Genomic DNA, 57,671 nt, shown 5'->3' with positions numbered 1-57,671 from the left:
TACCAACAACATCGTCAAATTATTGGTGCACCAATGGGGAACAGAAGGGATTTCCAACAGGTTACCACACACATCGCACAGGGGAAGACCACGCCCGTAATCGATCAGGTACTTCCTCTTGAGTCGCTATCTGAAGCTCATAAGCGGATTGAGAACGGTGAGGTCTTTGGTAAAATAGTTATTGAGATTAGTGATGGATAACAAACATCTAGTTCCACGATGTGGAACAGGGTGTGTTATCAATTCTCAAATCAAAACAACAATAGTAGACGGTGTGTAATACTGTATCAATGAATAAAAAGCCCTTCAAATCGGTGTCCCAAATGTTCCACATGTTAGAATACATCAGGGATAATGAACCAGTCCGCCTCACGACAATTGCTACCGATTTGGAAATTCCAAAGAGCACTGTACACAGATATTTGTCCGCACTCATCGAGAATCAATATGTCATTTGCCAAAACGACCACTATCGGATCTCTTCTGTATTCTTACAGTATGCAAATACCATACAAACACGCGATCCATTCTATCCACTTGTCAACAGTAAAATCAATGAGTTAGCCAATGAAACGGGAGAGTTAGTCCAGTTTATTATTGAAGAATACGATCGTGCAATTTATTTATTTCGTGCAGTCGGCGATCATGGGGTTCGTGTTGGCAACTATGCAAAAACCTCCGGGCCGCTTCACTCTACAGCGGGAGGCAAAGCGATTATGTCGACTTGGGATGAGGGTCGAATCATCAAATACTGTGAGCAAACAGGACTACAACCAAAAACGGAGTATACGATTACGTCACCCCCAGACTTACTAACTGAACTCGAACAGGTCGGTAAGCAGGGATACGCAATTAACAATCAAGAAAACGTAACTGGACTGAACGCTATTTCAGTTCCTATTTGTGACGAAGATGGAGATGCATTCGGAGCTGTGAGTGTTGCTGGACCGACTAACCGGCTTACAATAGATAAAATCAATGAAGAAATCACAAGTCTTCTGTTGAGTGTAAGTAACGAGCTGGAACTCAACTATCGCCTTTTGTAGCATGTTCCACATTGTGGAATACACGTTCCATCGTTTGTGCATCCACAAAACCATTACAGGCATAACTTTGTAATAGTAACTGCGACGGCCATATTTCGGATAGCGTAGTCCCTACAAATAATAATATTGATATTTGTCTGTTATTATTCATTAATAAATATGTCCTCAAGGTATAATTAACCCAAATATGATATATTTATTATGTTTACTAGCGATCGTGGCAAAGCATCAACAAGTATCTGAGGAGAGATGATATTGTAGATAAACTACTTTATATTTACTATGATAGCCGAAGAATATGCATTTAACTTACTTAAAATATAAACACTGTCGTACTCAAGCGCGATAGCACTATTCGAAATACATACAATATTCTTAGTAGTGAACTATCAGTAGATAGTCTATTATTTGAACAAGCAATTTAATATCCAGAAATATATAATATATTATTTCCTTTATATCGAACACTAAGTAAGTATCAAATTTTATATTTTTAGTTGGGTTGAGGCGCTAAGCCCTCTTCCTCAGCGAGTGCCGACCGAACTGGAGGCGCGAGCAAGGCGCGGATGCAGCGCGGCACAGGCTCACAAGAAGGGCGGTCAGACTGTACTGTCACTCTCGAAAATTGCGGACATACCGATTCGGCTCCACCGCGCCATCCCCGACGACGCGAAGCTCAAGCAGGTTACGGTCAAGAAGGAACCGACGGGCGAGTGGTTTGCTACCTTCGGCGTCTAAATGGACCGTGAACCACCCCAACCGTCTGAGAACCTCGAGAAATGCATCTGTATCGACGTGAGGATTCTCTCCTTGAAAAAATAAAATAACGGATTGTCAGATCACTTCAAACAGTATGAGAGTACCTCGGGATCTACTTTATTAGTTCCTCGAGATCATTTTTTGATAGTGGTTCAATCGGTTGTCGCTCACCGGTGGCAGTATACAATATCTCGACAGACACCTGTCGATCGGGATACACTGACCGGATGACGTGATAGTACACACTGAGCTGTTTTTGATACTCCGACTCGGCATACCGAGAGAGGTCGGTTTTGAAATCAATAATTTCAACTCGGTCGTCATGAACACAAAAGAGATCAACGATCCCACGGACCATCACGTCGGCTCCATCAGCGGTGAGTGGCAGATAGACGTCTTCTTCCATATGGATCTCACCAGTTAGTGAATCAATCAATGAAACTACTGCCCGTTCGTCATCGTTTGTTGGCTCAGTTGTGATACCTGCAACATAGTCTTCAGCAAATTCGTGAACCTGCGTACCGAAATCCATTCCACGGCCTTCAGTCACGGACTCATACACCTCCTCTGCCATGAGTGAGTGTGGAGAGTATCCGACTGGCTCTTCAACATCTGGAATTGGCACCGAGAGTGTTGACTGCTCAGTCTGTTGCGTTTCTTCCGTTGGCTCTGATGGCTCGTATTCGTCGATCGGTACCGGAAGGTCTGTGAGAAATTGATTTGGCTCCTGTGCAGTGAACAGGACATGCTGTTGCGCCCGTGTGATCGCAACATAGAGCAGTCGTCGTTCTTCATCAGCCTGATCCGGGAGGCACTTATTCAGGAGATCATATCGCCAATTATCATACTGATGTGGCTGGCTGTGTACGTCGTCGTAGAGGTACCGTTGTCGTATTCCAATGAGCGAATCGTACGAAATAGCAGTCGGCCCACCCCCAGATGGAGGGAACTTCCGTTGATTCATATTTGCGACAATCACGATCGGGTACTCCAGCCCTTTTGCCGCGTGGATAGTCTGGACCGTTACTGAGTCAGTCCCCGCGGGGGTCGAAATATCGTACGTGTTACCATTTTCAATATTGGTTTTGATGTACTGTGAAAGATCACCGATTGTCATTGTCGTTTGGTCATGTGCAGACTGAATTTGTCCAACCAATGCATCTGCTATCGGTCCATCGTGTCCATAGCGATCAAAGACACGCCTAGCCACGCTACTAACGACAGTAAGTGATGCTAACGCGTCCCGGAACTCGATCATCTCTGTAGGGTAGGCCTCTTTTTTGAGGATGTGTTTGATCTCACTCATCCCATAGCCAGCATCCTCCAGTACAAGCGACCATCCTCGATCAGCATCTGATTCAAGAATCCGAAGCCATGCAAGCAACCGTTTGGCAGCATCCGATCGGAATAACTCAACACCACCTTCGTATGCAACTGGGAGATGATACTCCTCAGCAACCGAGAGAAGCTCTCGTCCAAAGTCATGTGTTCGGGTGAGCACGGCAATATCTCCGTAGGAGGGTTCAATGAGATCACCATCTTGTTCGATCGCATACGCTGGATTCCCAACAATCTCGTCGATCTTCGAGAGCACTGCAAGCGTCTCGTCTTGACTCTGAAGTGCCTCTATCTGTGTTTCGTCGTATGTGCTATTTGAAAAGAGATGAACAATCCTCTCACGGATCGATTCTGCGTCGATCGATTCCGATTTTTTGCTTGGAGTCGTGAGTGCATGTTCTGCAAAATCAAGAATCTCCTGTGTCGATCGGTAGTTCTGTTCTAATTCGATGGTCTCAACAGGTGTAGTTGGATATGTAATTCGGGTATGGTTACTGTTAAGCTCGTTTGTGAATTGTGTGAGTCGATCTCCGAACTGTGTGATGTTTTCGACAGTTGCGTATTGGAAGGAGTAGATACTCTGTTTCCAGTCGCCAACAACGCAGATATTCTCCGTTCCAGCGAGCAATAGAGCAAGCTTGAACTGGATCTCACTGGTGTCTTGAAACTCATCGATCATCGTGTACTCAAATGCAAGCTCACTCCGAGTGTCTGGGTCCTCACAGAGTAAGACAAACGTGTAGAGTTGCAACATACTGAACGTCAGATAATTCCGAGCGAGTGCAAACTCTAAATATGAAAAATACAGATCGTGTATAAACGCGATAAGATCAGATCGATCACTATTGAACGCTGTTTTAATTGGGTCGACTGGAACTGCTTTTTCATTGCCTCTGACAGTGGGCTTTGAAAGAGCATCTGGAAGGAAGGTTGAGTCCTTCCCGTAACGGTATAGCTTTTTCTTGAGCTCCGATTGCTTGCGACCACCATTTCGCGGTTGATTGACCGCCTCGACGGCGTCAAGAAGCCCATCCAAATCGCCCAGCAGCTTCGATCGGCCATCTCGGTACCACCCGTCCTTCGTCGGGAAGATACCACGTGCAGCAAGATTATTCAAAACCGATCGGAGCTCTCCGGGGTTTGTTACAACTCGGAGAATTGGGTGATGTTCTGGACAGCTATCAGTGAATGTGGATATGAACTCTGCAAAGAGCGAAGACTCAATTGCACTTTCCTCGATTACATCTGACGACCGACTGAGCGTATCGTCAATTCCGAGGTACTGTGGTGCGTTTGAGCCGTATCGATCGAGAATATTACTACAGAGGCTATGGAAGGTTTGGATCGGTGCGTCGGCTAGTTCTCTTGTGGTGTAGCTACTGTGACTAACAATCCGATCTTTCATTTCTCGGGCAGCGTTGCGAGTAAAGGTAATCAAGACAACGTCTTCAGGCTCAACTGAAGGTTGATCCACAATCGCAGAGTAGCGCCGCGTTACACTGAACGTCTTACCAGTGCCTGCACCTGCGTCGACGAGGTAGAGGCCGTCTGTACTATCGATCAATCGTTGTTGGGATGGGTTTGGATTAGTCATGTCCAAGAAGTAAATCACGGTGGTTCAGATACCGATCGGTGGTCTCTCCAGCAAGGCCGGTCACTGGGAAGCGTTCGTGTGTTTGGTGTCGATCGTTGAGCTCCGATCGCTGGCCTTCGAGAAATGACTCGAAGGCATCAAGATCTTCTCTAAAATAGTTGCGCTTTCGAATCTTATCAAGCGCTCTGAGTGCTTGGTCACAGCCTTTTTCCACATCCGCATCAATCCCACTAACTGATTTTTCGATCGCTTCTGTGAAGTTGTCAGCATACGCAGAGTCGCGGAGCTCATCGATCGGTTGGTCTGGAAATGGATGCGTAGTCATAAGTGACTGATACGATAGGTAGCCAAGTGCAGTAAACGTCCCGCTACAGTCTTTGTATCCATTACAAAGCTCTTCGTAAGCAGTTTGGCTCTCAGCAAATGAGGCGAATAATTCTGGATAGTACCGAACAGTTGTTTGGATATCTTCTAGATTTGGTGTCTCGTTCGGATTGACAACGTCATCGATCGCCTCCATGAAATGCACGAACGTGAACGAAAGCACTTCATCAGGCTGTTGACGTCGTTGATACGTGAGATACAGCAGCGCTTGGAAATTCGGCTTTGTTGTTGGTGGATCGATCGCAGAGTGTTTGACAACCTTTGAGCGGCTTTTTTGCGCACCAGTCTTGTAGTCGATCAAGTGCGTTGGTTTGTACACGTAATCAATGAGCCCATGGATACTCAGCGTGTCATCGGTGAAATATCGCTCTGTAACTGGGCTATCACACTCTTTGTCGAAGTATGTTTCAAACACATTCTCACCAAATCCACTCTCTTCTGCAATTGCGATCGAATGTGTCGGTTGATGCTCATCGAGGAACTCCATGAGTGTCGTTACCCCTGCATTGAACCGAGTTCGCTGTGTCTCCCGATCGATCGTCCGAAGAAATGGATCGGTCTGATCTAGCATGAACTCCAGTAACTCGCCGACTGATGTTGATGCAATCAATTCGGGATGATTGACGTAGAACTCTGCAAAGTCGTGAAACAGTTGTCCTTCTGTAAAGTAGATCTTATCCGGTGATGAGAGAAGTCGGTCAAAAAAGTAGTCACGTGGAGAGTGTACGTAGTTGTTGAGTGCAGACTGGCTCATCGAATTGACGTGGGTAGGATCAATCGGGTCATCAAGTGGTGTGTGCGAAAACCCATCTCCTCGAGCCCGATGCGTACGGGTGTGTTGGATCGATCGAAGATCACTGAAGCGTTCATATGGTGTCTCAAGAAGATCTTCAAAGTACAAACACGGAGTTACTGGTTGGCCACCTTGTGCGTCTTCAACGAGATAGTACTGTTCGACACCGCTTTGCAGCAAGTGTTGAAACTGTCCAATGTTCCGTTGATACACTGCATCTTCGTCGGTCCATGGACGATTTGGTACTGCTCGCATCCAACCATCATCTAACCCGATCGCAAAGACAACGAGGCGATCAACGTAGGCAGCAGACGTTGCATCTGCAAGCAACACACCCTCATTCTCTCGATCGATTGGGACTTCGTAACTATCCAAATAAAATTCGAGTTGGTCTACTCGATTCGTGGTTACTGGTTGGTCGATAATCCCAAGCTTTGTCAATTCGTCTCGGAACTGTTCGAGCGTTACTGATCGTCGTGTCTCAAATGCAGTGAGAGCAGAGCCAAATGTTTCGTTGTCGATCGTTGCACTGAACCGATCGAACCACCCAGAATCAACCGAGTCCAATCGCTTGTCGGCATGTTTGGGATCGACGTTGCAATCGAGCTGCTCTAACAATGGTTGGACCGATGCAACACGAGTGTTTGATCCGGCCGTTGCGGTCCGAAGCAGTTGAATGTACAATCGATGGTCCGGCTCGTCGTTGAACCCTGGACCACCGTAGAATGGAATATTTGCTGTTTCGAGTGCTGACTCAATTAACGATGAATACTGACTTGATCCATCGAGAACGATCGCAATGTCTTCTGCATTTTCTTCGCTAATCGTATCAAGTAATGCATCAACAATCGCAGTTCGTGAGTTAAATATCCTAAACGGTGGATGCGGAAACGCATCATCAGTGAATAGATCGATCGTATCGTATTCTTCCGGGAGGATGGACTGCTCCAACGGCGTCAGTTGGTTTTCACCGACCACTGCAACTCGTTGCGTGTTCGGTATCTGATACTCCGTCAGCAATCTTGACGTCGTATCCAATGATTTGAGTTTGGTAAGCACCGATCGGACGGCAGGGGTGTCGTATCGCTCATACGAGAGAATTCGATCGGGGGCTGCTGTTTCTTCCCAGCACTGGATGATGTCTCCAATAATCCGGGCTAACTCTTTCCATGAGAGATCAGTCTCTTCAAGAATAGACAAAAACGCGGTTCGGTCCTCTGCTGGCTCTTTTCGACCGGTTGCAAGCCGACGTGGTGTGACTGCAAAAGATCCAATATGTGGTCGTCTGAGACGGTTGTTCAGGGCGTCTGCGATCGGAGGGTCAGAGACGACCACGAGATCGTAGTCTGCGACATCCTCATAGAGACTGCCGATCGGTTTTGCTCGGGAGATTGGCACATACGTATGTGTCAGTTTATTTGATAAATAGGTCGTGGTGGGCCAATCAGTGGCCCTAGCTGAATCGGAGATAATCAGCTCTGCCTTTCGATCGATCGGTAGCGTGGCTTGCGTGAGTGTTTCAAGAGCATATGTAACCCAACACAGCACTTTCTTACATATATTTGAATAATCCAAAGATATATTGAGAGAAGCCACCTACAGATAGGTATGACCAAGTTCGATCCGGCCCCCATGTCCGACAATACGCAGCGGCGGTGGCAGACGGGAACAGACACGTTTGGTCGTGTCTACGACGTCGTCCTCGGAGTCTCCGCTCCGACAGCGTACACCGAGATCGCTGAGCTTGCGGACTGCTCTCCGAATGCCGCGAAAAAGCATCTCGACCGCTTGGCCGAGATGGGCATCGCTCAGGCCGATCGAGACAGCCGACCGGCGACATACGAACGAAACGAGGGATATCTCGAATGGCAAGACGCCAGTCGAATCACAACCGCACTCTCTATCGAGGAAATAATCGATCGCGTAGAGGCGCTTGAATCCCAGCAGGCGGAATATGAAGCGCGATTCGAAACGACCGACCCAACGACCGTCAACGTATTTGATCACGATAGTCACGAGACTATTCACGAGCGGATGACCGCAGTCAGTGAGTGGCAGGGCGTAATTCGCGATATAAGACTGTACGAACTTGCTCGCCAGCTCTCCCAGAACGACGGGCATCTAATTCCAGCGTAAATGAGCCAGCCACCGGAGAGTCGAGCCTCACACTCGACAGGTCCACCAGATCGACAGACGCTGCGCCTGCTGGAGCGGCACCTTTCATCGGATTCACTTATCACCGAGACTATGTTCGACCCGGATTCATACGAACCTCGACTGCTTCGTGGACTGCTCGACGCTGGACGATACCCGGAATCAGTGAACGTGGCCCGTCTCGACATCCGCTGGTTCACGACTGGTGATTTCTCAGTCCACTACGTCGAAGACCACGAGGACGGGGAGCGCTGGGAGTGTCGCTGGGACCGGCACCCGAACACGCACAACACCCGGTTGCACTTCCACAAGCCACCGACTGCAACCACAATTACTGACCTCGAACTCCCGTCGCTCCATCCACTCGAGGTATACTCTACCGTTCTCACGGCAATAGAACAACGTGTAGAAACACTGTGGTCGTCCAAGTGACCCCGTAATAAAGGGAGTATGAGTTCAAATACCACCACAAAGAAAGCCATCCACAAGAGATGACCGACCACTACGCTGATATCGAGGAACTACGATCCACGTTCCCGACGATGAGCTTTCTGGACGAGGGAACGTTGGACGAGTTGAGGGCAACGAACAGTCACAGCTTCCATCGAGAGCATTGGGCTCACCGAGCAAACGGTCAATCGAAGACTCAACAGAAGTCCTCGGAGAAATCCGGCCGATCGGCGATCGCCCCTGGACCCTCACCCTGCCAGGCTGCCAAATAGAACGCAGAGCCGCTTGTATCCAATCCAAAATAGCGACCAACAATGTATGCAACTGCCTCAGCATCTAACTCACGCTTCGATGGTGCGAGTCGATCATCTTTTCGACACTTGAAGACGTGATCGATGATGCAGCAACGTATGATCCTTATCTGTCTGAAATTCTTCAATGACATCCAACAGGATACCTTCAGACAGCATTGCAATTATTGATAGTAGTGTTCTATTCGCAATGGGTGGCCCGTCTGACAACAAATATCAAGCATTGGAGCGACTTGTCCGTCAACAAAATATCTCTGTGAAGTGCCTCGCGGTCAAGCCCCGAGGCTTCGTGTTTCCACAACGTTGTCAGACTGCGTCTGACAGCCTGTCAAGGTTCCCTCGACAAACGCACTTTACAGATTCCATGAGTAAATTATCAAAACGAGCTATAACCAAACGCTCCTCTGAATTTATTTCGCCGCGAACAACAGATTCTCTTCTCAAAAAGGATATATACCGCAAGTAGTTGATCGGATCGCGGGTGTAGCAAACAGTCACTTATCCATCGGTCGCACGAATGGGTGTAGACTCGACAGATACCGCATGAAGCGAGTGGATTGACACAGAACCATCCAGAGAATAAACTGAAAAGAGAAGCATCGCTAGCATAAAAGAAATCAATTTGATCGTGGAGAGAGACCGTAATACGGCTATTTCACTCAAAGAACCGATTGCTAATAGACGCGATCGATCGCAAAACAACACCATGCGTTTGAGAATTCCTCTGTTTAGACTGCCTTTCAAATTTCTATTTATTCTCTATCAACGAATGCGATCTCCAACCAAAATGGGATTCCCATGAAAACGGTATCTGGACACTTCACCCTCCTTAGACGTCGGTGTAGCGGTATTGAGTGTGTTCAACACTTTGGCGATCGATCGGTACTACATCCGAGAGCAATACTCACGTAGATTCAACGTCAGGAACCCACGGCTTCAGTCGTGGTTTCCGCCTTGAATCTCTATGAAGCCGTACTCGATCGCAGGTGTGCCTGTGACGGATCAATCGTAGGGTAATACCAAGAATAAAGGAGTCTACAGACACGACACCACTGCGCAGTACGTACAAGTGGCCTCCAAGCAATCCGCAATTGTCACGATATTGTTTTCACTTACGATCGGTCGAAGGGGATACAGCCGATCGGCTACGAGCAGATTTTCTACACCCACGATCAGATCAACCACTTGCGGTATATTCTTGGGATTAAAATTATCAACTTATATCGTGATGTCATATACTCGAGAAAACATCTTCAATGGTTGCATCACTGACGAGAGAGTGGGTGCCAAGTTGCGTGTCTCCGAAATGTTTGATGGCAAACATTTTTGCCGCCCTGAAGGGCAATTTTGTGCCTGTTGATAGAGTGCTAAATTGCAGTCGCTTCAAGCATGAGTTGATAGAGCTTTTTATGAGCCGCGCGGATGTGCTGATGGAACGCCTGTGGAGAGATACCTAACACCGTTGCGACCTCTTGTCCGGTAGCCTCACGAGGGATCGTAAAATAACCTGCATGGTACGCTGTTTGGATTGCCTCGTACTGTTTTGTCGTCAGTTCGCTTTTAAACGTTTCTTGTGGGTCGCTAATAGAGGTGAGCTGTTCAGTTTGGGACTGTAGCTGTACATTCGGGATTTGGTTTTTGATGATCGTATTCACTGCTTGGACTGATGTTGGTGGGACGATTGCGACCGTAATGTGCGTTGAGTCAGGGGTTGTAACGAACTCTCGGACCCGAACGCCATGGCTCGCCAACACGACAGGAAGAACGGTAGATGTCGTCTGCAACTGTAATACGCCTCCAGTACTCGTCTCAGAAACAATGCTACCATCGACGATGTCAGTTAATGAGATCGCTTCTGAGAGTGCTGTATCGGCTGAACAACCATCGAGTTCGACATAAATGTCCGTTTCTGCTTGCTGATGAGAGATACCAGTAAGCGATACCGTTGCTTCTGTTGCAGTTGCAAGCCGCCCAAACACACCGGTTGGCGTCCCTGATTGGTATGTCCGAACAGTCACTCGATCATCATAGAGCGCTTCTTTACGAGCAACCGCGCTGATCGCAGCACCAACCGTCTCGCCCAACTCTGTAAGGACAGCCCGTATTTCTGATTCAACAGTATCTGGAGACGCAGAAAAGACGGTTAGAACGCCGTAAATAACGCCTTCGAAGGAAAGTGGGACACTGACAACCGACTGATACCCATATCGCAATGCATGTTTTCTCCATGCTGCCTTTTTTGGGTCTTCTGCAATATTCGAGACCCAGACCGTGTCTCCGGATCGATACGCTGACAGTGCAGGCTCATCAGCGTCATACTCTCTTTCTATCGCGTCCAGTAGTCCGCTGTCACCACCTGCCCAGACTCGAGGGGTGATTGGTTGTGAATTATCCGCCGTCTCTCCGATCCATGCAAATGCAAACCACTCAGAAACAAGCCGTTCACACACTGCTTGTTCAATTTCTTGTCGGGTTTCTGCAGCAATGATATCCTGATCGACGGTTCGTATTAGTCGGTTGATCTCATTCACCCGCTGGAGCTGCGTATTTTTTGTTTGCAGCCACTGATCACGCTCTCTGACACGTGCATCACGAGAGACGCGGTCAAATGCTGCTTCAACCGTTGCTGCAAACAGCTCTGCAATTTCAATTGTCACCTCACCTGGGTTCTGATCCGATGGGTCAAATACAATGACACCGTGATCGCCGATCGGGACACAGATCTGGTCGTGCCCAGAGTGGAAGAGCGAATCAACTCGAAGCGATGAGTCAAGGAATGCATGACTGAGTATATTATCGCCAACTGGGACTGCAGTCACAGACGCAAATGTCATGTGTGGCTCAGTGACTGCGATCGGAACAAGCGTGTTTATTGCATCATCGTATTGATAGACGGCAACGCCGCTAAATCCTGGCGTCTCATTAGCGCCATCAACACTTTTTGTGGCGATCTCAGCAGCAGTTTCAGCATACATCAGCTGCTGGGCAGTATCGTGGAGCACCGAGACGGCAACCTCGCGTTGTTTTCGTGTTGTAATATCACGACAACTATAGAGCGTCGTTCCATCCTGTATGTCGACTCGTTTTATATTGACCAACAGCGTATGTTCATTGCCTTCTTTATCGACGGATGTCGTCTCAATATTCGTTAATACACCCTCCTGATCGAGCGTATCTGGATCAAATAGCTCTTCGCCGAGTAGCTGATCGACAGTTTCAATCGCTGCAATTTCCTCAACTGTGTAGCCAAATATGAAGTGGACATTTGGACAGATGTAGGTGAACTCCCCTGCATCGTTTGTGACCAACACCGTATCTGTCATATTGTTAAGTGTAACACGGTGGAGCTCCTCAGACCGTTGCAACTCTTCTGCGAGCTGTGCTCGTTCGCTGATATCGATCGCAGTTGCTAACAGTTTCGAGTCGGATAGCGGTTCAATTGTTAGCTCAACGGTCGATCGCTGAGAGTCAGCGACCCATGCACTTGTTTCATAGGTAGCCTCCATTCCGGTGGCTGCGGTTTGGACTGCAGATTGGAGCTGCTGTCGATCGCCGCCGGCCCACCACTCACCCTCCCAAAATACGGTGTCATGGCTGTCAGTCGTAACGGCAGCGGCTGCTCGCTCATTTGTAGCATCTACAGTGCCGTCGGCATGAAGGATCCATCTGAGCGAAGAGTCATTGAAGATATGATTGCAAACTAGCTGATTGAGGGCAGAATCAGCGGGATCCGAGGGAGCCATTACGAAGGCTACTAATTTCAGGGGTATATTTCCACCGGCAGCACACAGTCATTGGTGATCACAGTCTCTCCGCTAGAGATTTTTGCTCTGCGTCCGTATCATCGGTATGGAATCAGCGGTCTCATCAGCCGACCTTCTGTCTCATATCGAAGCAACGGTTAAAAACACGATCGAGACGGAGTTACCGTGGGAAATTGAAGAGCATGAGGGCGAGATGGTCATTATAATCAAGGATGAGACGCTCATCATCCACAAAAAAGAAGGCCCACAAAACACCGTCCGTTGGTCACTTTCGCGTGTCATCGACGGGGAAACGATCGGCAAGTTTGGGCTGTTTGAGACCGTGGATGAACTCACAGAACAGCTTTCGATCGTTCTGTTGAGTGATGTTCGCTACACCGTCTGCTGCGACGGATAACTACCGTTCTCAGACAGTGGAAATGTCCGATTGTATATTTTAATTGTGTGGGTGTAGGTGCATCTATGAGCTTCCTTGTCGCAACTGATGGATCCGAAGAAGCAGATAGTGCCGTTCAGTATGCCGCGAAACAGGCGGCGTTGTTGAATGCTTCCGTAGAGATTGTGCACGTACTCACACCGCAAGCAGAGTTGGTTGAAGGAGAGATCGTGCTTCCGGGTGGAGCGAAAGCGATCGAAACGGGGACAGAACTGCTCGCTGCGGCAGCAGATCTCGCAGCGACAGTTGCAACAACATATGATACGGACCTCACAGTTGAGACGGAACTGCTTACCGGCCGGCCTGCAGCCGCAATTACAGAGTATGCCACGGAAAGTGGTGTAGATGCAATATACGTTGGCCACCGTGGGCTGTCAGAACAACAGCACGCAGCCGTTGGGAGCGTTGCAAAAAGCGTCGTAGACAGAGCCACGACTCCGGTTACAATCATTAAATAAGATCTACACTGATTGGATCAGACTGGTCTTGAGAAGAGGACTAATTTTGCTCACAGGTCCACCAGACCATTGGCTAACGTTGCTCGCTGAGCCAGATGTTGACTAGGGGCCCGCTCTGCGCGAGCAGAGTCACTTACTAAACCAATCTTTTTCCACTGCGTCTTTATATCCCGCTTTCCGAAGACGCGGCCCAAAACGATTTGATTTTGAACTCGAAGTTCGACAGAGTAGTCGACATGTTCAACGCCAACATTCTGATTAGTCGTTAAGTCTTCACAGTCTACGGTGTGAATAAGTCCACCAACCTCGCGGTTTCGACATCTCCCAGTAACCTCATGTAAAAACTGCTCAATGTTGTTTCGAGAGTGATGAGCTAATAACTGAGGGACAGTACTGAGGCCAAGTATGCTTTCAGTCTCGTCATCGTCCACTCGTTCAAGTGCTCGCTCAACAGCGACCCCCATGTTCGTCAAATCACCGCAGGTAACGTCGATAACACCATCTCCTGACTCCTCTCGAGTAGTTGCCTCGCTCGAGTTCGGTGTGCAATCAATGGTGACGGGGTCTACTGATTCGAGACGATTGCGTATATCTCGATATGGATATTTTGTGGAGATGATGGCTCCATAATCCGTCATTTCTTGATACCAAGCAAAAAACAGGTCATCAAAGAGTTGGGTACTTGGTGCAATTATTGCAATAATATCAGTAGAATTGACCCCAATATCCGTCATAAATTCGGGGAGAAGTTGTATTGGATCCAATTCAACAAACACCGAAAACGCCTCGCCGACATAAGTTTCAGCCTCAATTAAACTATTTATAAACTGATCGTACAGCTCAACATTAGTATCTGGGCCTACTGAATTGGCATATTGTAGATAATCGTACGTAATCCGGCCGGTGGTACTCATCTCTCACCATCTGTCGAACGGTTTTGATTATTGTGTTTAAATCTGTGCAAGCATATTTGATTGTACAACATTAATCAAACAAATGATTTTGAGTATACTATAGACTCTTTCAGAGATATTGGTATAATTAGCTACATACCTGATATGTACGTACCGTATACGATATATTTTGGACTTTGATGTGAACTGCTTTGTTAAATAATGACCTCTGAAAGCGATGAAGTGACAATAGATTTGGAATTAGAGTAGGATGCCTTACCATTTACCTTGAGAACCAAGGAAACACGCAACCTGAACACCCACTTCATGGATTCCCGTGTTAACGAGACCGGTGGCCTCGTTCGCACGGCATAAATCAAAGATTTCTTGCGACATCTTTAGCAGCGGGAGGACGTCAATACCTACACTCTCTTACGACCTCTGGAAAAACGAATGCATGACTTTGTGTTCAATGGCCCTAAGATGCTGATGTAATGTCGATGAAGAGATATCAAGTTGTTCAGCGAGTTCTGCACCACTCGTATCACGTGGGCTAGCGTAGTATCCCTGTTGGACAGCAATCTCAAGGATTTCTTTCTGTCTTTGAGTCAAATTAGACGTGTCAGCATCCGTCCGTATTTTGTCTTGTCTCACAGACTCTTTCCTTCGAAGCGAACACGAATCATACAGCGACTCAAGTTGGCTTCGTGTCTCGGCGACCGATTTGTTATTGACTGTTCGCAAATCAAACACGTCCACATCCGGTTGACACCGTATTTTGGCCATATTTACCTGCTGGCCAGCAACCGAATCAAACAAACGCCTAAGCTCTGATTCTTTAGAACCGATTATTCGAAGGCTGACTTCACAGATACCAGTGTCCAACTGCTCTATTGACTCGATTTCTATATTGGGGACCTGAGAAAGATACGTTCTTACAGATTCGGACGACAGGCCGGTGACTTCTCCGCGTAAAAAGGCGATTTGCTCTTTAGATAGTGTGAATACATCAAAGATGAACGTACTCTCGCTAGGGAGACCGGGGAACAACGGCGAACAACCATAGCACTCAACGGTAAAACGAATCTCCCTGTTGGAACTATCAGAGGCTTCCATTGAGGCAATCTTAGACCCAGCAAGTAGCCCAAGTGTCTCAGCAGTCTGGATTAGTGGTTGGTCAATATCTTCAACGCTAGTACTCACGAATTCACAGACGCCATACACTGTGTCATTGTTGGCAAGAGGTACGGCGAGCGACGATCTGTAGCCGAAATACAGTAGCTGACGAAGCCATTCAGAATGTTCTTGGGTATCGGTCCCATCGACAAGTTCGGTCGTTACTTCTGCAGCAGCAGTGACTGCCGGAAAGCGTTTGTCACGGCTATACAGTTTTGCGGGACCTCCTTCAGAGGAGACGCTGGTTATATCTAACCGATCTTCAATCGGATTATACCTTCCAACGTGAGTATAGTCGGTGAGTTTGTTTCCAAACGATAAGATAGCAGCCTCCACACCATCACGCGTTCTAGCTTTTATTATCGATCGTGCCACATGTATAAACACTTCCCAGACCTGTTGGTAACGATCTGCCCGCTGTGAAACCTCTGTGACATTTCCAGATAGGTTCTGTATTGACTGTGCTTGTTGTATCCGCGTTATTGCCGTCTGGGTCTGGTTAGCTATTGCCGTGATGAAGTCTTTATTTTCATCTGTACATTCTTTCGTACAGACAGCTAGGACTGCTTCTCTCCCGATAGACACGGCTAACAATTGGCCATAATCTGTACTATTCTCAGGATTGCCAAGCGGTCCAAACCCATCTTGGTGGATCCATTGGCTGCGATCCGCACCAACGACTTGCCAGATGGCACTTTCACCAGGCTCAATTCTTGGTGGAAAGAACCCATCTGCATGTTTCGACGTCTGTTTGTGAAGTGTGCCATCATCATATTGATAGATAGTAATCAAATCAACATCTTCTACAGCATCCTCAACGGCGTCGACACACACAGAAAACGCTTCGTTGAGAGTCGACGTTTGCAGTAACTCATTACTAAGAGATGTGAGCTTGCGCAACTGCTTTTGTCTACGTAACTCCTCGCGGACACCGACAAGCTCGGTAATATCGTTTGCAACACCAAGAACCGCGTCTGTACCATTATTAACCGAATTAAACGGAATCTTCCACGTTTCAAGTATTCGTTCAGTACCGTCCGAGTCAGTAAGTGTTTCGCGTTTTCGATGTATCGATTCACCGGTTTCAATCACCAATCGATCATCTTCAGTAAATACATCCACTTCGTCCTCTGTAGCAGAGAAGTCCAGATCGGTGGAGCCAACTAACGCTTCGGTTGTTGTTCCGTACGCGTCGGCGACTGCCTCATTCGCAAGTATGAATTCACCGTCAGTATTCTTCGCAAAAATCAACTGTGGAACAGTATCAATGACGCGCTCTAGTTGGGCTTCATGAGCTTCAGCGCGTTCACGTGCTGAACGCAACTGTTCTCGCTCATCAATGAGTAGTAATGCCACCTGGAGATGGCGAGAAATGATTCTAATGAGTTCTTTGTCCTCTTTTAGGAAATTTTCAGGTTCACTGGACCCAACAATCAGCACACCGTACTTACCAACCGGCACAATGTATGCTGATGAAAGACACGTATCGCGATTGAGGTCCGACGCTGTCACTGGGAAGTCTGGGTGACACGCCGGCTCACCTGCAACAAACGATTGTCCGACAGGTGATTGGGGAGATTCAAACGTAAGTGTGGTCTCAATAAGTTCTTTCATACCAGCTGAGAGCTCAACAGGGAGTAACTCATCCGTATCCTTGTCGTGCTGCCAATACCCCGAAAGCGGTCGGTCAACGATATCGGTTAGTGCATTGATGGTCAGTGTGAGTGCTTGATCAACATTTTTTGCAAGCATTATCCCTTCACCGAGTTCACGGACCTCAGCAAGTCGTTGTTGTGTCTGTTCGCGATTGGTCAGATCTATCGCCACACACGTGAGTCCGCCGTTCGGTAGCGTCGCTAGTGACACGCGTTGTACTACCTCGGACCCATCCCGTCTCTGGCCGGTTAGCTCGCCATCCCAGTTACCACTCTCTTCGAGTACTGGGAGAACTTCGGTCTCAATCTCTGCGACTCTTTGATCGCTGTAAAACTGCTGCCAATTGCCATCAATCAACTTCTTAGGTGTCTCATATCCAAACAGTTCTGCGTGAGCTTGGTTCATGTAGTTGTAGGTACCATCCGGCCCTAAAATGGCAATACCAGCAGGTGATGACTCGATTGCAGTCGACTGTTCAGTAAGTTGCTTAACACGAGCAAGTCGATCACGAGCGTCCTCAAACAGACCAACAACATAGGTCTCGTTGTCATACTCAACCGTATATGTACGTACATCAACCGGGACTTTTGTCCCATCACGCTGTTGAACAACTACCCCTTCATTTTCATAAGAATAAACTATATCTTCATTTCCATCCACTGCAGTTCTGAATAGTTCCCTATGTTGTTCTTCTAACTCAGGAGGGTGAAGTTCAGTTTGATGACTCCCGACAAGTGATGATTGATCTTTATCAAATAAAATTGTCGCCGCAGTATTGACTGCTACAACCTTTTCTGTGCGTGCCGAAGCAATAACAACAGGCAAAGGCAGATCTGCTGTTAGTTTTGTAGCGAGTCTATCTAAAATACCTGAGTTTGGTCTCGTACGTGCCACTTGTTGGGTATCTATGTCATCCAGCATAATTAAATAAGTTGTTATTACACACATTGAGGGCCCCACTAATCCTCTCGATTGTCGACACACGCAATGTTGTACTCCACATACATTCCCCCAATGCAAGTATCTTGCTTAGCGAGGACTTGTACAGATCACTTTCACCCGTTGGGCTCTCGCCCGACGCTCTGTTAGCCGTTGTGATCTGGTGATTATCTGGGTAACAGCCAACAAATTTCTATGGTAGTGACAATAGATAGTTTTGCTTACGGAATTTGTAGGTAGGTGCCGTAGATACCTCATATGTACGTAACCACGCGATAGTGTACAAAACCAATAATAATTATAAAACTAAACAGGTATTCTAATTCAGTACAAAGAATGTGAACGCTCCGTAAGCAAAAAAGCAAACTATAGCGTCAAGAGGCTACAGCCGCACTCACTTGGAAATATTATAGTGGGTGTGGTCACAATGAAAGCAATCCTGCGGTAGTGAGCGAGTCGACAGCACCTACATCGTGATCGCTAACCGCGGCCACGATACACCGAGGGAACGACCGAACTCGTTGCTGAAGCGTTCACTGGCGAGACACCGAACTGGGATTCAGTCAGATCCTACACGATCCCACTTATTTTTCCTGGAATCCTCACGTGGGACGATCTCGCCAGTGAAACGCATTCGCGTAGTGCAGCGATCTGAGACGCACAGATCACGATGTGGGAACTGTACGAAAAAGACCCGAGTTCGTTTCTCCCCTGAAGATTACTGAATAGTGCCAACGTTTCGACTCAAGTGGCTGGCTTCGATGGTATTTATATTCGTAACTGAGTGAGATAGATTATGAGCGAACAACAGGTCGAAGTTGCTGGACCAATGGATGCATTCCGGCAGTTCTTTTCGCTTCAGCGAGACGTTCTTGTTCTCTCGTTGGCGATGTTTGCGTTCAGCTTGGGCTTTCAGATGACCAACCGGTTCCTCCCCGAGTATCTGTTCTTCCTCGGCGCAACTGGATTCATTGTCGGTCTGTTCGCCACGCTCGGGAACGTGATCGGAGCGGTCTTTCCATATTACGGTGGGGTTGTCTCCGATCGCGTCGGATCACGATATGCCTTGACTGTCTTTGGCTTTCTGTCAACATTCGGATTTGCGATCTGGTTTGCTGCGGCCTACATTCCGGCGATCGACCTTGGCGCGTTCGTCCTTGAACCGTGGGTTTGGGTGTTTGTCGGTCTGTTGTTGGCTCAGTGCTGGAAGTCATTTGGGATCGGCGGTCACTACGCGATCGTCAAGCAGGCAACCGAACCGAGCCGGCTGGCTCGTGGGTTCGCGAGTACGGAAACGTTCCGTCGAACTGCATTCCTGATTGCGCCGTTGATTGTCGCTGCACTCGTCGCCGACCAACTCATGCCCGGCTTCCTGTGGGTGCTCATGATTGCAATCGTCTTCGCGATTCTCGGCACAATTGTACAACATCTGCTGTACGAATCCGAGAAAGACACCGTTGGCAAGGAGTTTCAAGGATTCGGTCAGATTCTCACGGACCTAAAAGCGCTTCCAGATCCGTTGCGCCCATTGTTGGTGGCGGACACATTCGTGCGATTCGCTAATGGGATGGTATACGCGTTTTTCATCCTTGTGATCACCCAACTGATGGGGATCGGACTGACGGTGACGCTTCCTGTGTTTGGCACGGTCAGTCTGTCGCCAGCCGCGTTCTTCGGTATTCTCCTGAGCGTTGAGATGTTTGTTGCACTTCTCACGATGGCTCCTGCTGCTAAAATCGCAGAGCGTGTTGGCCTCAAGCCGATCGTCGGGCTTGGATTTTTAGTGTATGCTATCTTCCCGGTTATACTGATTTTTGCGCCAGAAAACCCGTGGATACTGATTGCACTGTTCGCGTTCTCAGGGCTGCGTTTTGCGGGGTTACCGGCTCACAAGGCACTGATTGTTGGACCGGCTGAAAAAGGTGCAGGCGGTCGAGTGACTGGCTCGTACTACTTCGTTCGCGGTGCGATCGTAATCCCGAGCGGCGTGTTAGGTGGATTTTTGTGGGAGTTCGTCAACCCGGAGATATCGTTCATAATTGCGTCTATCATCGGAATGATCGGCGTTGCCTATTTCGTGCTCTTCGGCGAGGAGTTTGACGCCTATCAGTAACTAACCAAAACCCACTGGTTTTCGAAACTAGTCGATCGGCGCTTGTATTGCGACCCAATTGGCGATCGTCCCGCTCTCATCAGGAATCGGTGTGAGTGAGACCCGATTCGTGAATACTGTGCCATCGTTTCGGTAGTTGTGGATCTCTACTGTCACCGGTTCCCAAATCGAAAGCGCCTCTCGAAAGTCTGCCCGAGGCTCGTCACTCGTCTTTGGGCCCTGCAGTAGTCGCGGGTTGTTTCCACAGAGTTCCGCAAGCTCATACTGTACCCATGATCGAAATGTCTTGTTTGAGTACAGAATTGGTGTATCCTGATATGCGGGCCCGGTGAGCGTGATCCCAAGCGGCGCGTTATCCAGCTGTTGTACACGAGCGATCAGTTCTTTGTCGCGAGATGAAAGCGTAAAATCGAGCGCATCAAAATATGGCTCCGGCGACTGACTCGCTGTTTCATCAGAAAGTGCGAAACCATACGTTTGTGAGATTGCGTCTAGTTTCGATCGAACTGCCGCAGTATCAGCCAGCAGGACGGATGCAAGATCAGATCGAAGACTCATCTATCGAATAATAAGAGTGGTAGATATTTGTCGCTGTTGACATTGCAAGACAATCATGCGTAAACGCGATCGGCCAGATATGCGAACATCTCATCTCGGACCGATGTTTTCCAGCCATCACCACCGGTTGTTACGAGTCGCACAGACGAACCAATAAGAAGCGTGTGGATTGTCGCTGCAACGGCATCTGGATCGCACTGTTTGAAGACACCGTTTTCAATGCCTGCAGTAACTGTTTCCGCCAACGCATTCTGGATGACAAGGTCACTACGATCGAAGTGCGCCCGATAGCCATTGTTATGGGTCGATTGGAGTCGGAGTTCAACCAGTGAGCCCATGAGCTGATACTGCTGGGCATCACCCTCAATAGATAATACCTGCTCAATAAACGACTCAAGATCCGATTTGGGATCCGTATGGTCACTGTGTGCCGTGGTGCCTGCGAACTGGTCTAACATAAACTCCAAGCACGCAAGCAGTAGATCATCTTTCCCGTCAAAATGGTGGTATATAAGCGATGTACTTTTGTCGAACTCTTCGCCGATTCGGCCGATCGTGAGGTCAGCATACCCATGTTTCTCAAGGGCATGATATGCAGCAACAAGAATCTGCTCACGAGTCCCAGCCGACTCGTCCGCTGAAATAGTCATTGTGTAGTGAACCCAGTGTAGGTATGTTAACGTTGTTGATTGAACGTTCAATCAGTACAGCTATGTGGTCACAGTTAGTGTAGTATCATAGATGAATATTTCGCGTATCACAACCACCCACAGAAACGCAGTCTGTTTTTTTGTTCGCTGTGAGGTGCTTGACTGATGGGATCGTGCGCTCCTGCTAGCGGTATTGGGGGTGTTTGTCGTCGATGAAGCCCCGAAGCCGATCGGCAATCGGTATTGCGATCGTGCTGCTCTTGTTACTCTCAGTAAGCGCAGCGATCGTCGCCGGACAGAGTTTCACACGGGGTGAGCCAAACATTACCGCGTTTGTGCCGGAGAATGAGGTGACACCCGGCAATGAGGAGACAATCACGGTCCAGTTACAGAATGATGGTGAGGTAGAAACGGGAACACAAACAGACGTTGTGACAGCCGCACGTGGAGTCAACGTAGAAGTCCGTGACAGTGGGCCATTTGATGTTCGTTCCGGGCGGACATCAGTCGGCACAATTTCAAACGGACAGACAGTAAGTACCGACCTCCGTCTTGGAGTCCCACGAGATCTTGAAGCAGGCGAGTACGATGTTACGCTTAATGTCCGATACACCCATACACAGTCGATCTCACCAAACTCCGATTCTGTGAACGATCGATCAAGACTCCGACAAGTGGACGTTACGCTCTCAGTCAGTGACGATGCACGGTTTGAGATTACAGACATTGACTCGGACCTTCAGCCGGGGATGAGTGGCACAAGCACGATCGAGTTTGAGAATATCGGAAATGAGCCGGCAATAGATGCGCGAGCAACGCTCACCGGTGGGAGTGGCCTCACGTTTGGTGAGGGCACTGCAGAAGTCTATTTGGGAGATGTAGATGATGGAGACACTGGTACTGTTCGCGTTGCAACATCGATTGCAGAGGCTGCTGAAGAGGGCGCAATCCCACTTGAAGCAATCATTGCATATGAAGATGAAGATGGCGTGACACAGGAAGCGCCTAGTATAACACATCCATTCCCAACGGCTGCAAAATCAACGTTTGAGATTACAGACCTTGATGCAGATCTTGCTGTTGGAGAGGATGGCTCGATCGAAGGAACGATCGAAAACACCGGCCCAACTGACGTAACCGACGGTGTGTTGGTTCTCGAGCCTGCTGGTGAGTCCATGATCGTATCAGAGCCACGTATTGCACTCCCCGAACTTGAATCAGGAGACACTGCCGAGTTCTCGTATGATGCAGATATTTCTGGCGAGTCGGAAGGTGGCCCTCGACAAGTCCGATTCACTGTTGAGTACGCAAATGATGGTCCAGCAACCGTGACAAGCGATCCCCTCTCCGAGCGGGTTGATGTTGGCGACAAGCTCTCGTTTTCGATCGAGAATTTCGATGACACGCTTGCTGTCGGCTACAGCGGCGTCATCACCGGAGACATTCGGAATGATGGGCCCCGAAGCGTTGACGATGCGGTATTAATTATTGAGCCGGTGAGTGACTCGATTTCGATCGATGAGCAACGGTTCGCACTGCCAGAGCTGGAGGAAGACGAAGCGAGTGGGTTCCGTTTCCCAACGGATATTAGCGGCCAAGCGGATGCAGGTCCACGTCAGGTTCGGTTCACAATTGAGTACGGGAGCGGTGTGCAAGAACCCGCAACAGTCGGCCCAATCACCGAGCGTGTTGAAATTACTGACCAGCAACGCGAGTTCTCGATAACAGACTCAAATGTGTCGGTCGCTGCAGGCGGCTCAACTGAACTTGTCCTTGAGATCACGAACGAACGCCCTGAACGCCTATCCAACATCAATGCAAAACTGTTCACTGACAGCCCATTCTCTTCAGGCAGTGACGAAGCATTTGTGTCGGGGCTTGATCCAGGAGAATCAGCTGAAATTGTATTCTCGCTTTCTGCATCCAGTGGTGTAATGGAGAAGACCTACCCAGTGGAGTTGGACTTTCAGTATGAGACAGAGCGAGGAAATACCGTTCTCTCAGACACATATCAGTATCCAGTACTGGTGACTGCGCCAGCAGATGATGGTGGGCTCTCGAGGCTCTTCTCAATACTTGCCATCATCGGTGTGGTGGCGATCGCCAGTGGTGCAGGATACTTCGTATATAAAGAGCGGGTTAAAGAGCAGTAGATGACAGCCTCTGGGCCCACGGATGACACGTCCGAGACAAAACGGAGTGACCCAGTCACACCGATCATCAACAGATACATCACCACAGTCCCATGGCGTGTTGTTGGGGTCTTTCTTCTACTGACAGTCTTCTTTGTAGTTGGAATCGGCGGGACCGGCGAACAGCAGGCAGGGGCAGATCAGTTTACGGCCGACTTGGAGGAAGCAGATGCGCTTGAGGAGATGGAGGAGCGGTTCTCGCAAAATCAACGGGCAAGCGGAGGCTCAAGTGCGACACTGTTCATTAGCGACGATCGGAACGTCCTCTCGAAACCCGTATTACTCCGAATACTTGATGCACAGGACCAACTAGAGACGCGAGACAGACTTCGAGTGAGTTCAACCGGAAGCCCGGCGTCAAATATTGCGTTACAGCTCGATCCAACTGCAGATACTGCAGAGCAACAGTATCAATCGATCGAGCGTGCATCCGATCGGCAGATTGAGCGTGCAATCCAAGATGCAGACGAGTCTGGCGCGCTTGGCCCAGTGAGTCAAGATTTCAGCGCGCCAGCAGCCAGCGCGTCAGTAATGCAGGTGTTTGTTAATTATGACGTCCCTGCAAGCGCAGACACAGGCGATGCTGCGTCGTTACAGTTTGAGACGGTTGACATCGTTGACGCGATTGATGGCTTTACTGCGGGAGACAATGTCGTTGTCTTTGCGGATGCGATCCTAGAAGATGAGATTCTACAGCTGTTGACGGATACTGCAATTGTGGTCTTCCCGGCCGCAATCTTGCTCATCATGTTCTTTTTGATCGTGGCGTATCGCGATCCGCTTGATCTACTACTCGGGGTGACCGCGTTAGTGATGACGCTCGTCTGGACGTTTGGGTTCATGGGATATGCAAATATTCCATTCTCGGATTCAATGGTCACCGTATTTCCACTGCTACTCGCTGTTGGGATTGATTTTGGGATTCATATAATCAATCGCTATCGTGAAGAGCGGGCCGAAGGTGCAGCGATCACAGAAGCAATGCGACTTACGTCAACGCAGCTAACCGCTGCCTTCCTGATTGTGACAATCACAACCGTATTTAGTTTCATTGCAAACCTCACAAGCTCACTCGACTCAACCAGAGAGTTCGGTATCGTCGCTGCTGCGGGAATGGTTTTCACATTCCTCATTTTCGGAGTGTTCCTCCCCGCAGGAAAGGTTGGATTGGACAATTTCAGAGAGGGTCGCAGAATCCCAACGTTCGGTGTTGCACCGCTTGGCAACGAGGACTCCATCCTTGGCCGTGTGCTGCCGGTCGGCGTCTGGCTCGCACGTGTTGCCCCAGTTGTTGTGCTTTCATTCGCATTACTGATCGGTGCAGCAGGCGGGTTCTTGGGAGCGGGTGTTGATACAGAGTTCTCTGAAGAGGCATTTTTCCCGGATCAAGAGCGTATTGATCAGTACCAATCGCTTCCTGGGCCGCTTGCACCGAGTGACTATACATTTATGCAAGTGCTCGATCGGCTCGAGAACGACTTTGGGGTTGCATTTGTTGGATCGGTAACCGTGTTTATTGATGACCCACAGGTCAGATCGGATATTGCGTTACGTGAGATCGATCGAGCAATACAGAATCCACCACCATCTATTGAAGCAACCGATCGGCGGGCTGAATCAGATAGTATTCTTGATGTGATCGATTCACGAGCCGCGGAGGACCCTGAATTCGATCAGTTCGTGCGAGCATCCGATAGCACCGGTGACGGCGTTCCAGACAAGAATATAGACCTCATCTATCAAGAGCTGTTTGACTCCCCACGAAGCGGCGACGCTGCATCCTATGTGACGAGCGATCGAAGCGCTGCCAGAATTATCTACGATGTTGACGTTGACGCTGAGCAAGCAGCAATCACTGCAGATGCACAAGGGATTGCAGATGCAATGCGTCTTGATGCGGTTGCAACTGGGGATCTGGTTGTCAATCAGGTGGTGATTGACCAGATTACTGACTCGGCTATTCGAAGCCTCTTTGTCGCATTTATTCTAACAGGTGTCTTCTTGATACTTTCATATCGGTGGCTTGAGGGGCGTGCAGTGTACGGTGCGATCAATCTGGTCCCAATTGTTGTCACTGTTGGTGCGCTTGCTGGAACGATGCGGGTACTCGATATTGCACTGACACCGATCAATGCGCCAATCCTCGCCGTCTCGATCGGCCTCGGTGTTGATTACACAGTGCACTTTATGCACCGATTTGTTGATGAGTTTGAGAATCGAGGCGATGTGGATGCAGCCCTCATGATCACCGCACGTGGAACTGGTGGCGCACTAACTGGAAGTATGTTCACTACAGTGACTGGGCTTGGAACGCTGTTTTTGGCGTTTATTCCACTCATTCAAGACTTCGGACTGCTGCTTGCACTTGGTGTCCTCTACGCATACCTTGCATCGATTCTTATCCTGCCAGCAACGATCGTTGTCTGGCACCGGTTCGATCAGCAGTACGAACTTCCGAGCGGCGTTGAAAAGTCGCTACCGTGGCGTCAGTGACGCAACACCAAGTGCCTCATCAACTTGCTGTTGAAGCGATCTGAGATCGCGTGAGTTGTCTACAACCTCGTGCTCCATTTCGATCGGTTCAAATTCGTCTTTGATCATGAGATGAATATCGAAATCAGCGTCGCTAATATCATCTCGTGACTCAATCCGCTCTTTGACGATTCCTTCATCACAGGTGACAGTGATGAGTGAGAATTCCGCAGCAATAGCATCTGCACGCTGTTTGATCCGCTCTCGAATCTTGACAGTCCGAAACGTCCCATCAACGACAGCAGTGCGGCCACTGTCTGCGATCGTCGTTGCCCGATCGAACAACGTCTGATACGTCTCTTTTGACTCTTCGGCGTTATATGTTGGCTCCGGATACAACTCTTTACGAATCACATCTGTTCGGAGCAGCTCTCCAGACAGTTGCGCGGTAGCACGCTCTGCAACCGTTGTCTTTCCGACTCCCGGTGGACCACAAACAACGACAATCCTCCCAGCATTTCGATCTAGTTGTAGCGATTCGGACTGAGAACTAGTCATACATACCCCCGACTACATCCGTCACTAGACCCTGCATTCAGTATATATCCGCCGTTGACTGCACATAGTAGTTCCGACCTTGTATTCAGTTTTGACATCCGCCCCACCGTGAACGGCGGAACCCGCTCCTTGATTCAGTGAGCACAAAAGCAGAACGCTCTTTTTATGTCCTACCGTTTGGCCTTGATGTGCAAGGAAGTGGGCCACGATCGGATCGCGAGGCAGATCCGTTCGGATTTGATGAACCAACGAACGTTTTTACCCGTGGAGTCTCACAGATCATTCCACAGTGGCTTGCTCGAAAATCGGTAACCGTCTCAATACAAACTGACAAGAACCACTACGCAGTGGATGAGCCGATTAAAATTACTATTTTGATCCGAAACCGACTCCCCGTACCAATTCGTATTCTAACCACACAGACACGCGTTTGGGGATGGAAAGTAGATGGGTTGGTCGACGCAAGCGAGGAGATATACTATCAACCAAAGTCACAGAACGTGATTGAACTTCGAGCCGGGGAAACAAAGAAGCACGCGATTAGCTGGGACGGACGGATTAAGCGTGTAGACGACCGAACTCATTGGGAGCCGCTCTCCCGTGGAATCCACACGGTGACCGCATTTGTCACCACTCCTGTTGTCAAAACGGCGTCAAAAGAGATTGAAGTTCGATCGTAGCTGAAGCGTCGTTATCGATGCAGATGACAGTTTACAACGTGTATATCACCACGTTCTGGAGCAACAGTGTACGTTGGCTGTTCGATCGCACAAATACTATTCTCCTCGAACGTGTTCGAGAGCAACGTCGCTGCGTCTTCCCACTCACCATTCGAGAGCGAGTCGATCGCAGCATTAATTGTTCGTTCAACCTCCCCTTCAGGCCATCCATTTTTAAAGAACAAACTCTCAAGCCGCGTTCGTACTTCCTCTGGTGGAAGTGAGATCTCAGTTTGATCCGACTCACCCTCGTCAAGTACAAACGATCGACGATTGACCGCACGAGTGAACGCTAGCGTATCTTGCCACACGGCAGGCTCTAATTCATATGACTGCAACCGAGCCGCTTGAACCTCGTCTGGGAGGTCTGTTGGTTCTTTTCCAAGTGCTCCAGGCTGGATAACCTTCGGGCACCGAGTCCTGAAGCGGCAGCCGGATGGCGGATTAATCGGGCTTGGAACGTCCCCTTCCAGCGTTCCTCGGGCATTTGTTGCGCGGGGGTCTGGAACCGGAATTGCGTCCAACAACGCCTCAGTGTATGGATGTTTTGGGTTCTCAAAGAGCTCCTCTTTATTTGCGAGTTCTGCGATCTGTCCAAGATACATCACTGCAACCCGATCGGCAATATAGCGAACGACAGAAAGGTCGTGACTAATAAACAGGTATGTGACGCCAAACTCGTCTTGGAGCTCCTGCATCGTATTGAGTACCTGCGCTTGGATCGACACATCAAGTGCGCTTACAGGCTCATCACACATAATGAGGTCAGGATCTGTACTCAATGCTCGGGCAAGGTTTACACGCTGTCGTTGCCCACCGGAGAATTCGTGTGGGTAGCGATTGTAGTGCGATGGGTCAAGTCCAACCTTGTTCAAAAGCACCTTCGCACGCTCTGTGCGACCCTCACTGTCGTAGAGTCCATGTGCCTTCATCGGCTCCTCGACGATCTGCCCGATCTTCATCCGAGGATTGAGCGACGACTGTGGATCTTGGAAGATCATCTGCATGTTCTGCCGGAGCGGCCGTATCTCTTTATCAGAGAGCTCAGTGAGGTCCTGTCCCTTGTATCGAACACTGCCAGCTGTTGGACGAAGTAGCTGCAGAACAGTTCGTGCAAGCGTACTCTTCCCACAGCCGGACTCGCCAACAACCGCGATCGTTTCGCCTTTTTTGATCTCAAAGGAAACATCGTCAACAGCTTTGACATCAGGCGATCCAAAGAATCCGGAGAGGAATCCACTCCCCGAAGAGAAGTATTTCGAGACATGGTCAATCTCCATGAGGGTTTCTCCCGCTTCTATATCACCAGTATCGTTGCCAACTGTCGTTGCGTCGCTCATTGGACTACCTCCGTTCCTTCTGTGCCTTTTCTGGCTTCATTCTCGATCGGTTCACTAACATCGTAGCCAACGTCCTCGTGCTTGAGGCACGATGCGTTATGCGGCCAACCATCATATGTGGTAATTTCACTGTATGTTGGCTCAATTTCGGTACAAACCTCGCGTGCATCAGGGCAGCGGGTATGGAAGCGACACCCAGATGGTGGGTTGATCGCTTCGGGCATTACCCCCTTGATTGGCACTAACTCCTCGATTGTCTGGTCGGGTCGTGGGATCGAGTTCAATAGCGCGTTTGTGTATGGATGCTGTGTCTCGTAGAATAGCTCATCTACAGTTGCTTGTTCAACAATCTCTCCAAGATACATGACGTTGACACGATCGCAGATTTCTGCAACCACACCCATGTCATGTGTCACCCATAAGAAACTGGTACCATACTCCTCTTGAAGCTCTTTGACGAGTTCCAATATTTGGCCTTCAACAGTCACATCAAGCGCTGTTGTTGGCTCATCCGCAATGATAAGCTCCGGTTGGCAAGCAAGCGCCATTGCAATAAGTACGCGCTGACGCATGCCACCGGAGAACTCGTGTGGATAATCATCGAAGCGCTCCTCAGGTTCAGGTATCCCAACCTCTCGAAGCATCGTAATCGCTTCCTCGCGAGCAGCCTTTTTGTCAAGCTCTCGGTTAAGTAGAATAAACTCCTTCAGTTGGTGTCCGATCGTATAGACCGGATTCAAACTCTCCATCGGGTCTTGAAAAATGATGGCGATTTCGTTGCCACGGACTTGTGTTCGCATCTCTTCGTTAGTGAGCATCTCATCGCGTGGCACAAGCTCATCACCAGCACGTTCGAAGCCGACAAGCGTTTTATTTTTATATGTAATCTCGCCACCGACAATCTCACCCGGGTTATCGACAAGCCGCATCACACTTGATGTAGCAACGGATTTCCCAGCACCGGATTCACCGACAAGCCCGACAATCTCACCGGGGTATACATCGAATGAAATCCCATCAACTGCCCGTACAACTCCCTGTTCAGTGAAGAACTGGGTCTTGAGATTTTCAACGGTTAGAATTGGTTCATCAGTCATATTAGTCTTTAATCCGTGGATCGAGTGCATCCTGAAGTCCGTCTCCAAGCAGGTTGAATCCCATAATGGTAACGAGGATTGCCAACCCTGGCCAAATACTCAGCCACGGACTTGGTAACATGAACCCACGCGCGCTTGAGAGCATCTGCCCCCAGTCTGCGGTTGGTGGCTGTGCACCATATCCGAGGAACGAAAGGCCAGCAACGATCAGGATTGTTACACCGATCTGTAATGTTGCAAGCACCAGCACTGGTGCGAAACTGTTCGGAATCACGTGTCGAAGAATAATATTTCGGTCCCTGACTCCTGAAGCCCGTGCGGCCTCAATATAGTCCATCTCACGGACAGACAGAACACGCGATCGGATCAAACGGGCAAAGACCGGAATGAATGCGATACCGACACCGATCACCGCATACTGAATATCCGGTCTGCCACCGCTGACAAACACGGTAAAGACAATCACAAGGACGAGTGCTGGGATCGAGTACAAAATCTCAACCGTCCGCATGAAGACATCGTCAATCCAGCCACCATAGTAGCCGGAGACTGCACCGACGATCGTCCCACCGATGAGGCCAATCCCAGTTGCGACAATACCGACCGTCACGGATACCTGTGAGCCGTAAATGAGCCGTGTGAAATAGTCACGTCCGTAAATGTCTGTTCCGAGTGGATGTGACAAGACACCGCCATCAGCGAAGAATGGTGGCAGTGTTGTTTCTGCCTCTGCTGCTGGTGGGTGTCGTTCTGGGTGGTTTCCGAGAACGTTCTCTGCAAAAACGAAATTGTCAATGCGGCCAAATGTGAGCGTTGAGATATTTGAATCAATCGTTACAAACGCTGCGAGGAAAATGACAGCGCCAACAATATACATGCCAAGCCGGGCAGTAGTATCCTGTTTCACTTTGGCAAGTGTATATGAGAGTCCAACTTTTGCTTCGAACTCGTCATCTACCGGCTCTTGTTCAACATCTGCTTGTGTATCTGGATCTGCGTGTGCCATATTAGCTATCCTCCTCGTAGCTGACCCGTGGATCAATATACGCGTATGAGATATCAGTGATGATTACACCAATGATGAATACAACACCAAAGAACAGCGTTGTACCCAAAACGAGCTGGTAATCAAGATTCTGTATCGCAGTAATGATCAGCCGGCCCATCCCATTGATTGCAAACACCTCTTCGATTAACACCGCACCGCCGAGTGCAGTCGTAAGGTTAAGACCAATGATTGTAACGATCGGTAGCTGTGACACCCTGAATGCGTGCTTGCGCATGATCTTCCGCTCTGAGACACCGTATGCTCGTGCAAGCTGCACGTAGTCGGCGTGGAGCGACTCAATCATTGACGATCGCTCAATCCGCATGATTGTTGCCATGTGTAACGTCCCAAGTGCGAGTGTTGGTAAGATCAAGTGGCGGGCGGTTTCATAGTATAATCCCTCAAGCCACGGGAGCGTGATCCCACCAACCTGTGTTGACCCAATGCCGAGATATGAATCAATAAATCGATAGTCATCGGGTGAATGCCATGGATAGACCATGCCGGATGAAGGTAATAGCCCCAACTGATACGCAAAGATGATTATCAGCATAAGGCCAATCCAGAACGATGGTGTGCTGACACCAATCAACGCGACAATTCGGGAGGCGTGGTCGCTTGGCTGATTTCGGTTTTTTGCTGCGATGACACCGAGTGGAATTGCGGTGGCGATCGCAAACACGAACGATGAAGCAACCAGCATAATTGTCACTGGGAGTCGCTCTGCAACCTTCGTCAGTACCGGTTCGTTGTAATAGAGGCTATACCCCAAGTCCCCTTGAGCGAGTCCAATCATGTAGTTCACATATCGCTCATGGAGCGGGCGGTCAAGCCCATACTGTGCTTCAAGCGCTGCGACCAGTTCTGGATCGCTCTCCGTCTCTGCAAGCATAATGCTGACAGGATCGCCGGGCATCGAATTCGCAAGCAAAAATGTAATCACTGAGAGCCCAAACAGAACGGGCACCGCTTGAATAAGTCGGTAAACTGTGTACCGTAATATTCCCATTATTCGTCCTCGTAATGTTGCATGTTAGTTATCTTCGCATGTATGTGTGTGATTATGTGTGATACCGATACTGAAATCAAAGAAACGGGTGTTTTAGAGAGTTACGGTTATGATTACTCGACGGTCGTGTTATTGTACGATGAAATAACACGTGGGTTCTCCGAAGAGACAGGGTGAGCCGGAAGATCACCAACACGATCGTTGACTCCCATAGAGCTCATAAGGCCGTATGCGGGCATGTGAATCTTCTCTTCGAGGATCTCATCGACAACCTCGATGTAGAGGTCCCGACGCTCATCGAAGTCTGCTGACTGACGAGCAGCAGTGATATTATCGTGGAACGATGGATTATCGTAGAAGTGACCTTGCGTTCCACCTTCTCCTGCAACGCTTTCGTGGAACAGATTGTAGATAAAGTCATCAGGATCACCGCCTCCAGACCAGCCAAGTGCATACATTTGGAATTCATCCGAGTCACCCGTCTGGTATGTTTCAGTAAACTGACCCCAGTCAAGTCGCTGGACACCGGCATCGTAGCCGAGGTCGTTCAGCGAACTCGCAATAACCTCGCCAAGCCGCTCTCGGAGGTCATCCGGTGGGACAATAATCGTTGGTTGCCAGTCATCTGGCGCATGCTCATCGAGAAGTTCTTGTGCACGATCAAGATCCTGTTCAAGTTCCATATCTGCCCACCGATCGAGCGGGAAGTCCCACTCTTCTGCAAGCTCTGTTGGGACTGGCGAGACTACGTGGCTCCCTGCGGGTTCAACTTGTTGCTGAATGAAGCCGCTCATATCGATCGAATGTTCGACCGCCTCACGAACCTCACGTGTTGCGGTTGGCCCTTCGTTCGTATTGAAAGCAACGTAGAAGTAAGAGATACTCTGGATCTCTTCAATCCGTGCATGGCTAATCCCTTCAACACTCTCATACAGCTGTGCAGGAATCCCCATGATAACGTCGGTTTCCTGTGTTTCAAGACGTGTTACACGGGTTGTGTCCTCTTCAACAGGCTCATACCTAATTTCCGCAATGTTTGCTAGTTCGTCATTATCATCCCAGTAGTCATCCCACCGTTCTAACTCGACAAACTCTCCCTCTGTCCAGTCAACAAACTGGAATGGGCCAGATCCAACAGGAGAGTCACTGTTAAATGCTTCTGGGTCATCAAGTCGGACATCTTTCGGGACAACATTCCGGACGATAGTTGATGTTGCGAATGGACCGAATGGGAAGTCGAGATCAACCTGCAGTGTGTGTTCATCAATGATTTCGGTATCAGAAATCATATCCACTTCTGCACTGTTCTGTGTGGACTCTTCAACAGGTGCAAGGAACGTATGTTCGACGTCCTCTGCGGTAACAGGATCGCCGTTTTGGAACATCGCTTCCTCACGAAGTGGGAAGATATAGCGTGTGCCATCGTTTTCGACCTCAGGCTCACTTGCTGCAATCTTCGGCTCCAGATCTAATCCAGCATCGTACTGATAGAGCCCATCATACATCATATTCGCAATTTGGTTCGAATAAACATCGTTGATGACGATTGGATCCCACTCGAGTGGACTCACTTCTTGGGTTACGTGAAGGAACTCACCGTCGGGGGTGTCTCCACCATTACCGTTTCCGTTACCACCATTGCCTTCACCAAGCGGTGAATCATCCTCTTCGCCACCGTTACCGACACAACCGGCCAACCCCAGTGCAACAGCAGCACTGGTCGCGCCGATAAATCCACGTCGGTTGAATCGTTGCGTCTTGTTCTCACGAGACATATTATGACCAGATACGGTGCTGGTTTTTAAATGTTATGGGTAAGATAGGTGTATAATCGTATGCTATTTTAGTGTTGTTCAGTAATCTTTTCATCAAAACGTACAATATTTGCAAATTCATAAACTCGTATTTGAAATAAAGTTAATTAAAGATAATATCATATATTTATTGTCGTATTTGTAAACTGCGCTCTTGTAGCGGTTCACAGATGAGCGCTAACATGCGATCGACTGCGGCTTAATGTGGGCACATTATTGTCTCATAGCTACAAAATTGAATGAGAGAGTTGGCATCCTGCTCATGCGATGCCGAACGAATTGTTACCAAGGAATATATAAAAAAACATGGCCTTCTGGGACTCAATATAGGTCACTGTGGGTTTGAAAAATACATGCGATGGAAAAGGCGATTACGGATCGATCGTATGCAGACGATGAAACGAGAGATGGCTCGCTACTACAACTGAGGCAAAAACAGCACCCGAACTTGTGAACCGCCTTGCTTATTTGTAGATCAGCGCAATTGGTGACATCCATCCCCGATTTTAGTCGTGGGTTTTCGCACCTCATCTCGATAATATTAGGATTAACATTACCGCAGGCGGAGTCATACGAACACTAGAGACTAACGAACAGGAGGCACAGTCACAAATTTGGACGGTGGGCATACCGTCCCAGTAGGATAATTTAATAGAAGAGTAGCTACTTGCTTCATGCCTGCCAGTGTTAGATATGGCTTTACAGATTTCATACGGGGATCACGAGAATGTTGTTGAGATTGTCGATCGTGTCAGATACTGTTTAGAGTCTATCAGCCTCTCATTTTCGGAATGGAACAGCCCTCGAATAAAAGGTCCGGGAGTCTATATCGCGGTTATTGCAGATCGACAGTATGGTGAGTATGCAGATATTATGGGCAAAAATCAGTGGCCGATCAGTCAGTGCATGTCCGTATATCATGAAGATGCGTTCTATGATGCCTGTGAGACGGTTTGCTTAGAATGTGATGGCGGTGTCGTCATTGCTGTAGATGGCCAAATTGAGCCAACGATGGTCCGTTTCCGGGATTTAGGAACGGTACCTAGCGAGAACGGCTCTCGAATCAAGACTGTTAACTACAAACCGTGGATGGGTGCGAGACACATGAGTGCGATCGAAACATCAGTCAGACCAGAGGTCATCGCAACCATCACGCTCAGTGAAGAATCAGGCCGAGTCTCAGTCTTTCGAGATGGAGAGATGGAGAGTCGATCGAGACAGCAGATTGCAACCGAGTGGCGCGCTGACTAAGCCGTAACATATCCTGTTGAGAGGACGTACACACCAACAGCGATCAGTGTAAACGGGACAACCCACTCTTCGAGCCACGGTGGCAGACCAATCGAGGTTGTTTTTCGAGCTGTAAAGAGCGCGAGGACAAACAACATCCCACCGCAGAACACGTACAACAAAATAATGAGCGCAAGCTCAAACGGTGTGAAGCCGAGGAAAAATGGGATCAAGATCGCTAAATTCTCCCCTGCAAGGCCAAGGCTTGCGACGGTAACGACCCAAATGCGTCCGAGATGTGTCGTATGATGCGTCCCACTCGGCAACGGTGTTGACTCACCACGGTTGAGTATACCCCAGATTCCAAGTACCAGTGGAACAATCCCAAACAGAAATGCACGCTGTTGGATAATCTCGCTTGCAAATACGGATCCAAGAATCACCGCGACGATCGTGCCACTAAAACCGATCGCATGACCGACGAATACCTCACGCGTGCTGTACTCAGCGTCGGTGCAAAATGCAACCAACAAAATGAACGCATCTGTGTGTGTTATAATGAACAGCGTTAGCGCAGTGAAAATGAGGAGGAACATAACAGAGCCAAATGCTAGAGAGATTGCACAAACAGCATCTGTTACACAGTCATCAAAAGGAATATATCATTCTTTCTGTCGTTCTTATTTTTGAAGCGAGTGGTGAATCATTATGTACTGCACGAAAAAATACATAGGTATGACAAAAGTTCTTGTTCCGATCGACGGCTCAAAAGAGTCACACCAAGCATTTGAATACGCCTGCGAGACGATCTCACCGGATACAGTTGTCCTGCTGCATGTGATCACACCGTCTTCGTTGTATAGCCACAACGCTGACCCGGGTATGTACACGGAGGCAATGTACGAAGCACAAAAAGAGCGAGCAGAAGGGTTGTTTAAAACGCTCACAGAGAACATCGACATAGATCCAAAAATTAAAATTGAAACGATCATCGATGTTGGGCGTCCTGCAAACAAAATCGTCACCTTCGCTGATGAGAACGATGTCGATCACATCGTAATGGGAAGCAAAGGACGCGATGGAGCAGCGCGAGTGCTATTGGGAAGTGTCGCAGAAACGGTTGTCCGAAGAGCAACGGTCCCAACCACGGTTGTACGATAGCATAATATTTTGTGATTCGTACAATATCGGTTGATTTTAGACCGTTGGGAAGTCACATTTCATATGGGATTTCATACGTTCGATGCTGCGAACGCAGACCGATTAGAGAATGCTGAAAGGCGGTATCGATACACCTCGCGCGAGGAATTGATTGCAGCGATCGATCCAAAACCAACAGCTACTGTTGCCGATCTTGGAAGCGGGACTGGATTCTTTACCGACGATATATCACCATTTGTAAAGACGGTGTATGCGGTTGATATTCAGCCAGAAATGCATACGTACTACAAAGAAAAGGGTGCGCCAGAGAACGTTGAATTCGTCACATCAGATATTTCAGATCTCCCATTCGAACCGGACACACTGGATGCTGCCTTCTCGACAATGACCTATCACGAGTTTGCAACACCTGCAGCGCTTGCAACGCTTTTTACCGTGCTCAAACCCGGTGGGAGGCTCGTGACGATCGACTGGGCAAAAGATGGTGATGGGGAGGCAGGACCACCGCGAGCGGAGCGATTCAGTATGCAGGACGCTATTGAGGCGCTGACGGATGCAGGGTTCGAGATTACGATGCAATCGAACCGCCCAGAGACGTTTTTTATTGTCGCAACAAAGCCGTAACGGGACTATCGACAGGTCCAGCCACCATCCGCTGCGATCGTCTCACCGGTAATAAAGCTCGCTGCGTCACTTGCTAAAAAGACAACAGGCCCGGCAATCTCTATTGGCTCGGCGAACCGATTGAGAGGTGTCCGATCGAGAATTGATTGCCTGAGCCGTTCGTTCTCTTGGAGTGGTTCCGTGAGCTCCGTTGCAACATAGCCTGGTGCGACCGCGTTCACCCGAACAGCTGGTGCCCAGTCGATCGCCATACTTTTTGTCAGTCCAACAAGACCGTGTTTCGAAGCAACGTAGGGGTGTTGACGAGGTAGCCCAACAAGGCCAGCAACGCTTGCAATATTGATTACACAGCCGTTCGTTTCCGAAAGTGCATCACCACCTGCCCGAACGAGTCGAAATGCGCCGCGGAGGTTGACATCAAGGACAGCAGTTATCGCATCATCTGAGAGATCGGTTGGGTCGCCCAATGCAGACGCTGGATTAAACCCAGCGTTGTTAACAATAACATCTACTTGGCCAAACGTATCGATCGTCTCTGTAACGAGAGAATCAACGTCATCACTGTTTGTGACATCTGCCGTGACTGCCTTGGTGGGGGCACCAAACCCAGCGGCTTCTGCAGCGACGGTTTCGATTTCAGACGCGGTTCGGGCAGAGGGAACGACAGTCGCTCCCGCCGCCGCAAGCCCAAGTGTAATTGCACGGCCAATACCTCTGCCACCACCGGTGACGATCGCAACACGGTCCGACAAGTCAGGGAGTACAGCAGCGGATTCAAACAGTTTCGATGGCTCATTCATTGGTTCTCACCCGTGCGTACAGTAACGCTGGATCATCGACCTCTTCTCTATGTACGTTCGTATTGAGTTTTTGGGTCTGATGTGTCAATAGCCAATTGTGATTTGTTTGAATAATAATCAATTGATCGAACAGTGTAGCACACGGTGACAAACACAGCTAGTGGAAGTTACGTATCATCGCCACTAAAAATATCAAACAGTTCCGGGTCAGTCCCGAATTTCAGTACGTTTGTAACGACCGAATTTCGGAGATTGTTGATAAGATTACCATGCTCTTTATAGAATTCGTGGATCCATTCTGACTCTTGTTGTCGATCGCGGAACATCATGATCGTCTTCCACTGGTACTCACCATCCGAGAGAAAGTACATGAATGTGTGTTTGTCATTCATAATGTATTCAAGCGCAGCACGCCAGTTCGCTTCGAAACCCTCTGGATTAAACTGGAACTCAAAGAGCGAAAAGAACAGAAACTCTTCATTCGGGACGATTGCCTCACGAAACACGTCATGATCACGCATTCGTCTGATTGATTCACTAACTGTTACGTGAGAGACGCTGATTCCATACTTCTCATCCAATATATCACGAAGTTCACGAGAGGAGAGCTGTGGATCCCGAGAAAGCTCTCGGAGGATATGGATATCCCGCTCAGAAAAGTCCCACTCAGGTGTCGTCTGTTTCTCCGGCATAGCTAACACACCTACCACCGAAGGGAGCCATGAAGAGTGTTGTGGCTCGGTAACCTTACTTTGTGAGTGTTGCAACCTCCTCCCGAAGCTCCGATATGAACGGTTCAAACTCCGGATTGCCGCTGTCTCGAACCCATTTGTACACAACCGTTCCATCCGAATCAAGAATGAAGATGCTCCGCTGTGCGACTTCAATCATCCCATACATGTCTTCTTGAACAACATCGTATTTATTGATCACCTCGTGGTCCCAATCCGAGAGCATCGGAAAGTTCAACGACTCTGATTGAATCCAGATATTCTGTGCAAACGGGAGATCAACGCTAATACCGTACACTGTAGCATTGAGTTCATTGAACTGCGCCATTGCGTCTCGGAACGCGCACATCTCTTCGGTACAACCGCTAGTAAACGCAGCAGGATAGAATGCGAGCACGATCGGCCCGTCCCCAAGTGCTGCAGATAGTTGAAACTCAGTAAGATCATTATATGCGTCTCCGCCTGCAAGTGGCAGGGTGAAATCCGGTGCACGATCGCCTACAGCAACCATATTTTCAGTATAGTCTCAAGCCCCATACGTGTTTGCACGACTGAACGAAACGTGATGATCAACGGACCTATTGGAAATACGGAATGGACCGGTGGTAAACAAAGCTTATTATACATCTCCAACTAGCGAAGATAACTCCACTCGGGCAACTGGGGCTCAAATAAAAAGAAACAGACCGGGCACAATGACTGAAAAAACAACAGCGACAGATCCACGAGTAACGGGCGATCACATCCGAGAACTAGAGACGCAAACCGGACGTATCACACTGATCGGTGTCGTTCACGATCATCCTGCAAGCAAGTATCGGGTCCGATCGTACCTCACGATGAATCAACCCGATCTCCTCGCGGTTGAATTACCACCGCTTGCACTCTCACTCTTCCGGAGGTATGCAGATGACACCCAGACACCACCAGCGTATGGCGGCGAGATGAGTTCGGCAATACAAGCCGCAGAGACGACAAATGTAGTCGGTATCGATGGGCCATCGTGTCGATTTGTGTACCGGTTGCTCAGACAGTTGCACGAAGATCGGACTTCAGTAGGCACAACACGGAATGTGCTCGGAAACCTGTTTTCGATGTCAAAAACGACACTTCGATACGCAACATATGGCCTGTTAACAAGCCAGACAGCCGACAGCGGGCCCATAGAGAATCAAATTTCGTACGAAACAACAGCAGACGATGATCCGACTGTACAAGCGGCTGACGAGATGCGACAGATACAACGTGCACAAGCGGTTATGAACGCTCTTGAACCACCGCGTGCAGCGCATGTTCGTGACGTAACCCGTGATGAGCATATGGCAGCACGCCTGATGTCGCTCTCGAAAGATGCAGAGTCAATTGTCGCAGTCGTTGGCCACGGCCATCTTGATGCACTGACCGATCGGCTTCAAAGGGAACGACTCTGAACGTTGGTCTCACAAAGCTAAAGAACAGTGTACAAGGGATCACATAACCAATTTTATAATAGGTACCTATCTAACAATAGCTACCTATTCAACATAAGTGAGAGCAGCGCATCGTTCTCGCTAAGGTAGTGAAAACGGCGTCAGAGTCAAACTGGTGAGCGCTATATTGCTTCGACGTAGTTGTAGCCCGAATCAAGCGCTTCCGCATCCTCAGGCAGGAGCGCAACAACGATTGTATCAGCGTATGCCTCAAAATACTCTATCAGTTGTGCAATCCGATTTGAGTCAATCGCCTCAAGCGAGTCGAGGATCATAATCGGCACAGTCTCATGGACGTCATGGACAAGATAGCCAGCCAAGGCGAAGACGAGCCCAGTCACCTCCCGCTCGCTTTCGCTTAGGTGATCAATCGTATCCTCATAGGCAGCACCGTTCTCATTCTGACGAACGATGTGCAGCGTAAATACTGATCGATCAACTTTGCGACGGCCTTCTCGAACCGTTTTTTCAGTCCGTTCGATCCAGATCCGTTCGATATTTTCGTACCCTAAGATATCCAGCACGGATTCCATATGCGTATTGAATGCGTCAACGGACTGTCTCTCGATCGATTCGATCTTGGTTCGGAGCTCAGCAAGTCGTTCCGTTGCGTCCTCTCGGTCGTCTTCGAGTTGACTGAGCCCATCAATCTCCGTTTCAGTCTCTTCAATCTCACGTTCGAGGGCGGTTAGATTATCAGTGAGTCGATCAAGCTGAAGCTCAAGTTTCGTCACCGCTTTGTGCTGATCAAGCGTTTCGTTCTCCTCCGCAGCAGCGAGCGTCTCGATTTCGTCTTCGAGCGTTTCCGCTTGGGTTGCAAGTTCCGTGCGACGGTCTTTGAGCGATTGAAGCCGCTCTTTCCGTTCTTCGATCTCACGTTCGGCGCGGTCGATCTGCCGAGAGACGGATGACTTCCGCTGTGATTTCTTTTGTGCGTCCTGTCGTTTCGTTTTGAGGTCACTGATCTTCGATTTGATCTTCGATCGCTCAGATAGTTTCTGTTTGCGAAGATTACGGAGCGAGTCGATTGTGGATTCGATCTGCGTTGTCTCAACCTCGCTTCCACAGGTCCAACAAATGACACTGTCTGTGTCAGCGAGGAGCTGATCAGTGACAGATTGAGACTCATCCTCGCGGAGAGCGGCCGCAATCTCTGCGTTCGTTCCATTGAGCATCTCTTCGTTGAACTGGATGATGCTCTGTAGTTGTGTCGTGTTTGCGTTTAGTGATGACTGTTTCTCGCGGAGTTGGTCCAACTCTGCATCGATCGCAGCCGGGTCAATATCGATTGTGTCCGGCAACGATTCTAACTCCTCATGGAGCGATTCGATCTCTGCTTGTAGTGTCTCGATACTCTCTGTTTCAGTTTCAATCTGGAACCGGGTATTCTCAAGCTGTGATTGCGCTGATTGAAGCTCACTGAGCTTTTGTTCGCGCTTTTGCGACTGGTCTGAGTCATCAGAGTTCTTATTTTCAGATTCGTCCAGTGCGTTTCGTTTTGTCTCGAGTTCAGCCTCAACTTCAGCAATCTGTTCGCGAAGATCACCTCGTCGAGATTCAAGTGTTGGAAGTTTGGATTTGAGCGATTTGATCCGTTCGATCTCGTTATCAATGCGTTTTCGATCCGATCGAACCCGTTCAATCTCTGTCCGGATCTGTTCTGTGTCGATCGGACGCATGATGAGTTCCCGAAGGTCATCACCGCGGGCAACTGCTTGTCTTGCTTCGTTTGATTCAAGCAAGAACGCGAATAGATCAGCAACGGTTGAATCATCAAGATATGGCTCACCAGAGCGAACGACGACGTCGTTTCGGCGTTCCAGCGTCCGTGTGTAGGTTTCACCATCGAGCGCGAGTTCGACGGATCCTTCCTCGGAATCTGCCTTTAGCGATACACGATCGCTGCCCAATGCACCCATAATTGACCGAAGAAACGATGTTCGATTGGTTGCGTTCCTGCCCGATAAAACGTTTACCCCACTTCCGAGTTCAACAACAGTTGAATCAATTCCACCCAAATTGTTGACAGATACTCGAAACTGAGAGCTAGACTCTACTGAGCTCACATGTAAATATACAGACTTTGAATATTTAAATCAAACTGGTTAGGAAGCCGAGTTATGAGCATTTTGGGGGTCCAGTTAGCTCTATTACAGAGATATCTCCGTAATGGTGTAAACGACCACGGGTCAGGTGACCCGTGGAACTCTCGCTGTTTCTTTAGAGAGCATACTCAGGATCCAAACAAGATATTTCAAAAGCGACCCGATGTGTGTCAGAGTTTGCCGTTAAGAACTTTTGCCGCGACAAGAATTGGGTCCCACACCGGGCTAAACGGTGGAGCATACGCAAGATCAAGCTGCTCAACGTCGGAAACGGTACGATCTGCTTGTAACGCGGTTGCGATCGTATTGATGCGGACGGCTGCGCGATCGGAGCCAACAATCGCACCACCAAGAAGCCGCTCTGTCTGTTGATCACAGACCAATGTAACCGTAGTCTCGGAGTTTCCAGGGTAGTAGCCCGATCGAGAGCCCGCAGTAATTGTCGCCGAAATTGGGTCGAATCCATGATTTCGCGCATCATCTTTGTCAATAATTCCGGTTCGACCACACTCCAAATCAAACGCTTTCAACACTGCAGTCCCTGCAATCTCACCAACCGACGTTTCCGTACCGGCAACGGTTGTTCCAATCGCTCGCCCTGCTCTATTTGCGGTAAGGCCGAGCGGAACCCACGTCTCCTCACCAGTAACGGTGTGCGTTGATGTTGCAACATCACCAGCCGCGTAGATATTCTGGAGTGACGTACGCCCGTATTCGTCGGTCCGGATCGCACTGCCTTCGCCAATCGAGATCTCGGTCTCGGAGAGAAGATCGGTATTCGGACGGATCCCAACGCCAACAATAACAAGCTGCGCATCGATTGTTTCCGAGGCAGTCTGGACGCCACTAACCCGGCCATCGTCATCACCAACAAGCCTGGTGACAGGTGTGTTTGTGTGGACGTGAACACCTTTTGAACGTAGATGCGGCTCAACAACAGCTGCGATCGAGTCGCCAAACGGTGGGAGAATATGCCCCGAACGCTGAAACAGGTGTACATCAAGTCCACGTTCGATGAGCGCTTCAGCCATCTCAACGCCAACATAGCCACCGCCAACGATCGCTGCCGTATGTGGAGACGAAAACTGTCGATTATGAGTAATTTGATCGCGATCAACCGGCCCTTCTCCAAGCGTAGATTCATCATACGCCTCCGGATCAGATAGATACGCATCGATCGCTGCGGCACTATCGATCCCATGCACCGTAAACACGCCATCAAGCGTTGAAAGATCAAACGGTCCAGAAACGGGTCGAGCACCGGTTCCAATGAGAAGATCGCCAAATGGCTGTTCGAACGTCGTCTTTTCGCAGCGAACAGTTACCGTTTGTTCTGCTGGGTTAACCGCGATCACTTCATGATTTCGGCGGAGATCGATTCCACGCTCTCTGACTTGTGTCGGCGAGAGTGAGAGAAGGTCCGAAAGCGAGTCAACAACGCCCCCAATAAAATACGGAAGTCCGCAATGGGCGTATGAGATCCAATTTCCTTTTTCAAAAACGATCACATCGCGATCTGGTTCCTCGCGCTTGCACTTGCTTGCAGCACTTAACCCGGCAGCATCTCCACCAACAATAACAAACGGTCTAGTTGACATACACACTCATCTCAGGTACAAAATAAAACACCTCGTTTGCTGTGTGCAGCCGCCGCAAGACCATACAGTCATATTCTATCGCTGTGAAATAGCTTCTATTGTGACCTCCGTAAAATCCACAGATCGCCGGACGCTTCTCGTAGGACTTGCTTCGGGTGGTATACTGTTTGCCTCTGGCTGTCTTGGAGGACAATCGGAATCAGCTGCCAGTTCACCAACGGAGGAGGTACCAGACTCAGACGATACAGCAGCAGCGAACCCGACAGGGACACAGACTGACTCAATCGATGCAGTGATAGAGACGACGATGGGCGACATCTCGATCGAACTATACCACGACCGGGTGCCGAACACAGTGAACAATTTTGTTGGCCTTGCAACCGGTAGACAGGCGTGGATCGATCCCGAGACTGGCGAAGAAATATCCGAGGAGCCACTCTACACCGATGTGCTCTTTCACCGCGTCATTGATGGATTTATGATACAGACAGGTGATCCGACTGGAACTGGCCGTGGTGGGCCAGGCTATCGGTTCGAAGATGAGTTCCACGAATCGCTCCGGCATGATGGCCCTGGTGTACTCAGTATGGCAAATTCAGGCCCGGATACAAATGGCTCACAGTTCTTTATCACACTAGGTGAACAGCCACATCTTGACGATCGACATGCCGTCTTTGGCCGTGTGACTGACGGAATGGACGTCGTCAACAACATCGGTTCGGTCGAAACTGATGACATCGATCGGCCGCGAGAAGATGTGTTTCTTACAGCAATCTCAATCGAGTGAACCACGACCCAAACACGGCGTGAACTGTAGTTCCGTTCTCACATCGGAAAATCGTGTAACTATACGGTAAGTCGGGAAAATATACAGATAGATACGAAATGTCCTCCTCAGACACAGAGCCACGTGTGCTTTCGACAACCACAGTTGATACACGTTCCCTTCAGCACCTTGCGGCTCTGGTTCGCACACCTGAGTCGGAAACGATCGACGTAGTTGCACCAGCAACAAATGAATCGATCGGCGCAGTTCCAAACTGTTCGAAAGCATCAGTTGGGCGTGCTGTTGAACGAAGCCGAAGAGCCCAAAAATCGTGGAAACAGACCTCAATATCGGAGCGGAGTGCAATCATAAACCGGTTTGCTGATCTTGTGCTTGAACGACAAAAATGGCTACTGGATTTGGTGCAGGTAGAAACCGGGAAATCGCGAACCGATGCGGTTGAGGAACTACTTGATGTCCCTCAGACGTGCTCGTACTATGCAGAGAGTGTGACGGATGAACTCACGCCAACAGTTCGTCGCGGGGCACTGCCACCAGCAACGACTGCAAAAGTAGTATATGAACCAGTTGGCGTTGTGGGGGTGATTTCACCGTGGAACTACCCACTGACACTCTCGGTGACGGATGCTGTTGCGGCGCTCATTGGCGGAAATACGATTGTGCTCAAACCGGATGAAAAGACACCGTTTATCGCACTTGCACTGTGTGAGCTACTCACTGAGGCAGGGCTTCCAGACGACGTTTTCCAAGTCGTAACCGGTGAGGGGGCCGTCGTCGGGTCGAAATTAATCGATACGGTAGATTACATTACGTTTACAGGAAGCACGGAAACCGGCCGGGTTGTTGCAGCGCGTGCAGGTGAAAACCTCATTGACTGCTCACTTGAGTTGGGTGGAAAGAACCCACTGATTGTGCTTGATGATGCAGATATAGAGACGGCGGCCCGCGGTGCTGTCCAAGCGTGTTTTACAAATGCAGGCCAGCTGTGTCTGTCTACGGAGCGACTCTATGTTGATGAGTCGGTCTTTGATTCGTTCATAAGCGAGTTTATTGGAGCAACAAGGCGGCTTACACTTGGGACGGAGACAACATTCGACGCCGAGATGGGATCGTTGATTAATCAAAAACAGCTCGATCGAGTCGAATCACACGTCTCAGATGCGGTAACACATGGTGCAGAGGTTCTGACAGGGGGACGGAGACGAACGGATATTGGGCCCTTCTGTTATGAACCAACCGTGCTCACAAACGTGACTGAAACGATGCAGGTTGCGACTGAGGAGACATTCGGTCCAGTCGTATCGGTATATTCTGTCTCTGGTGTCACTGAAGCAATTACCAAAGCAAACGATTCGATGTATGGACTAAACGCAAGCGTATGGAGTAAAAACCAGGACCGTGCCCAGACGGTCGCCAGTCAGCTTGACTGTGGAACAGTGTGCATCAACGATGGCTATATTGCTGGCTGGGCTGCAGTCGACACACCAATGGGTGGCGTCAAACACTCCGGATTAGGACGGCGACACGGACCAGAAGGCCTCCATCGATTCATGGAACCAAAGACAGTAGCAACGTCTCAGGTGGGTCCCATTACGGCACCAGCGTTTCTCCCGAACGCGTGGTACATACACGGGTTGATTGCACTCACACGGATACAGCGGCGCATACAGAGCCTTAGTAAACAGATGGGGTCCCACAGGAGGCTTCGATGAGTATAGAGTCAAGGTCTCCTCAACCAACGGTCTTACTGACTGGGTTTCCTGGATTTCTTGGGTCAGCCCTTGTTGAGCGCCTCATCGATCACGGAGATGGACCGATTGCCTGTCTTATCCAACCAGCTTATCGAGGACGTGCAGAGAAACGCGCTCAAGAGATTACGAGCGACCGAGATGCAATACAACTATACGAGGGGGATATCACACGCCCAGAGCTGGGACTTTCGGATGTGCTACCCGAACTAACAGCCGTCTCAGAGCTATACCATCTTGCAGCAGTATATGATTTGGCAGTGGATCCAGACATTGCAAGGGCGGTCAATATTCGTGGGACGGAACACGTTCTCAGTGTTGCAGCACAACTTGGTGTCGATCGGTTCCACTACGTAAGCACGTGTTACGTAAGCGGTAGATACGATGGTGTCTTTACTGAATCACACCTGAAAGAGGGCCAGCAGTTCAATAATTACTACGAGTGGAGCAAGTATGAAGCCGAAGTACGTGTCCAAGAAAAAATGGACGACGGATTTCCGGCAACGATCTATCGACCTTCAATCGTCGTTGGGGATAGCAAAACAGGCGTAACTGGGAAATATGATGGACCATACTATCTAATTCGGTTACTGCTACGTCAACCACGTTGGTGTTCAGTTATCACAAAGCTCCCAAAAAGTACTGCTGCAGAGCTCAATGTTGTTCCACAGGATTTCGTCATTGATGCGATCGATGCGCTACGTTCGAGCGCAGATACGTGTGGTAATGTATATCAGCTCTGTGACCCACATCCACTTTCCGTCCCGGAGTTTGTTTCGACAATCGCAACCGAAACTGGACACAGAGTGATACCGGCACCGACATCGAAACGAACAGCAAAATTGGTGATGAGCGTGCTCAAACGGTTGCAGCTCCCCGCAGAGCCTGCAACGATTGATTATTTGGATCATCCGACCCGATACGCAAACCCAAAAACACGACCTGTGCTCGAAGATGCTGGAGTTATGTGCCCACCATTTGCATCGTATGCTGATCGGCTTCTCTCATTTGTCATCGAACAGCCGACGATACAACAAGAAGCAATCAAAACGAAACCATAGCACTATTATTTACCATGCTGTCTGACAGTCTATAAGAGACACATATCATGGATCAGGATATTCACGTGTTACATGTTGATGACGATCCGACATTTATTGAGATGGCATCGATATTCCTCAACCGTCATAGCGATCGAATCACAGTGACAACGGAAACATCAGCAAAAAATGCAATTTCGACGATAGAGGAGAATGCCATCGACTGTATCGTCTCCGATTATGATATGCCGATGCTCAATGGAATCGAATTTTTGAAACAGGTTCGGCAGAATCATCCTGATCTCCCATTTATTTTATTTACTGGAAAAGGGAGCGAAGAGGTTGCAAGCGAAGCAATATCAGCGGGTGTAACTGACTATTTACAGAAACAAACCGCGACAGAACAGTATGAGCTCCTTGCCAATAGAATTGAGCACGCAACAGCACAGTGCCGTGCGGAATCACAGATCACAGAACAACAAGCGGTTTTTGAAACGCTTATTGAGAACCTTCCGGTAGGTGTACTCGTCGAAGATCAGTCGAGAGAGGTTCTTGCGGTGAACCAGGAACTACTGGAGATATTTGAAGTTACTGAATCCAAACAGACCTTCATTGGTGCATACTGTCCGGATATTGCAAATAAACTTAAAAACGAGTTCAAAGATCCGGATCGGTTTATTCGATCAATTGATGAACGATTACAAGTGACGGAACCAGTCGAGGGTGAAACATTCACACTCGTTGATGGTCGAACGATCGAGCGTGATTATGTACCGTATGAACTCCCAAATGGCTGTGCAAATTTGTGGGTCTATACCGACGTCACCAGACAGCAAGAGAACCAGCAACTTCTGGAAGGGTTATTCGAACAGTCACTGCAAGCAATTGCATTCAAAGAGATCGTTACGGATGAGAATGGTGAACCGATCGACTACACGTATTTACAAGTCAATGAACGGTTTGAGGAGATTATGGAGGTGGCTGCAGAGGAGATTATCGGGCGTCGCGGGACGGAGACAATAGATGGACTTGAAAATGATCCGTTTATTGAGATTTTTGGAGAGGTGGCCCTTACGGGATCGAGTGTTTCATTTGAAGAGTACTCAACGGCACTGAACAGACATTATGATGTGTCTGTGTTTTCACCACGAGAGGGTGCATTTATTACAATTTTCTCAGATATAACCGATCGAAAAGAGCGTGAAAGGGAGCTTGAACAGTTCAGATTCTTTGTCGAGAACACCCCAGATTTCATGCTCGTTCTCGAGGCGTCAATGAATGTCCAGTACCAAAGCCCAATTTCTGACGCAGCAGCCTTTCGGCCAATTGATGTTACTGGAAAACACCCGACAGAATACATCCACCCGGATGATATTGAGACAGTAATCGAACGGTTTCAACAGCTGTTCGAAGATACCGAAACAATCGTCACAGCAGAGTATCGAGTTCAGGACGCCTCTGGGAACTGGTGTTGGTTCGAAAGTAAGGCACAAAACTATTTGAACGAAGACCCGGTTAATGGGGTGTTGGTTACTGTCCGGGAGATCACCAAACAAAAAGAGCAACACAGAAAGCTCAAAGAGCAAAATAAGCGACTGGGTCAGTTTGCGAGCGTCGTTTCCCACGATCTTCGAGGGCCATTAAACGTTGCAATGGGAAGGATAGAATTGCTCAGCGATGACTGTGAGAGTGAGCATATAGACCAGATCCAGGTTGCGGTTGAACGGATGAATACACTCATTGAAGATTTACTCCAACTTGCACAGGATGGGACAGAGATTGGGGCGACACAGGTCGTTTCCATCCCAAAGGTCTGTCAAACTGCATGGGATGCAGTCGTAACTGGGGATGCGAACTTACAGATCGAAACAGACCGAACTATTACTGCGGATATTGGACGGTTACAACAGCTGTTAGAGAACCTGTTCCGAAATGCAATCGAACACAATACCCAGCCAGTAACAATAACAGTAGGCGACATACCGGAGACAGACAGCTTCTACGTCGAAGATACAGGTGTTGGAATTCCACGTGACCTCGTCGATGATATCTTTGAGATTGGCTTTTCGACAAAGCCAGAAAACACTGGGTTTGGGTTAGCGATCGTCAACGAAATCGCAACCGCACATGAGTGGAATGTAGACGTAACAACTGGGAGTGCTGGTGGTGCTCGATTCGTATTTGCTCCTCACCCCGCCGAGTAAGAATGAGGCGCTCAGATGCGATTGTCAATTCCAAAAGAACGATCGGAGTTTGTAGCCGATCGAGCCACGATTGTATCCTGACCAGCCACTCATCCCTCCTTTGAGTGTTGATGCATCGTATCCTTCGGTTGTGAGCACTTCGGTGGCGCGTTTTGCAACAATGCCCATCTTACAGACAACAATAATTTCTATATCGCGCGGAATTGCTGAAAGTTCGTCTCGAAGCGGTGATTCATCGCCTTTTCGTAGTGCGTTATACACTGGAATGTTGTAGCTACCTTCGATAGACGAACGTTGAAAATCAGTCGATGGCCGGATATCGAGAATAAACAGTTCATCATCTGCGTTTCGGCGATCGTCCAATTCAGATGGACGGATAGAACTCATTATAAAAATGAGACAGTACGAATACAAAGGTCTACTGTCTATCACTTAAAATAAAGTCAGTAGATCAAAATGAGGTGAAAAACGAGTCTGTACTTAGTGATTGAATTATGCGGATGACCTCCAATTCATCGAATCGGTCCAGTTGGTACGTTATTGTGGCCGTTGGATGATGGTATGTAATGATATCAACCGCTTCGAGTTTGGGGATATGCTCATTGTATAGCGCTGCAGTGTACTGTCCATGAAGAAACATGTAGTCTGTATCAGTTGGCTGTATCTCATCTTGGGTATGTGGTATCAGATACTCCACCAGTTCGCTAATTTGTGCTGCTTGACGGCCAGAATAAACAAAATATCGTAAAATCGCTTGTCGATCAGTGTCAGAAAAAACAGTTGACAGTGTAGATTGTGCTATATCACCCCGATCTACAAAGGAGTCAGCTGTATCATCCGCATCAGCAGTTTGGGAATCAATAAAACGGATATGTTGAAGTGATTTAGCGTTTTTGACATCCACCCACGACTGAAGTCGTGGGATTCCTCTCGTGGGAGTCTCAGTCGTCTGAGTCCCCAAGAGCGACATTCCCACTCGATGTGGTACTCTGGTTTGTGTACTCCTTGTTGGCCGTTGTTTCCACCGCAATGGATGGCGGGCTATGGTGTTCCCGCCAGTTGTGATTGTTCCACTTGAGGTACACGGGCCGTGCCATCGGCCCTATTTTGTTGTTCTGCTGTCTTAGGAACGATTCTGACGCTCCAAGGTCGGCGTGCCCCTCAAACCCACACGTACACGTCAACGAATCCTCATGACGAACTGTTTCTTCTCGCTCGCCACACCCAGGGCACTCCTGACTTGTCCACGCCTCGGATTCTTCTTCAACCGTGGTTCCATACTCTTCACATACGTCTTCGAGGCGGTTGATGAATCGTCTGAAAGCCCAGAAGTTGTGCGTTTTCTCATTCACAACCGGCGACCAATGCGTTGAGAGAACACCCTTGATGTCTCCGACATACAACGTCGAAACACCTTCGTCGTGCAAGCGTTCCACGAGGTCACGAACAAGACTGTCTTGCGCGTGGTCGCGGCGATTCGTGCGCTTTCGATACAATCGGTCGATGCGCTTGCTGGTCTTTCGCTGGTTTTCGAGTAGCGACTGGTAGTGTGCGATTCGTTCCGTGGTTTTACGGAACTGCTCGAACAGGTCACGTCCTTCGTACAGGAATTGAGAGCCGATCGTTGTCGTGCAGGCGACGAGGTTGTTCGCGCCAACGTCCAGAGCGGTCATCAGACAGAGTCTGATGGGCAACCAGAAATCGAGGATTTCTGGTGACGGCTTCTTCTGAAGCCAGTGGTGAGTCCAGTCGAGAACGGTCTATAGTGACTGGTTGAAAGGCCCTGAACGTGTCAGCGGTTTCGTCGTACACAATTTCAAGTCGGTTCTGCTCGCCGCTCCACTTCGGGTCGCCCGATAGTTCAACGCGAAGACGCTGATTCCGATTTAATCCGAGTTCGTCTTTGAGTTCGGAACCAATCGGGATTTCGAGACGGGAGCGATTCCCGTACTCGATGGTGTACTGGTCGTTGCGAACGTAGGTGCGAAGCACTCGTCCATCTTCTTCATTGCCCCAGTACCCCGGTGGCGATGGTTTCTCACCGAGTATTCCAGCGTAGTATTTCTCATTGCTAGAAAAGAACGACCGCCACGCTTCGGAGTTCTTGCGGATGATTTGCTGGGCAACCGAACTGCTGAGGACGGCTTTGTATTTGCCTTCAAGACTGCCGGTATCAGCATCCCAGACGGTTTCGTTGTCTTCGAGGAAGGCTTGGCGGCGAGCGTAGTTTGTCTCGTTCCAGAGACTCGCAGAAGCATCCAACCAACGAACGAACACCTCACGCCCGTTCGTAGAGCGCGGGTGAACATCGAACTGGTTGGCTCGCTTCATCAATCAGTAGTACGAAATGTTGGTCTGTAAAGGTATGGATCAACGTGGGAGACTCGAACTGGCTATCGCTCACGGTTCGCGTCGTGTGTTGTCGGATTCATCCACGACTCAAGTCGTGGGCTTTCTCCTTGATTCTCTGTAACTCCGGCGGTAGTACCTGCAACAGCTCCAACAGATCCACAGACGAGTACAATATACCCTGGCTCTGAGAGAATAGTCCCCTCAACAGTTTGGTGAATAATAATAAAAGAGGATAACAAACCTGAGACACACACCCCACTAACGGTCCACTTGAGCACTTCAATCTGCTCAGAGGCTGTAAACTCTAGGTGTTCAATCTTGAACCCAATTATGATGAGTATTGTTGGGATACCAATGCTAACGAATAGTTGTGAGAGCCAGTGAATGAGAGGATCAGAATAAATAAGCGAGGTGAAGATTGCAGTAAGAAAGAGAATACTACCCAACGTGGTGATAACGAGCTCAGCGAAGGGATATGAAGATAGTATAGTACGTCTATGAATCATCGCAGTACCTACTGAGTACCACCGTAGTATGTACGTTTTTTTCAAATAAATACCGTGAATATCTCTTAAACTCTGTTATTTGGGAGATATCGTTGCACTAGAGTCATCGCTTACCTGATTGAGCTCCGCTAAATCTCGAATAATAAACTGATCCAGTTCTTTCCGGAGTGTCGTCGTCTGTTCACCTAGGGCAGACAGATCAGACTTTATATTACCAATTTCGATCGCAGTCTCTTCGGAAGAATTAGCAACGCGATCGCCAGTTGTTGCAAGTGTTCGGGCACCCTCCGCAACCGACATAATGGCTTGTGTTACTTCCTCAGTCGTTGCAGCACCTTCGTCAATTGCGCGCGAGACTTCATTTGTTGATGCTTCAAGGTTTGACATCGATCGGTTAACATCCTCAAAGATTGAACCGGTGTCAACGACCGTATTTCGACTATCAGTGATAGAGCTGCTCAGCGTTTGGATATTCGTCTGAACGGTAGACACATCCGAGAGAGTGGTCTCAATATCTGATTGGATTGTTGCGGAGTGCTGTTGCGTTTGAGTTGCAAGATTTTTGACCTCGTCAGCAACAACGGTAAATCCATCTCCTGCGTTGTTCCCATTACCACCTGCGCGTGCAGCCTCAATAGATGCATTAAGAGCGAGGATATTCGTACGGTCTGCAATCTCATCAATGAGTGATGTTGCGCTCTCAACCGAGTCCATCCGATCGCTCATTGTTTCAATGAGTTCAGTTACGGTCGAAACACGGCGTTCAACGTCATCCATAACGGTAACTGCAGTCTGAATCTGTTTGTTGGCTTCCTGTGAGTTCTCTGCAACGCGTGTGGACTCGACAGAGACTTCTTCGGTACTTGAAGCGATCTCCTCAATCACGGCTGAGAGGTTGTTCATCTCATCACTTGCTGTTTCGAGTTTCTCAGCTTGCGTTCGAAGCTGATTAGAAAGCGATCGGACATCTTCTGCGTGTTCGTGTTGCGTGTGTTGAAGCGCATCCGCACGTGAGTACGTTGTTTCTGTTGTCTGTTCGACATTCTGAGCAAACGATCGGAGATCAGTTACAACAGCGGAGAGGTCGCGAGTCATTCGGAAATATGCACTGCTAACCTCCTGCATCGCAGTGATATTACTATCAGTCGGTGGGTTTTTGCTTAGATCACGATCCGCAACTGCAGTTAATGCGGTACCCATGATTGCTGCCTCTTCTCTGAGCGATTGGTTCAGTTGGGCAGCATTTGCTCGTTGTGTTTCGGCTTCTTGTCGTGCGGCATCGACCTCTTTTTGTTTCTGTTCAAGCGCTTCTATGTCTGCAACCCTCTCATCGAGATCTAAATGCGTCGATTCGAGCGATTGCCAATGGAGTAAGATGGCGATTGCGAGTCCAGCAACGAAGATACCGTGAATAACTCCCCACGCAACCGGGTGCTGCATCGCAGCGGGGTGATTGTACACGTGAATGCCGCCGACAACACCAAAGATGCTGTGTTGAAAAACGACATAGAGGATCGAGACCGCAAACGGAACCCAATCTTCATACAGAGCAACGATCCCGACACCAACAAAATACAGAAAGTGGGCTTCAATGAATCCGCCCCAAAAGTATGCTAACACCGCAGCACAAGTCATAAAACCAAATGAGGCAAGCAACGAGCGTGTGCGTCGAGAAAGCGAAGGAACCGCGGCGAGTGTCGCAATAGCGGCGATACCTCCAACACCAGCAAAGGAGTGTGAGAACGGAATGGATGGAAATTCAACGCCGGTTAGTGCCCCAAGTCCAGTAAACCGGCTAATGGCGAACAAAATTGGCAGTTGAATAGCGATCGAAAATAGTACGATACGATGACGCTTCTCAAAAGAGCCATCTGTCACTCGTGTCCCATCGGGTGTTTTGGTAATGAATTCAAATAACGTGTGTCTGCCCCTCCTACCCCACGACCCAGTATCTTTCATTGGCTTGTATATAATATACAAGATCGGTTCATATAGATTCGGTACAAAATATCAAAGTGTAAAATTTGACACAGTGAAGTGTACAAAATGTCAATATATTACAATTATGTTGTAGACGTATTTGTATGTCTACTGAGACACGCTACAGGGGAATTGTATTCCACATGAAATATCCGGTAAGTGGCCGTTTCTCGTTAGTCGATCGAGAGCAGTCCAAGATCAGCGATTCGACTTGCAACGACTTCGACGCCTTCAATTGCCTTCTCTCGGGATTTAGCGCCGGTGACGACAATTTTTCCGGATCCGAACAAGAGAATAACTACTTCAGGGTCATCGAGGCGGTAGACGAGTCCTGGGAACTGCTCAGGCTCGTACTCGACATCTTCCAACCCAAGGCCGATCGCCATCGCATTCAGGTTAAGACTCTCGCCAAGGTCAGCCGAAGAGACGATGTTCTGGATTGTAATATCCGGTTCATCGGGGACTGGGATGCCAAGTGCTTCGAGTTTATCAAAGACAATGTTGATAGACTCGGTGAGTGATTCTGCGCTTTTTGAACCCGTGCAGACAATCTTCCCCGATCGGAAGATAAGCGTTGTTGCTTTTGGGTCGTTCATCCGGTAAACAAGTCCGGGGAAGTTGTCAGGATCATAATCTGATCCCGGGAGGTCTGTTGAGAGCTCCTCTAGTGCGAGCTCAAACCCAATTCCAGTCGATCCAACCACGTTCTGAATTTCGAGTGTATCACCAAACGACATCTACTACATCTATATTTATACTACTGGTTTATATACCCTACATCTTTGAGATCCGAAGTGTAGCATCGTTCATTTATATCTGTTTTTAAACTATTTAGACGTGCGATAGTACTAAAGAAATTTGAATAAGATTATTTCAAAATATATGTTAGAAATTAAGCGATAGTTGTTCTTTTCTAAAATTATGATTGTAGTCCTTGGTGTGGGAGTAGCCAGCGATCGAAAAGATTCAAGAGTATCTTAACACCCTCTGCTCCGATACTCAAGGTAGTCGTTGGTGTATGCCGATACAATCTGTTTCAGCGGTTCCGATATTGACAACGCTGTCAAATAGTTCTTTGAGCGTATCTATTGTCGGTACGTCCGTTGTATTAGGGTCAATTAAACAAATGACTGTGAACTCCTGGATCGCTGCTTTTGTGGCAACAGTTTGAAGGAAATCAAACGTCTCGACAAGCCCTGAAAACTCCTTAATGGGCGTGATAGAATCAATACAAAATACGCCGTTTGTGTTATCTGTATTCCACTTGTGTGTCCCATTTGTAAGTTGGATTCCAAGCGCAGTCAAGTCAGCAGGAGAGCGGATATACGTAACAGATGCCTGAATTTCTCCTGCGGTCACCGTAGAATCGAGATCGTTTAAATACTGATTTGCCGTAATAATGGTAAACGATCGTGGTTGTTTTCCCACATGTGTCTCCCATAAATTAACAACTGAAGTTGGTGACTGTGTCAGTGCTACATACATTATATCAAGTGACGCAGGGTCGTGTGGAGTGCATAGGTCAACGATGGCAGGAGTACGGAGGGAATCAAACTGTGACGCAATCAAAAGCGTGTCTGGAACTGTAATCTGCGATGAGATTGCATTCTCGTGCGGTCCAACTCTCGGCGTAGGTGCCATTGTTATATTTTTGTCATCAGATGTAATAATATGCTAGCTATTTAACATACAAAGATGCAACGGAGAGAGACAGCAATATAACCTACAGAGTGGTCGTAGACGCGTTCTATTACGCTTTTTCGATCGCGCTTCGAGTACAGGTGTTAGATTCGTCAGTCGAACACGAAAACACACCGATCAGACGAGTACTATGCGTTCCGTTGACGACCTTCAGGGTGGGAGAATGTCAACGATGCTCTACAGAGCTCAAATGACATCCTCCTCGCCGTGAACGGCGAGGTTTCCTCACGCTGGGGGTATCGCTTACCGACCCACGGAGGCAACTTGCGGGTTCGTATGCTCCTCGTTGAGACGGAAAGAGCGTGGTAACTCCGACCAGTTGTGGTCGTCCCACTTGAGGCATACAGGTCGTGCCATCGACCGTGTTACTGTCGTCTGCCGTTGACGAGACGCGAAGCGTCTCGTTCGCCAACCAGAACTCTTTGAGTTCTGGTGACGTCGAAGGAACGTCTCCGACGCTGTGAGGTCAGCGTGCCCCTCGAAGCCACACGGACACGTCAACGTATCACGGTGCCGCGTCGTATCCTCTGTCGAACCACAATTCGGACACTCCTGACTCGTCCATGCTTCAGATCGCACCTCCACTGACATACCGTATTCTTCGGCAGTATACATCAATCGTTTCACGAACGCTCGAAATGCCCAGAAGCTGTGCGTCTTCTCGTTTGTTTTGACCGACCAGTGAGTTTCCAACACATCGGTCAAATCGCCCACGTACACTGTCGAAACACCTTCATCGTACAATCGTTCAATCAGGTCGCGTGCGAGCGCGTCTTGGGCGTGATCGCGTCGTTTCGTCCGGCGGTCGTACAGCTGTCGGATACGGTGACTACTGTATCGACTATCTTCCAACAGCGATTGCAGACGGGCGATCTCTCGTGTGGTTTCATGGAATCGCTTGAACAGGTCGCGTCCTTCATAAAGGAATTGCTGGCCGGTTGTGGTTGTGCAGGCGACAAGGTTGTTTGCACCAATATCTAGGGCGGCTTCTTCGGAAGCCAGTGGGTGTGCCAGTCGAGAATGGTCTTCGCTGATTGTGACTGGCTGAAAGGCCCTGAATTGGCCCGATTGTTCGTCATAGTACAACTCTAACCGACCTTGTTTCTCGTATTCTTTCCAGTTAGGTTCGCCCCGGACTTCGAGCCGGAAGCGTTCACGGTGGCCCAGCCCGTACTCGTCTTTCAGGTCTTTACCGACCAGAATTTCGAGTCGGGAGTATTCGCCCCACTCAACAGAGTACGACGTGTTTCGGATGTACGTTCGGAGTTCTCGTCCATCTTCGGAGTTCCCCCAGAAACCGGGTTTGCCGTTGGCTTCACCCTTCTTTTGAAGTGCGAAGAACGACTTCCACGATTCGCGGTTCTTACGGTCAATCTGTTGAACTGTTGAAGAACCAAGAATACCACCATAGCGACCACGATACTCACTAATGCCCCACACGTCGCCGGTAGGGTCGGTGTAGTTCTGTCGACGTTCGTAGTTGATCTCGTTCCAGAGAGCAGCAGAAGCATCCAACAGGCGACGTAGCAGCTCCTCGTCCTCGTCGGACTGAGGAACCACCTCGAACGTATTGGCACGCTTCATCACCTACTGGTCGTACCGTAACGCACATAAGTATTCCGTTCGTGTGATACTATATGGTCGCAATTCGCATCGAGTTTGACGACGACGAACAGTACGACCGACTGAAAAAGTTGAAGAAGCGCCGTGGATTGACGTGGAAGGGCTTACTCCTCGAAGGAGAACAGAAAGTGAGAGAGGATACCCCAAAGTAAGCATCGAACGTGGCTCATGAAATGGAGTGTCGGATTCACGCCCAGCCTAAAGGCTGGGACTCTCTCCTTGATTCAGGTAGGCAGCCACTGTAAACTGAACGCATCCCATTACAAAGCCGCCATTGTCCGAATAGTTGAC

The 57,671-nt window shown here is 48.9% G+C and carries 47 protein-coding genes and 2 pseudogenes (1 of these 49 only partly in view); 21 read left to right on the top strand and 28 right to left on the bottom strand.

All coding sequences use genetic code 11. From position 1 onward, the window contains the following. The 3 genes and pseudogenes from AArcSt2_RS14815 to AArcSt2_RS14805 all read left to right on the top strand — a co-directional run. Nucleotides 1-201, top strand: the 3' portion of a protein-coding gene (locus AArcSt2_RS14815) for a zinc-binding dehydrogenase (protein ID WP_174654836.1). It extends 837 nt beyond the left edge of the window; 201 of the gene's 1,038 nt are visible here — the last part of the coding sequence; its start codon lies off the left edge, out of view; it ends in the stop codon at nucleotides 199-201. Nucleotides 202-332: 131 nt separating this feature from the next. Continuing rightward, a complete protein-coding gene (locus AArcSt2_RS14810; RefSeq protein WP_250585714.1) occupies nucleotides 333-1,046 on the top strand; it encodes an IclR family transcriptional regulator in 714 nt (237 codons plus the stop codon). 585 nt (nucleotides 1,047-1,631) lie between these two features. Beyond that, nucleotides 1,632-1,853: pseudogene (locus tag AArcSt2_RS14805) on the top strand (RNA-guided endonuclease TnpB family protein); the annotation flags it as partial. Between the two features lie 64 nt (nucleotides 1,854-1,917). Here AArcSt2_RS14805 and AArcSt2_RS14800 read toward each other — a convergent pair. Both AArcSt2_RS14800 and AArcSt2_RS14795 read right to left on the bottom strand, forming a co-directional pair. Beyond that, a complete protein-coding gene (locus AArcSt2_RS14800; RefSeq protein WP_250585712.1) occupies nucleotides 1,918-4,737 on the bottom strand; it encodes a UvrD-helicase domain-containing protein in 2,820 nt (939 codons plus the stop codon). Further along, nucleotides 4,730-7,312, bottom strand: a complete 2,583-nt coding sequence (locus AArcSt2_RS14795) for a PD-(D/E)XK nuclease family protein (RefSeq protein WP_250585709.1) — start codon at nucleotides 7,310-7,312, stop codon at nucleotides 4,730-4,732. Before AArcSt2_RS14795 ends, AArcSt2_RS14800 begins: the two co-directional genes overlap by 8 nt. 210 nt (nucleotides 7,313-7,522) lie before the next feature. Here AArcSt2_RS14795 and AArcSt2_RS14790 point away from each other — a divergent pair, with 210 nt between their 5' ends. Continuing rightward, a complete protein-coding gene (locus tag AArcSt2_RS14790) occupies nucleotides 7,523-8,050 on the top strand; it encodes a DUF7342 family protein (RefSeq protein ID WP_174654839.1) in 528 nt (175 codons plus the stop codon). Further along, the gene (locus AArcSt2_RS14785) at nucleotides 8,051-8,500 is read left to right on the top strand and encodes a toxin-antitoxin system TumE family protein (protein ID WP_174654840.1); all 450 of its coding nucleotides are present in this window, start codon (nucleotides 8,051-8,053) and stop codon (nucleotides 8,498-8,500) included. It abuts the gene before it with no gap. Nucleotides 8,501-8,714: 214 nt separating this feature from the next. Here the strand turns inward: AArcSt2_RS14785 and AArcSt2_RS14780 are convergent, their stop codons facing one another. Beyond that, entirely contained in the window at nucleotides 8,715-8,963 is a 249-nt protein-coding gene (locus AArcSt2_RS14780) for a hypothetical protein (protein WP_250585707.1), read from the bottom strand. Between AArcSt2_RS14780 and AArcSt2_RS16930 the strand changes: the two genes are divergently transcribed. Next, nucleotides 8,957-9,295, top strand: coding sequence for a PIN domain-containing protein (locus tag AArcSt2_RS16930; RefSeq protein WP_484549548.1), 339 nt, complete (start codon nucleotides 8,957-8,959; stop codon nucleotides 9,293-9,295). The two genes, AArcSt2_RS14780 and AArcSt2_RS16930, sit on opposite strands and share 7 nt — an antisense overlap. Nucleotides 9,296-10,196: 901 nt before the next feature. Here AArcSt2_RS16930 and AArcSt2_RS14775 read toward each other — a convergent pair. Continuing rightward, nucleotides 10,197-12,572 carry a GAF domain-containing protein gene (locus tag AArcSt2_RS14775; RefSeq protein WP_250585705.1) on the bottom strand — a complete coding sequence of 792 codons (2,376 nt, stop codon included), beginning with the start codon at nucleotides 12,570-12,572 and terminating at the stop codon, nucleotides 10,197-10,199. 106 nt (nucleotides 12,573-12,678) lie between these two features. Here AArcSt2_RS14775 and AArcSt2_RS14770 point away from each other — a divergent pair, with 106 nt between their 5' ends. Both AArcSt2_RS14770 and AArcSt2_RS14765 read left to right on the top strand, forming a co-directional pair. Continuing rightward, complete coding sequence (locus AArcSt2_RS14770; RefSeq protein WP_250585703.1) at nucleotides 12,679-12,990, top strand: hypothetical protein; 312 nt, start codon at nucleotides 12,679-12,681, stop codon at nucleotides 12,988-12,990. A 65-nt stretch (nucleotides 12,991-13,055) separates the two neighbouring features. Next, the gene (locus AArcSt2_RS14765) at nucleotides 13,056-13,487 is read left to right on the top strand and encodes a universal stress protein (RefSeq protein ID WP_174654843.1); all 432 of its coding nucleotides are present in this window, start codon (nucleotides 13,056-13,058) and stop codon (nucleotides 13,485-13,487) included. Between the two features lie 50 nt (nucleotides 13,488-13,537). Here AArcSt2_RS14765 and AArcSt2_RS14760 read toward each other — a convergent pair whose 3' ends face one another. Together AArcSt2_RS14760 and AArcSt2_RS14755 are read right to left on the bottom strand one after the other, a co-directional pair. Further along, entirely contained in the window at nucleotides 13,538-14,401 is an 864-nt protein-coding gene (locus AArcSt2_RS14760) for a DUF7504 family protein (RefSeq protein WP_250585700.1), read from the bottom strand. A 411-nt stretch (nucleotides 14,402-14,812) separates the two neighbouring features. Beyond that, a complete protein-coding gene (locus AArcSt2_RS14755) occupies nucleotides 14,813-18,037 on the bottom strand; it encodes a PAS domain S-box protein (RefSeq protein ID WP_250585698.1) in 3,225 nt (1,074 codons plus the stop codon). Between the two features lie 910 nt (nucleotides 18,038-18,947). On the opposite strand from AArcSt2_RS14755, the gene AArcSt2_RS14750 reads away from it, so the two are divergent. Beyond that, nucleotides 18,948-20,264: an MFS transporter gene (locus AArcSt2_RS14750; protein WP_174654846.1), complete on the top strand. Its 1,317-nt coding sequence runs from the start codon at nucleotides 18,948-18,950 to the stop codon at nucleotides 20,262-20,264. Nucleotides 20,265-20,291: 27 nt separating this feature from the next. Here the strand turns inward: AArcSt2_RS14750 and AArcSt2_RS14745 are convergent, their stop codons facing one another. Continuing rightward, nucleotides 20,292-20,822 (bottom strand): PAS domain-containing protein, encoded by a 531-nt coding sequence (locus AArcSt2_RS14745; RefSeq protein WP_174654847.1) that lies wholly within the window; start codon nucleotides 20,820-20,822, stop codon nucleotides 20,292-20,294. Between the two features lie 53 nt (nucleotides 20,823-20,875). After that, nucleotides 20,876-21,472, bottom strand: coding sequence for a TetR/AcrR family transcriptional regulator (locus tag AArcSt2_RS14740; RefSeq protein ID WP_174654848.1), 597 nt, complete (start codon nucleotides 21,470-21,472; stop codon nucleotides 20,876-20,878). A 212-nt stretch (nucleotides 21,473-21,684) separates the two neighbouring features. On the opposite strand from AArcSt2_RS14740, the gene AArcSt2_RS14735 reads away from it, so the two are divergent. Next, a complete protein-coding gene (locus AArcSt2_RS14735; protein WP_174654849.1) occupies nucleotides 21,685-23,625 on the top strand; it encodes a COG1361 S-layer family protein in 1,941 nt (646 codons plus the stop codon). After that, nucleotides 23,626-26,157 carry an efflux RND transporter permease subunit gene (locus AArcSt2_RS14730; protein WP_250585696.1) on the top strand — a complete coding sequence of 844 codons (2,532 nt, stop codon included), beginning with the start codon at nucleotides 23,626-23,628 and terminating at the stop codon, nucleotides 26,155-26,157. It abuts the gene before it with no gap. On the opposite strand, the gene AArcSt2_RS14725 is transcribed toward AArcSt2_RS14730, so the two are convergent. Beyond that, a complete protein-coding gene (locus AArcSt2_RS14725) occupies nucleotides 26,140-26,694 on the bottom strand; it encodes a P-loop nucleotide/nucleoside kinase family protein (protein WP_250585694.1) in 555 nt (184 codons plus the stop codon). The two genes, AArcSt2_RS14730 and AArcSt2_RS14725, sit on opposite strands and share 18 nt — an antisense overlap. A gap of 137 nt (nucleotides 26,695-26,831) precedes the next feature. Here AArcSt2_RS14725 and AArcSt2_RS14720 point away from each other — a divergent pair, with 137 nt between their 5' ends. Further along, nucleotides 26,832-27,374 carry a DUF7974 family protein gene (locus AArcSt2_RS14720; RefSeq protein ID WP_250585692.1) on the top strand — a complete coding sequence of 181 codons (543 nt, stop codon included), beginning with the start codon at nucleotides 26,832-26,834 and terminating at the stop codon, nucleotides 27,372-27,374. Nucleotides 27,375-27,385: 11 nt separating this feature from the next. On the opposite strand, the gene AArcSt2_RS14715 is transcribed toward AArcSt2_RS14720, so the two are convergent. The 5 genes from AArcSt2_RS14715 to AArcSt2_RS14695 form a co-directional block, all read right to left on the bottom strand. Then, on the bottom strand, nucleotides 27,386-28,753 hold the full coding sequence (locus AArcSt2_RS14715) for an ABC transporter ATP-binding protein (RefSeq protein ID WP_250585690.1): 1,368 nt from the start codon (nucleotides 28,751-28,753) through the stop codon (nucleotides 27,386-27,388). Then, nucleotides 28,750-29,850, bottom strand: coding sequence for an ABC transporter ATP-binding protein (locus AArcSt2_RS14710; protein WP_250585688.1), 1,101 nt, complete (start codon nucleotides 29,848-29,850; stop codon nucleotides 28,750-28,752). Before AArcSt2_RS14710 ends, AArcSt2_RS14715 begins: the two co-directional genes overlap by 4 nt. A 1-nt stretch (nucleotide 29,851) precedes the next feature. Beyond that, nucleotides 29,852-30,856: an ABC transporter permease gene (locus AArcSt2_RS14705; protein WP_174654855.1), complete on the bottom strand. Its 1,005-nt coding sequence runs from the start codon at nucleotides 30,854-30,856 to the stop codon at nucleotides 29,852-29,854. Between the two features lies 1 nt (nucleotide 30,857). Beyond that, nucleotides 30,858-31,907 carry an ABC transporter permease gene (locus AArcSt2_RS14700; RefSeq protein ID WP_174654856.1) on the bottom strand — a complete coding sequence of 350 codons (1,050 nt, stop codon included), beginning with the start codon at nucleotides 31,905-31,907 and terminating at the stop codon, nucleotides 30,858-30,860. A 113-nt stretch (nucleotides 31,908-32,020) separates the two neighbouring features. Continuing rightward, a complete protein-coding gene (locus tag AArcSt2_RS14695) occupies nucleotides 32,021-33,682 on the bottom strand; it encodes an ABC transporter substrate-binding protein (protein ID WP_250585686.1) in 1,662 nt (553 codons plus the stop codon). 732 nt (nucleotides 33,683-34,414) lie between these two features. On the opposite strand from AArcSt2_RS14695, the gene AArcSt2_RS14690 reads away from it, so the two are divergent. Further along, nucleotides 34,415-34,972, top strand: coding sequence for a diadenylate cyclase (locus tag AArcSt2_RS14690; RefSeq protein WP_250585683.1), 558 nt, complete (start codon nucleotides 34,415-34,417; stop codon nucleotides 34,970-34,972). Here the strand turns inward: AArcSt2_RS14690 and AArcSt2_RS14685 are convergent. Next, nucleotides 34,969-35,547, bottom strand: a complete 579-nt coding sequence (locus tag AArcSt2_RS14685) for a cadmium resistance transporter (protein ID WP_174654859.1) — start codon at nucleotides 35,545-35,547, stop codon at nucleotides 34,969-34,971. The two genes, AArcSt2_RS14690 and AArcSt2_RS14685, sit on opposite strands and share 4 nt — an antisense overlap. 139 nt (nucleotides 35,548-35,686) lie before the next feature. Here AArcSt2_RS14685 and AArcSt2_RS14680 point away from each other — a divergent pair, with 139 nt between their 5' ends. Beyond that, the gene (locus AArcSt2_RS14680; protein ID WP_250585681.1) at nucleotides 35,687-36,112 is read left to right on the top strand and encodes a universal stress protein; all 426 of its coding nucleotides are present in this window, start codon (nucleotides 35,687-35,689) and stop codon (nucleotides 36,110-36,112) included. Nucleotides 36,113-36,175: 63 nt separating this feature from the next. Beyond that, nucleotides 36,176-36,736 carry a class I SAM-dependent methyltransferase gene (locus AArcSt2_RS14675; protein WP_174654860.1) on the top strand — a complete coding sequence of 187 codons (561 nt, stop codon included), beginning with the start codon at nucleotides 36,176-36,178 and terminating at the stop codon, nucleotides 36,734-36,736. A gap of 5 nt (nucleotides 36,737-36,741) precedes the next feature. Here the strand turns inward: AArcSt2_RS14675 and AArcSt2_RS14670 are convergent, their stop codons facing one another. The 3 genes from AArcSt2_RS14670 to AArcSt2_RS14660 all read right to left on the bottom strand — a co-directional run bounded on the left by AArcSt2_RS14670 (nucleotide 36,742) and on the right by AArcSt2_RS14660 (nucleotide 38,778). Further along, entirely contained in the window at nucleotides 36,742-37,536 is a 795-nt protein-coding gene (locus AArcSt2_RS14670; protein WP_250585679.1) for an SDR family NAD(P)-dependent oxidoreductase, read from the bottom strand. Between the two features lie 167 nt (nucleotides 37,537-37,703). Beyond that, nucleotides 37,704-38,228, bottom strand: coding sequence for a winged helix-turn-helix domain-containing protein (locus AArcSt2_RS14665; protein WP_174654862.1), 525 nt, complete (start codon nucleotides 38,226-38,228; stop codon nucleotides 37,704-37,706). A 55-nt stretch (nucleotides 38,229-38,283) separates the two neighbouring features. Further along, entirely contained in the window at nucleotides 38,284-38,778 is a 495-nt protein-coding gene (locus AArcSt2_RS14660) for a redoxin domain-containing protein (RefSeq protein WP_250585677.1), read from the bottom strand. 184 nt (nucleotides 38,779-38,962) lie between these two features. Here AArcSt2_RS14660 and AArcSt2_RS14655 point away from each other — a divergent pair, with 184 nt between their 5' ends. Further along, nucleotides 38,963-39,697 (top strand): hypothetical protein, encoded by a 735-nt coding sequence (locus AArcSt2_RS14655; RefSeq protein WP_250585675.1) that lies wholly within the window; start codon nucleotides 38,963-38,965, stop codon nucleotides 39,695-39,697. Between the two features lie 161 nt (nucleotides 39,698-39,858). Here AArcSt2_RS14655 and AArcSt2_RS14650 read toward each other — a convergent pair whose 3' ends face one another. Then, complete coding sequence (locus AArcSt2_RS14650) at nucleotides 39,859-41,802, bottom strand: archaea-specific SMC-related protein (RefSeq protein ID WP_343233295.1); 1,944 nt, start codon at nucleotides 41,800-41,802, stop codon at nucleotides 39,859-39,861. A 209-nt stretch (nucleotides 41,803-42,011) separates the two neighbouring features. After that, complete coding sequence (locus AArcSt2_RS14645; RefSeq protein ID WP_250585671.1) at nucleotides 42,012-43,439, bottom strand: FAD-dependent oxidoreductase; 1,428 nt, start codon at nucleotides 43,437-43,439, stop codon at nucleotides 42,012-42,014. Between the two features lie 307 nt (nucleotides 43,440-43,746). Between AArcSt2_RS14645 and AArcSt2_RS14640 the strand changes: the two genes are divergently transcribed. The 4 genes from AArcSt2_RS14640 (at nucleotide 43,747) to AArcSt2_RS14625 (ending at nucleotide 49,218) form a co-directional block, all read left to right on the top strand. Next, nucleotides 43,747-44,226: a peptidylprolyl isomerase gene (locus AArcSt2_RS14640; protein WP_250585735.1), complete on the top strand. Its 480-nt coding sequence runs from the start codon at nucleotides 43,747-43,749 to the stop codon at nucleotides 44,224-44,226. Nucleotides 44,227-44,324: 98 nt separating this feature from the next. Further along, on the top strand, nucleotides 44,325-45,938 hold the full coding sequence (locus tag AArcSt2_RS14635; RefSeq protein ID WP_250585669.1) for a succinic semialdehyde dehydrogenase: 1,614 nt from the start codon (nucleotides 44,325-44,327) through the stop codon (nucleotides 45,936-45,938). Next, nucleotides 45,935-47,035 carry an SDR family oxidoreductase gene (locus tag AArcSt2_RS14630; protein ID WP_250585667.1) on the top strand — a complete coding sequence of 367 codons (1,101 nt, stop codon included), beginning with the start codon at nucleotides 45,935-45,937 and terminating at the stop codon, nucleotides 47,033-47,035. Before AArcSt2_RS14635 ends, AArcSt2_RS14630 begins: the two co-directional genes overlap by 4 nt. Before the next feature lie 47 nt (nucleotides 47,036-47,082). Beyond that, complete coding sequence (locus tag AArcSt2_RS14625; protein WP_250585665.1) at nucleotides 47,083-49,218, top strand: PAS domain-containing protein; 2,136 nt, start codon at nucleotides 47,083-47,085, stop codon at nucleotides 49,216-49,218. A gap of 24 nt (nucleotides 49,219-49,242) precedes the next feature. Here the strand turns inward: AArcSt2_RS14625 and AArcSt2_RS14620 are convergent, their stop codons facing one another. The 8 genes and pseudogenes from AArcSt2_RS14620 to AArcSt2_RS14585 all read right to left on the bottom strand — a co-directional run bounded on the left by AArcSt2_RS14620 (nucleotide 49,243) and on the right by AArcSt2_RS14585 (nucleotide 57,341). Then, nucleotides 49,243-49,605, bottom strand: coding sequence for a rhodanese-like domain-containing protein (locus AArcSt2_RS14620; RefSeq protein WP_174654870.1), 363 nt, complete (start codon nucleotides 49,603-49,605; stop codon nucleotides 49,243-49,245). 64 nt (nucleotides 49,606-49,669) lie between these two features. Further along, nucleotides 49,670-50,188, bottom strand: a complete 519-nt coding sequence (locus AArcSt2_RS16875) for a DUF7344 domain-containing protein (RefSeq protein ID WP_425493672.1) — start codon at nucleotides 50,186-50,188, stop codon at nucleotides 49,670-49,672. Then, nucleotides 50,160-51,549, bottom strand: a pseudogene (locus AArcSt2_RS14610) (RNA-guided endonuclease InsQ/TnpB family protein). Before AArcSt2_RS14610 ends, AArcSt2_RS16875 begins: the two are co-directional and overlap by 29 nt. 62 nt (nucleotides 51,550-51,611) lie before the next feature. Next, the gene (locus AArcSt2_RS14605) at nucleotides 51,612-52,076 is read right to left on the bottom strand and encodes a hypothetical protein (protein ID WP_250585661.1); all 465 of its coding nucleotides are present in this window, start codon (nucleotides 52,074-52,076) and stop codon (nucleotides 51,612-51,614) included. Between the two features lie 75 nt (nucleotides 52,077-52,151). Further along, nucleotides 52,152-54,035 (bottom strand): methyl-accepting chemotaxis protein, encoded by a 1,884-nt coding sequence (locus AArcSt2_RS14600; protein ID WP_250585659.1) that lies wholly within the window; start codon nucleotides 54,033-54,035, stop codon nucleotides 52,152-52,154. Between the two features lie 194 nt (nucleotides 54,036-54,229). Further along, complete coding sequence (locus AArcSt2_RS14595) at nucleotides 54,230-54,793, bottom strand: TATA-box-binding protein (protein WP_174654873.1); 564 nt, start codon at nucleotides 54,791-54,793, stop codon at nucleotides 54,230-54,232. Between the two features lie 262 nt (nucleotides 54,794-55,055). Continuing rightward, nucleotides 55,056-55,697, bottom strand: coding sequence for a DUF7504 family protein (locus AArcSt2_RS14590; RefSeq protein ID WP_174654874.1), 642 nt, complete (start codon nucleotides 55,695-55,697; stop codon nucleotides 55,056-55,058). A gap of 303 nt (nucleotides 55,698-56,000) precedes the next feature. After that, nucleotides 56,001-57,341 (bottom strand): RNA-guided endonuclease InsQ/TnpB family protein, encoded by a 1,341-nt coding sequence (locus AArcSt2_RS14585; protein ID WP_250585657.1) that lies wholly within the window; start codon nucleotides 57,339-57,341, stop codon nucleotides 56,001-56,003. Between the two features lie 53 nt (nucleotides 57,342-57,394). On the opposite strand from AArcSt2_RS14585, the gene AArcSt2_RS14580 reads away from it, so the two are divergent. Next, entirely contained in the window at nucleotides 57,395-57,532 is a 138-nt protein-coding gene (locus AArcSt2_RS14580; RefSeq protein ID WP_250585655.1) for a hypothetical protein, read from the top strand. Nucleotides 57,533-57,671 lie beyond the last annotated feature (139 nt).

Origin of the sequence: Natronocalculus amylovorans (assembly GCF_023638035.1) — an archaeon.
Taxonomy (GTDB): domain Archaea; phylum Halobacteriota; class Halobacteria; order Halobacteriales; family Haloferacaceae; genus Natronocalculus; species Natronocalculus amylovorans.
Note: the sequence above shows the minus strand (reverse complement) of the source record. Positions and strands in the feature narration are given on the sequence as shown.

What these genes read in the sequence shown, in the direction of transcription:
- AArcSt2_RS14810 (WP_250585714.1), top strand. Translation starts at nt 333, where the DNA reads ATGTTAGAATACATCAGGGATAATGAACCAGTCCGCCTCACGACAATT.
- AArcSt2_RS14800 (WP_250585712.1), bottom strand. Translation starts at nt 4,737, where the DNA reads ATGACTAATCCAAACCCATCCCAACAACGATTGATCGATAGTACAGAC.
- AArcSt2_RS14790 (WP_174654839.1), top strand. Translation starts at nt 7,523, where the DNA reads ATGACCAAGTTCGATCCGGCCCCCATGTCCGACAATACGCAGCGGCGG.
- AArcSt2_RS14785 (WP_174654840.1), top strand. Translation starts at nt 8,051, where the DNA reads ATGAGCCAGCCACCGGAGAGTCGAGCCTCACACTCGACAGGTCCACCA.
- AArcSt2_RS16930 (WP_484549548.1), top strand. Translation starts at nt 8,957, where the DNA reads ATGACATCCAACAGGATACCTTCAGACAGCATTGCAATTATTGATAGT.
- AArcSt2_RS14780 (WP_250585707.1), bottom strand. Translation starts at nt 8,963, where the DNA reads ATGTCATTGAAGAATTTCAGACAGATAAGGATCATACGTTGCTGCATC.
- AArcSt2_RS14775 (WP_250585705.1), bottom strand. Translation starts at nt 12,572, where the DNA reads ATGGCTCCCTCGGATCCCGCTGATTCTGCCCTCAATCAGCTAGTTTGC.
- AArcSt2_RS14770 (WP_250585703.1), top strand. Translation starts at nt 12,679, where the DNA reads ATGGAATCAGCGGTCTCATCAGCCGACCTTCTGTCTCATATCGAAGCA.
- AArcSt2_RS14765 (WP_174654843.1), top strand. Translation starts at nt 13,056, where the DNA reads ATGAGCTTCCTTGTCGCAACTGATGGATCCGAAGAAGCAGATAGTGCC.
- AArcSt2_RS14760 (WP_250585700.1), bottom strand. Translation starts at nt 14,401, where the DNA reads ATGAGTACCACCGGCCGGATTACGTACGATTATCTACAATATGCCAAT.
- AArcSt2_RS14750 (WP_174654846.1), top strand. Translation starts at nt 18,948, where the DNA reads ATGAGCGAACAACAGGTCGAAGTTGCTGGACCAATGGATGCATTCCGG.
- AArcSt2_RS14745 (WP_174654847.1), bottom strand. Translation starts at nt 20,822, where the DNA reads ATGAGTCTTCGATCTGATCTTGCATCCGTCCTGCTGGCTGATACTGCG.
- AArcSt2_RS14740 (WP_174654848.1), bottom strand. Translation starts at nt 21,472, where the DNA reads ATGACTATTTCAGCGGACGAGTCGGCTGGGACTCGTGAGCAGATTCTT.
- AArcSt2_RS14735 (WP_174654849.1), top strand. Translation starts at nt 21,685, where the DNA reads ATGAAGCCCCGAAGCCGATCGGCAATCGGTATTGCGATCGTGCTGCTC.
- AArcSt2_RS14730 (WP_250585696.1), top strand. Translation starts at nt 23,626, where the DNA reads ATGACAGCCTCTGGGCCCACGGATGACACGTCCGAGACAAAACGGAGT.
- AArcSt2_RS14725 (WP_250585694.1), bottom strand. Translation starts at nt 26,694, where the DNA reads ATGACTAGTTCTCAGTCCGAATCGCTACAACTAGATCGAAATGCTGGG.
- AArcSt2_RS14715 (WP_250585690.1), bottom strand. Translation starts at nt 28,753, where the DNA reads ATGAGCGACGCAACGACAGTTGGCAACGATACTGGTGATATAGAAGCG.
- AArcSt2_RS14710 (WP_250585688.1), bottom strand. Translation starts at nt 29,850, where the DNA reads ATGACTGATGAACCAATTCTAACCGTTGAAAATCTCAAGACCCAGTTC.
- AArcSt2_RS14705 (WP_174654855.1), bottom strand. Translation starts at nt 30,856, where the DNA reads ATGGCACACGCAGATCCAGATACACAAGCAGATGTTGAACAAGAGCCG.
- AArcSt2_RS14700 (WP_174654856.1), bottom strand. Translation starts at nt 31,907, where the DNA reads ATGGGAATATTACGGTACACAGTTTACCGACTTATTCAAGCGGTGCCC.
- AArcSt2_RS14695 (WP_250585686.1), bottom strand. Translation starts at nt 33,682, where the DNA reads ATGTCTCGTGAGAACAAGACGCAACGATTCAACCGACGTGGATTTATC.
- AArcSt2_RS14690 (WP_250585683.1), top strand. Translation starts at nt 34,415, where the DNA reads ATGGCTTTACAGATTTCATACGGGGATCACGAGAATGTTGTTGAGATT.
- AArcSt2_RS14685 (WP_174654859.1), bottom strand. Translation starts at nt 35,547, where the DNA reads ATGTTCCTCCTCATTTTCACTGCGCTAACGCTGTTCATTATAACACAC.
- AArcSt2_RS14680 (WP_250585681.1), top strand. Translation starts at nt 35,687, where the DNA reads ATGACAAAAGTTCTTGTTCCGATCGACGGCTCAAAAGAGTCACACCAA.
- AArcSt2_RS14675 (WP_174654860.1), top strand. Translation starts at nt 36,176, where the DNA reads ATGGGATTTCATACGTTCGATGCTGCGAACGCAGACCGATTAGAGAAT.
- AArcSt2_RS14670 (WP_250585679.1), bottom strand. Translation starts at nt 37,536, where the DNA reads ATGAATGAGCCATCGAAACTGTTTGAATCCGCTGCTGTACTCCCTGAC.
- AArcSt2_RS14665 (WP_174654862.1), bottom strand. Translation starts at nt 38,228, where the DNA reads ATGCCGGAGAAACAGACGACACCTGAGTGGGACTTTTCTGAGCGGGAT.
- AArcSt2_RS14660 (WP_250585677.1), bottom strand. Translation starts at nt 38,778, where the DNA reads ATGGTTGCTGTAGGCGATCGTGCACCGGATTTCACCCTGCCACTTGCA.
- AArcSt2_RS14655 (WP_250585675.1), top strand. Translation starts at nt 38,963, where the DNA reads ATGACTGAAAAAACAACAGCGACAGATCCACGAGTAACGGGCGATCAC.
- AArcSt2_RS14645 (WP_250585671.1), bottom strand. Translation starts at nt 43,439, where the DNA reads ATGTCAACTAGACCGTTTGTTATTGTTGGTGGAGATGCTGCCGGGTTA.
- AArcSt2_RS14640 (WP_250585735.1), top strand. Translation starts at nt 43,747, where the DNA reads ATGGGCGACATCTCGATCGAACTATACCACGACCGGGTGCCGAACACA.
- AArcSt2_RS14635 (WP_250585669.1), top strand. Translation starts at nt 44,325, where the DNA reads ATGTCCTCCTCAGACACAGAGCCACGTGTGCTTTCGACAACCACAGTT.
- AArcSt2_RS14630 (WP_250585667.1), top strand. Translation starts at nt 45,935, where the DNA reads ATGAGTATAGAGTCAAGGTCTCCTCAACCAACGGTCTTACTGACTGGG.
- AArcSt2_RS14625 (WP_250585665.1), top strand. Translation starts at nt 47,083, where the DNA reads ATGGATCAGGATATTCACGTGTTACATGTTGATGACGATCCGACATTT.
- AArcSt2_RS14620 (WP_174654870.1), bottom strand. Translation starts at nt 49,605, where the DNA reads ATGAGTTCTATCCGTCCATCTGAATTGGACGATCGCCGAAACGCAGAT.
- AArcSt2_RS16875 (WP_425493672.1), bottom strand. Translation starts at nt 50,188, where the DNA reads ATGTCGCTCTTGGGGACTCAGACGACTGAGACTCCCACGAGAGGAATC.
- AArcSt2_RS14605 (WP_250585661.1), bottom strand. Translation starts at nt 52,076, where the DNA reads ATGATTCATAGACGTACTATACTATCTTCATATCCCTTCGCTGAGCTC.
- AArcSt2_RS14600 (WP_250585659.1), bottom strand. Translation starts at nt 54,035, where the DNA reads ATGAAAGATACTGGGTCGTGGGGTAGGAGGGGCAGACACACGTTATTT.
- AArcSt2_RS14595 (WP_174654873.1), bottom strand. Translation starts at nt 54,793, where the DNA reads ATGTCGTTTGGTGATACACTCGAAATTCAGAACGTGGTTGGATCGACT.
- AArcSt2_RS14590 (WP_174654874.1), bottom strand. Translation starts at nt 55,697, where the DNA reads ATGGCACCTACGCCGAGAGTTGGACCGCACGAGAATGCAATCTCATCG.
- AArcSt2_RS14585 (WP_250585657.1), bottom strand. Translation starts at nt 57,341, where the DNA reads ATGAAGCGTGCCAATACGTTCGAGGTGGTTCCTCAGTCCGACGAGGAC.
- AArcSt2_RS14580 (WP_250585655.1), top strand. Translation starts at nt 57,395, where the DNA reads ATGGTCGCAATTCGCATCGAGTTTGACGACGACGAACAGTACGACCGA.